This is a genomic window from Pseudomonas sp. TR47 (assembly GCF_044143025.1).
In the GTDB taxonomy this organism is placed as follows: Bacteria; Pseudomonadota; Gammaproteobacteria; order Pseudomonadales; family Pseudomonadaceae; genus Aquipseudomonas; species Aquipseudomonas putida_E.
The window spans coordinates 55,085-112,755 of record NZ_JBHFCS010000018.1 but is presented as its reverse complement, the minus strand read 5'-3'; the positions used below and the strand labels follow the sequence as shown (position 1 = coordinate 112,755).

At 62.1% G+C, this 57,671-nt stretch carries 45 protein-coding genes (2 of these 45 running past the window's edge); 15 read left to right on the top strand and 30 right to left on the bottom strand.

The window, feature by feature from the left end:
* Together recO and pdxJ are read left to right on the top strand one after the other, a co-directional pair.
* Positions 1-304, top strand: partial view of a DNA repair protein RecO gene (gene recO / locus ACEWE8_RS18715; RefSeq protein ID WP_046787791.1) — the final stretch only. It extends 380 nt beyond the left edge of the window; the window shows 304 of its 684 coding nt (coding positions 381-684); its start codon lies beyond the left edge, outside the window; the stop codon is at positions 302-304.
* 61 nt (positions 305-365) lie between these two features.
* Positions 366-1,088, top strand: a complete 723-nt coding sequence (gene pdxJ, locus ACEWE8_RS18710) for a pyridoxine 5'-phosphate synthase (RefSeq protein WP_218176392.1) — start codon at positions 366-368, stop codon at positions 1,086-1,088.
* Between the two features lie 99 nt (positions 1,089-1,187).
* Here pdxJ and cmoB read toward each other — a convergent pair whose 3' ends face one another.
* The 7 genes from cmoB to ACEWE8_RS18675 all read right to left on the bottom strand — a co-directional run bounded on the left by cmoB (position 1,188) and on the right by ACEWE8_RS18675 (position 12,097).
* Positions 1,188-2,144: a tRNA 5-methoxyuridine(34)/uridine 5-oxyacetic acid(34) synthase CmoB gene (gene cmoB, locus ACEWE8_RS18705; RefSeq protein ID WP_046787790.1), complete on the bottom strand. Its 957-nt coding sequence runs from the start codon at positions 2,142-2,144 to the stop codon at positions 1,188-1,190.
* On the bottom strand, positions 2,141-2,884 hold the full coding sequence (cmoA, locus tag ACEWE8_RS18700) for a carboxy-S-adenosyl-L-methionine synthase CmoA (RefSeq protein ID WP_046787789.1): 744 nt from the start codon (positions 2,882-2,884) through the stop codon (positions 2,141-2,143). The genes cmoB and cmoA overlap by 4 nt, the downstream gene beginning before the upstream one ends.
* A gap of 89 nt (positions 2,885-2,973) precedes the next feature.
* Positions 2,974-3,366 carry a protease inhibitor I42 family protein gene (locus tag ACEWE8_RS18695; RefSeq protein ID WP_046787788.1) on the bottom strand — a complete coding sequence of 131 codons (393 nt, stop codon included), beginning with the start codon at positions 3,364-3,366 and terminating at the stop codon, positions 2,974-2,976.
* 108 nt (positions 3,367-3,474) lie between these two features.
* Positions 3,475-5,895: an endopeptidase La gene (gene lon, locus ACEWE8_RS18690; RefSeq protein ID WP_046787787.1), complete on the bottom strand. Its 2,421-nt coding sequence runs from the start codon at positions 5,893-5,895 to the stop codon at positions 3,475-3,477.
* Between the two features lie 134 nt (positions 5,896-6,029).
* Positions 6,030-8,441, bottom strand: coding sequence for a glucose/quinate/shikimate family membrane-bound PQQ-dependent dehydrogenase (locus tag ACEWE8_RS18685; RefSeq protein ID WP_046787786.1), 2,412 nt, complete (start codon positions 8,439-8,441; stop codon positions 6,030-6,032).
* Positions 8,442-8,469: 28 nt separating this feature from the next.
* On the bottom strand, positions 8,470-9,816 hold the full coding sequence (locus tag ACEWE8_RS18680) for a carbohydrate porin (protein ID WP_046787785.1): 1,347 nt from the start codon (positions 9,814-9,816) through the stop codon (positions 8,470-8,472).
* A 214-nt stretch (positions 9,817-10,030) separates the two neighbouring features.
* Positions 10,031-12,097, bottom strand: coding sequence for a TonB-dependent receptor (locus ACEWE8_RS18675; RefSeq protein ID WP_046787784.1), 2,067 nt, complete (start codon positions 12,095-12,097; stop codon positions 10,031-10,033).
* A 169-nt stretch (positions 12,098-12,266) separates the two neighbouring features.
* On the opposite strand from ACEWE8_RS18675, the gene ACEWE8_RS18670 reads away from it, so the two are divergent.
* Together ACEWE8_RS18670 and ACEWE8_RS18665 are read left to right on the top strand one after the other, a co-directional pair.
* Positions 12,267-12,488: a VF530 family DNA-binding protein gene (locus ACEWE8_RS18670; protein WP_046787783.1), complete on the top strand. Its 222-nt coding sequence runs from the start codon at positions 12,267-12,269 to the stop codon at positions 12,486-12,488.
* 1 nt (position 12,489) lies between these two features.
* Positions 12,490-13,170, top strand: a complete 681-nt coding sequence (locus ACEWE8_RS18665; RefSeq protein WP_046787782.1) for a Pr6Pr family membrane protein — start codon at positions 12,490-12,492, stop codon at positions 13,168-13,170.
* A 9-nt stretch (positions 13,171-13,179) separates the two neighbouring features.
* Here the strand turns inward: ACEWE8_RS18665 and ACEWE8_RS18660 are convergent, their stop codons facing one another.
* The 3 genes from ACEWE8_RS18660 to ACEWE8_RS18650 form a co-directional block, all read right to left on the bottom strand.
* A complete protein-coding gene (locus ACEWE8_RS18660; RefSeq protein WP_046787781.1) occupies positions 13,180-13,938 on the bottom strand; it encodes a siderophore-interacting protein in 759 nt (252 codons plus the stop codon).
* Complete coding sequence (locus tag ACEWE8_RS18655; protein ID WP_039603315.1) at positions 13,931-14,476, bottom strand: PadR family transcriptional regulator; 546 nt, start codon at positions 14,474-14,476, stop codon at positions 13,931-13,933. Before ACEWE8_RS18655 ends, ACEWE8_RS18660 begins: the two co-directional genes overlap by 8 nt.
* An 89-nt stretch (positions 14,477-14,565) precedes the next feature.
* Positions 14,566-17,703: a transglycosylase domain-containing protein gene (locus tag ACEWE8_RS18650; RefSeq protein ID WP_046787780.1), complete on the bottom strand. Its 3,138-nt coding sequence runs from the start codon at positions 17,701-17,703 to the stop codon at positions 14,566-14,568.
* A 393-nt stretch (positions 17,704-18,096) separates the two neighbouring features.
* Here ACEWE8_RS18650 and ACEWE8_RS18645 point away from each other — a divergent pair, with 393 nt between their 5' ends.
* Positions 18,097-19,515, top strand: a complete 1,419-nt coding sequence (locus tag ACEWE8_RS18645) for an amino acid permease (RefSeq protein WP_115273707.1) — start codon at positions 18,097-18,099, stop codon at positions 19,513-19,515.
* Between the two features lie 99 nt (positions 19,516-19,614).
* Here ACEWE8_RS18645 and ACEWE8_RS18640 read toward each other — a convergent pair whose 3' ends face one another.
* Positions 19,615-21,234, bottom strand: a complete 1,620-nt coding sequence (locus ACEWE8_RS18640) for an FMN-binding glutamate synthase family protein (protein WP_046787779.1) — start codon at positions 21,232-21,234, stop codon at positions 19,615-19,617.
* Between the two features lie 101 nt (positions 21,235-21,335).
* Positions 21,336-25,610 (bottom strand): DEAD/DEAH box helicase, encoded by a 4,275-nt coding sequence (locus tag ACEWE8_RS18635; protein ID WP_046787778.1) that lies wholly within the window; start codon positions 25,608-25,610, stop codon positions 21,336-21,338.
* Positions 25,611-25,725: 115 nt separating this feature from the next.
* Between ACEWE8_RS18635 and ACEWE8_RS18630 the strand changes: the two genes are divergently transcribed.
* The gene (locus ACEWE8_RS18630; protein ID WP_046787777.1) at positions 25,726-26,139 is read left to right on the top strand and encodes an NUDIX domain-containing protein; all 414 of its coding nucleotides are present in this window, start codon (positions 25,726-25,728) and stop codon (positions 26,137-26,139) included.
* On the opposite strand, the gene metR is transcribed toward ACEWE8_RS18630, so the two are convergent.
* Complete coding sequence (metR, locus tag ACEWE8_RS18625) at positions 26,123-27,040, bottom strand: transcriptional regulator MetR (protein WP_012313012.1); 918 nt, start codon at positions 27,038-27,040, stop codon at positions 26,123-26,125. The genes ACEWE8_RS18630 and metR overlap by 17 nt on opposite strands.
* Before the next feature lie 196 nt (positions 27,041-27,236).
* On the opposite strand from metR, the gene ACEWE8_RS18620 reads away from it, so the two are divergent.
* A complete protein-coding gene (locus ACEWE8_RS18620) occupies positions 27,237-28,232 on the top strand; it encodes an alpha/beta fold hydrolase (RefSeq protein ID WP_046787776.1) in 996 nt (331 codons plus the stop codon).
* Between the two features lie 30 nt (positions 28,233-28,262).
* On the opposite strand, the gene ACEWE8_RS18615 is transcribed toward ACEWE8_RS18620, so the two are convergent.
* The 6 genes from ACEWE8_RS18615 to ACEWE8_RS18590 all read right to left on the bottom strand — a co-directional run bounded on the left by ACEWE8_RS18615 (position 28,263) and on the right by ACEWE8_RS18590 (position 34,771).
* A complete protein-coding gene (locus tag ACEWE8_RS18615) occupies positions 28,263-29,591 on the bottom strand; it encodes a sigma-54 dependent transcriptional regulator (protein ID WP_046787775.1) in 1,329 nt (442 codons plus the stop codon).
* Positions 29,588-31,492 carry an ATP-binding protein gene (locus ACEWE8_RS18610; protein WP_046787774.1) on the bottom strand — a complete coding sequence of 635 codons (1,905 nt, stop codon included), beginning with the start codon at positions 31,490-31,492 and terminating at the stop codon, positions 29,588-29,590. The genes ACEWE8_RS18615 and ACEWE8_RS18610 overlap by 4 nt, the downstream gene beginning before the upstream one ends.
* A gap of 69 nt (positions 31,493-31,561) precedes the next feature.
* Positions 31,562-32,296 carry an amino acid ABC transporter ATP-binding protein gene (locus ACEWE8_RS18605; protein ID WP_046787773.1) on the bottom strand — a complete coding sequence of 245 codons (735 nt, stop codon included), beginning with the start codon at positions 32,294-32,296 and terminating at the stop codon, positions 31,562-31,564.
* Positions 32,293-32,964, bottom strand: coding sequence for an amino acid ABC transporter permease (locus tag ACEWE8_RS18600; protein WP_012313017.1), 672 nt, complete (start codon positions 32,962-32,964; stop codon positions 32,293-32,295). The genes ACEWE8_RS18605 and ACEWE8_RS18600 overlap by 4 nt, the downstream gene beginning before the upstream one ends.
* Positions 32,965-33,711 (bottom strand): amino acid ABC transporter permease, encoded by a 747-nt coding sequence (locus ACEWE8_RS18595; protein ID WP_046787772.1) that lies wholly within the window; start codon positions 33,709-33,711, stop codon positions 32,965-32,967. It lies immediately after the preceding gene.
* 142 nt (positions 33,712-33,853) lie between these two features.
* Positions 33,854-34,771, bottom strand: coding sequence for a glutamate/aspartate ABC transporter substrate-binding protein (locus ACEWE8_RS18590; protein WP_046787771.1), 918 nt, complete (start codon positions 34,769-34,771; stop codon positions 33,854-33,856).
* Positions 34,772-35,112: 341 nt separating this feature from the next.
* Between ACEWE8_RS18590 and ACEWE8_RS18585 the strand changes: the two genes are divergently transcribed.
* A complete protein-coding gene (locus tag ACEWE8_RS18585; RefSeq protein ID WP_395589343.1) occupies positions 35,113-39,237 on the top strand; it encodes an NEL-type E3 ubiquitin ligase domain-containing protein in 4,125 nt (1,374 codons plus the stop codon).
* 36 nt (positions 39,238-39,273) lie between these two features.
* Here the strand turns inward: ACEWE8_RS18585 and glpD are convergent, their stop codons facing one another.
* The 4 genes from glpD to ACEWE8_RS18565 form a co-directional block, all read right to left on the bottom strand.
* A complete protein-coding gene (glpD, locus tag ACEWE8_RS18580) occupies positions 39,274-40,803 on the bottom strand; it encodes a glycerol-3-phosphate dehydrogenase (RefSeq protein WP_046787770.1) in 1,530 nt (509 codons plus the stop codon).
* Positions 40,804-40,976: 173 nt separating this feature from the next.
* The gene (gene glpR / locus ACEWE8_RS18575) at positions 40,977-41,732 is read right to left on the bottom strand and encodes a DNA-binding transcriptional repressor GlpR (protein ID WP_046787769.1); all 756 of its coding nucleotides are present in this window, start codon (positions 41,730-41,732) and stop codon (positions 40,977-40,979) included.
* 113 nt (positions 41,733-41,845) lie between these two features.
* Positions 41,846-43,345: a glycerol kinase GlpK gene (glpK, locus tag ACEWE8_RS18570; protein ID WP_046787768.1), complete on the bottom strand. Its 1,500-nt coding sequence runs from the start codon at positions 43,343-43,345 to the stop codon at positions 41,846-41,848.
* 41 nt (positions 43,346-43,386) lie between these two features.
* Complete coding sequence (locus ACEWE8_RS18565; protein ID WP_046787767.1) at positions 43,387-44,238, bottom strand: MIP/aquaporin family protein; 852 nt, start codon at positions 44,236-44,238, stop codon at positions 43,387-43,389.
* Positions 44,239-44,538: 300 nt separating this feature from the next.
* On the opposite strand from ACEWE8_RS18565, the gene ybaK reads away from it, so the two are divergent.
* Positions 44,539-45,009 (top strand): Cys-tRNA(Pro) deacylase, encoded by a 471-nt coding sequence (gene ybaK / locus ACEWE8_RS18560; RefSeq protein WP_046787766.1) that lies wholly within the window; start codon positions 44,539-44,541, stop codon positions 45,007-45,009.
* Between the two features lie 38 nt (positions 45,010-45,047).
* On the opposite strand, the gene ACEWE8_RS18555 is transcribed toward ybaK, so the two are convergent.
* Together ACEWE8_RS18555 and argF are read right to left on the bottom strand one after the other, a co-directional pair.
* Positions 45,048-46,157 carry an ABC transporter ATP-binding protein gene (locus tag ACEWE8_RS18555; RefSeq protein ID WP_046787765.1) on the bottom strand — a complete coding sequence of 370 codons (1,110 nt, stop codon included), beginning with the start codon at positions 46,155-46,157 and terminating at the stop codon, positions 45,048-45,050.
* Entirely contained in the window at positions 46,154-47,074 is a 921-nt protein-coding gene (gene argF, locus ACEWE8_RS18550; protein ID WP_046787764.1) for an ornithine carbamoyltransferase, read from the bottom strand. The genes ACEWE8_RS18555 and argF overlap by 4 nt, the downstream gene beginning before the upstream one ends.
* Before the next feature lie 362 nt (positions 47,075-47,436).
* Here argF and ACEWE8_RS18545 point away from each other — a divergent pair, with 362 nt between their 5' ends.
* Entirely contained in the window at positions 47,437-49,545 is a 2,109-nt protein-coding gene (locus ACEWE8_RS18545) for a molybdopterin oxidoreductase family protein (RefSeq protein ID WP_046787763.1), read from the top strand.
* A gap of 91 nt (positions 49,546-49,636) precedes the next feature.
* Complete coding sequence (gene grxD / locus ACEWE8_RS18540; RefSeq protein ID WP_012313029.1) at positions 49,637-49,972, top strand: Grx4 family monothiol glutaredoxin; 336 nt, start codon at positions 49,637-49,639, stop codon at positions 49,970-49,972.
* A gap of 57 nt (positions 49,973-50,029) precedes the next feature.
* Here grxD and bfr read toward each other — a convergent pair whose 3' ends face one another.
* Positions 50,030-50,503: a bacterioferritin gene (bfr, locus tag ACEWE8_RS18535; RefSeq protein ID WP_046787762.1), complete on the bottom strand. Its 474-nt coding sequence runs from the start codon at positions 50,501-50,503 to the stop codon at positions 50,030-50,032.
* A gap of 200 nt (positions 50,504-50,703) precedes the next feature.
* Positions 50,704-50,925, bottom strand: coding sequence for a bacterioferritin-associated ferredoxin (locus ACEWE8_RS18530; RefSeq protein WP_039601808.1), 222 nt, complete (start codon positions 50,923-50,925; stop codon positions 50,704-50,706).
* A gap of 213 nt (positions 50,926-51,138) precedes the next feature.
* Here ACEWE8_RS18530 and ACEWE8_RS18525 point away from each other — a divergent pair, with 213 nt between their 5' ends.
* The gene (locus tag ACEWE8_RS18525) at positions 51,139-51,741 is read left to right on the top strand and encodes a peroxiredoxin (RefSeq protein WP_012273884.1); all 603 of its coding nucleotides are present in this window, start codon (positions 51,139-51,141) and stop codon (positions 51,739-51,741) included.
* Between the two features lie 77 nt (positions 51,742-51,818).
* Here ACEWE8_RS18525 and rnt read toward each other — a convergent pair whose 3' ends face one another.
* Positions 51,819-52,493: a ribonuclease T gene (gene rnt, locus ACEWE8_RS18520; protein WP_046787761.1), complete on the bottom strand. Its 675-nt coding sequence runs from the start codon at positions 52,491-52,493 to the stop codon at positions 51,819-51,821.
* On the bottom strand, positions 52,490-53,536 hold the full coding sequence (pyrC, locus tag ACEWE8_RS18515; RefSeq protein WP_046787760.1) for a dihydroorotase: 1,047 nt from the start codon (positions 53,534-53,536) through the stop codon (positions 52,490-52,492). The genes rnt and pyrC overlap by 4 nt, the downstream gene beginning before the upstream one ends.
* Before the next feature lie 130 nt (positions 53,537-53,666).
* Between pyrC and ACEWE8_RS18510 the strand changes: the two genes are divergently transcribed.
* Both ACEWE8_RS18510 and ACEWE8_RS18505 read left to right on the top strand, forming a co-directional pair.
* A complete protein-coding gene (locus tag ACEWE8_RS18510; protein ID WP_046787759.1) occupies positions 53,667-54,641 on the top strand; it encodes an OmpA family protein in 975 nt (324 codons plus the stop codon).
* 127 nt (positions 54,642-54,768) lie between these two features.
* Positions 54,769-55,986, top strand: a complete 1,218-nt coding sequence (locus tag ACEWE8_RS18505; RefSeq protein ID WP_046787758.1) for an argininosuccinate synthase — start codon at positions 54,769-54,771, stop codon at positions 55,984-55,986.
* A gap of 295 nt (positions 55,987-56,281) precedes the next feature.
* Here the strand turns inward: ACEWE8_RS18505 and ACEWE8_RS18500 are convergent, their stop codons facing one another.
* Positions 56,282-56,740: a hypothetical protein gene (locus ACEWE8_RS18500; protein WP_046787757.1), complete on the bottom strand. Its 459-nt coding sequence runs from the start codon at positions 56,738-56,740 to the stop codon at positions 56,282-56,284.
* Between the two features lie 363 nt (positions 56,741-57,103).
* Between ACEWE8_RS18500 and ACEWE8_RS18495 the strand changes: the two genes are divergently transcribed.
* A protein-coding gene (locus ACEWE8_RS18495) for a response regulator transcription factor (protein WP_046787756.1) crosses the window boundary here: on the top strand, positions 57,104-57,671 show its 5' portion. 59 nt of this gene lie beyond the right edge of the window; only the first 568 of its 627 coding nucleotides appear in the window; its start codon is at positions 57,104-57,106; its stop codon lies off the right edge, out of view.

The following is a 57,671-nucleotide window of genomic DNA, read 5'->3' as shown; positions in this document are numbered from 1 at the left end:
GCTGCGTTCCTTCGAATGGCGGCTGCTGGAAGACCTGGGTTACGCCTTTGCGCTTGACCACGACGTCAGCGACGAGCCGATCGAGGCCGACGGGCTGTACCGCTTGCAGGTCGATGCCGGCCTTGAACGCGTTTACCTGGTTCAGCCTGGCTTGTTCAATGGCGCCGAGCTGTTGGCCCTCGCCCAAGCCGACTGGGATGCACCTGGTGCGCTGCTCGCGGCCAAGCGCCTGATGCGTCAGGCGTTGGCGGTCCATCTGGGGCCAAAACCGCTGGTCAGCCGGGAACTGTTTCGCAAGCGCTGAGCTCGTCGTATGCTGTGGGGCTAAATCTTCAGGAGAGCCTTTCGTGACTCACAGCAACCGCATGCTTCTCGGCGTCAACATCGACCACGTGGCTACCTTGCGCCAGGCCCGCGGCACACGCTATCCGGACCCGGTCAAGGCTGCGCTGGATGCCGAGGAAGCAGGCGCCGATGGCATCACCGTGCACTTGCGCGAAGACCGCCGGCACATCCAGGAGCGCGATGTGGTGCTGCTCAAGGACGTGCTGCAAACCCGCATGAACTTCGAGATGGGCGTCACTGAAGAGATGATGGTGTTCGCCGAAAAGATTCGCCCGGCGCATATCTGTCTGGTACCTGAAACACGTCAGGAACTGACCACCGAGGGCGGCCTCGATGTGGCTGGGCAGGAGGCACGCATCAAGGCTGCGGTAGAGCGCCTGTCGCGCACTGGCGCCGAAGTGTCGCTGTTCATCGACGCCGACGAGCGGCAGATCGAAGCCTCGCGCCGTGTGGGTGCCCCGGCCATCGAGCTGCATACCGGTCGTTATGCCGATGCCCAGACGCCGACTGAGGTGGCTGAGGAGCTCAAGCGGATCGTCGACGGCGTCGCTTTTGGCGTCGGTCAGGGGCTGATCGTCAATGCCGGGCATGGCCTGCATTACCACAATGTCGAGGCGGTGGCGGCAATCAAGGGCATCAATGAATTGAACATTGGCCACGCTTTGGTGGCCCATGCACTGTTCGTAGGTTTCAAGGCGGCGGTGGCAGAGATGAAGGCGCTGATCGTCGCAGCTTCGCGCTGATCATCTGCGCTGCGTTATGCAGGCGGCCCATCGCCGGCAAGCCGGCTCCCACAGGTACAGCGCAGGCCTCAAGAGCTGCGCAGTCCCGGTGGGGGCTTTTCATTTGCGCGCCAACAGCGTGGCGCGGCGTGGGGCGGGCAACCCCTCGATGGTCTTGCTATGGTCGTTCGGGTCGAGGAAGTCCCCCAGCGACTGGTAGCGCATCCATTCGGTGCTGCGCTGCTCCTCGACGCTGGTCACACTGACATCCACGCAGCGCACATCGCTGAAACCCGCACGGCGCAACCAGCGCTCCAGCGCCGGGACCGACGGCAGATACCAGACATTGCGCATCTGCGCGTAGCGGTCTTCAGGCACCAGTACCTGCTGCTCGTCGCCCTCGACCACTAGCGTCTCCAGTACCAGCTCACCCCCTTTGACCAGGCAGTCCTTGAGCGCCAGCAGGTGCTCGATGGGGGAGCGGCGATGGTAGAACACCCCCATGGAAAACACCGTGTCGAAACCTTCCAGGCTGGCTGGCAGTTCCTCCAGCGCAAACGGCAGGTGCCAGGCCGGCAAGCCGGGCAGGTACCGCTGCACGGCCTGGAACTGGCAGAAGAACAGCCAGTTGGGGTCAACCCCGATGACCATGTCGGCGCCTGCACCGAGCATGCGCCATTGGTAATAGCCGTTGCCGCAACCGACATCGAGCACACGCTTGCCCTGCAGGTCCAGGTGCGGTGCCACGCGCGACCACTTCCAGTCCGAGCGCCACTCAGTGTCGACATGCACGCCGAACAGGTCGAACGGCCCTTTGCGCCAGGGCGACAGGCCCATCAGGGCCTGGCGCATCTGCGCGCGGGTGGCGTCGTCGCAGTCACAGTCCAGACGCAGGCCGTCGGCCAGGTCGATTTCGCTTGGCTGCAGTGCCGGCAGGGCGTCCAGCGCACCGCGCCAGCGCTCGAGGTCGCCGTGGCCTTTCTCCAGCTTGGCTTGAAGTTGTGCTTGCAGGCCTTGCGACCATAAAGCAAGTGGGGTGCCCGCCAGGCGGCGGACGAGGGGGGACAGATCGATCATGGCAGGGCTATCAGCGAGGCGAAATTAAGGCATTGGAACCAAGGCACCACCTTGCTGAAGCCCGCCGCGCGCAGGCGCTCGGTGTGGGTGTGCAGGGTGTCGGGTTTCATCACGTTCTCGATGGCGCTGCGCTTCTGGGCGATTTCCAGTTCGCTGTAGCCATTGGCACGCTTGAAGTCCAGGTGCAGTTCATTGAGTAGGGTCTGCTCCTGGTCATCGGCGAAATGCAGTTTCTCCGAGAGGATCAGCGCGCCACCGGGCAGCAATGCCTGACGGATGCGGCCGAGCAACGCCAGGCGCTGTTCAGGGGCGATGAACTGCAGGGTGAAGTTCATCGCCACCACCGAGGCAGGCTCGAAGGGCAGGGCCAGGATGTCGGCGTCCAGTACCTGAACCGGCAGCAGTTCCTGGAACATCGAGTCCTGCGCGGTGAGGTACTGGCGGCAACGTTCGACCATGGCCGCGGAGTTGTCCACCGCGATCACCCGGCAGCCCTCGCTGCGCACATGGCGGCGCAGCGACTGGGTAACGGCGCCAAGGGACGCGCCGAGGTCATACAGGGCGGTATCGGGCTGGGCGAAGCGCGCCGCGAGCACACCAAGGTTTTCGACGATGGTCGGGTAACCGGGCACCGAGCGCTTGATCATGTCCGGGAACACGCGCACCACGTCTTCGTTGAACACGAAGTCGGGAACTTGCTCCAGAGGCTGGGCGAAAAGGCGGTCGGGTTGTTTGCTCACGGTGAATCCAGGCGGCTGACAATTGGCAGGGCCGGCATTCTAGCCAAACCGCGCCAAGGATGCATGGTCGGCTGACCAGCGCTGTGCGTTCAGTTGACCTGCACCGCGCAGTCGAAGGTCTGTACAGGCCGAACTTCCGGGGCCCAGGGCTGCTGATAGACCAGCACCAGATGGCCTTCGCCTGCGGCACGGGCTTCGAAGCGCCAGGTGGAAATGCCCGCGCTGCCGACGATGCCGGCTTCCTCGGGGGCGCTGTAGACCTCGGGGCCGAGGCTGCGCAAGATGTTCGAGGCCGGGTTCTGCACCAGCCAGCGGTAGCCGGTGGAGGGGTTGCTGGGCAGGGTCAGGGTGAGCGCCTGGCCGACCTGCATGCGCTTGGGGCATTCGCTTTCAGCGTCCAGTTCGACGGTTTGCCTGGGCTGCTGGGCGCAGGCGGTAAGCAGGACGAGGCTCAGGGGAACGAGCAGACGAGGGACAGTCATGGTAGCTCCAGAGGCTGGCGAAGGCCTGAGGATAACCGATGATAGACGGGTTTTGTGCTATCAGTGCCGCCCTCATCGCCGGCTTGCCGGCGATGAGGGCGTTGCGGGTCAGAACAGCACTTTAGCCACGTCGGCAAAGCGCTTGGCAAAGTGCACGGTCAGCCCTTCACGCAAGTACTCAGGCAATTCTTCGAAGTCCCCGCGGTTGGGCTCGGGCAGGATGAGTTCGAAAATCTTCTGCCGCCGCGCTGCGATGACCTTCTCGCGCACACCACCAATCGGCAGTACCTGGCCGGTGAGGGTCAGCTCGCCGGTCATGGCCACCCCTTTTTTCGGTGCCTGGTCACGGGCCAGCGACAGCAGTGCGCTGGCCATGGTGATACCGGCGCTCGGCCCATCCTTGGGCGTGGCGCCTTCTGGCACGTGCAGGTGAATGAAGGCTTCGTTGAAGAAAGCCGGATCACCACCAAATTGCTTGAGGTTGGAGCTGACGTAGCTGTAGGCGATCTCGGCAGATTCCTTCATCACGTCACCCAGCTTGCCGGTGAGCTTGAAGCCGCGATTGAGCGTGTGGATGCGGGTTGCCTCGATCGGTAATGTCGCGCCACCCATGCTGGTCCAGGCAAGGCCGGTAATCACGCCTTTGCCTGCCAGCACCTGTTCACTGCGGAACACGGGTATGCCGAGTGCGGCCTCCAGGTCTTTGGTGCCGATCTTGAGCTTGGCATCCGGGGCTTCGAGCAGCTTGACCACGGCCTTGCGCACCAGTTTGCCCAGCTGTTTTTCCAGCTGGCGTACACCGGCTTCGCGGGCATAGCCCTCGATCACGGCGCGCAGGGCGCTGTCGCTGATGGCCAGGCTGGTCTTGGCCACGCCGGCCTTTGCCAGCTGTTTGGGCCACAGGTGACGCTTGGCGATGGCCAGTTTCTCTTCGGTGATGTAGCCGGAGAGGCGGATCACTTCCATACGGTCGAGCAGTGGGCCGGGGATCGAATCCAGCGTGTTGGCGGTACACACGAACAGCACCTTGGACAGGTCCAGGCGCAGGTCCAGGTAATGGTCGAGGAAGTCGACGTTCTGTTCAGGGTCCAGGGTTTCCAGCAGCGCCGAGGCCGGGTCGCCCTGGTAGCTCTGGCCCATCTTGTCGATTTCGTCGAGCATGATCACCGGGTTCATCACCTCGACATCCTTCAGCGCCTGCACCAGCTTGCCTGGTTGGGCGCCGATGTAGGTGCGCCGGTGCCCCTTGATCTCGGCCTCGTCGCGCATGCCGCCGACGCTGAACCGGTAGAACGGGCGCCCAAGCGATTCGGCGATGGACTTGCCGATGCTGGTCTTGCCCACGCCTGGCGGGCCCACCAGCAGCACGATCGAACCACTGATCTCGCCCTTCCAGGCGCCCACGGCGAGGAACTCCAGGATGCGTTCCTTGATGTCATCGAGGCCCGCGTGATGCTGGTCGAGCACCTTGCGCGCATGCTTGAGGTCGAGCTTGTCCTTGCCATATACACCCCAGGGCAGCGCACTGGCCCAATCCAGGTAGTTGCGGGTGACGGCGTATTCGGGGGAGCCGGTTTCAAGAATGGCCAGCTTGGCCATTTCTTCATCGATGCGCTTTTTTGCCTGCTCCGGCAGGGTCTTGCCTTGCAGGCGCTGTTGGAACTGTTCGAGGTCGGCACTGCGGTCGTCCTTGGTCAGGCCAAGCTCCTGCTGGATGACCTTGAGCTGTTCCTTGAGGAAGAATTCGCGCTGGTGCTCGCCGATCTGCCGGTTGACCTCGGCGGAGATCTCATTCTGCAGGCGCGCGACTTCGACTTCTTTGCGCAGCATCGGCAGGACCTTTTCCATACGCTTGAGCATGGGCACGCAATCGAGCACTTCCTGCAACTGATTGCCGGTGGCCGAGGTGAGTGCGGCGGCAAAGTCGGTCAGTGGCGATGGGTCGTTGGGACTGAAGCGGTTGAGGTAGTTCTTCAGCTCCTCGCTGTACAGCGGGTTGAGCGGCAGCAGTTCCTTGATCGCATTGATCAGGGCCATGCCGTAGGCCTTGACCTCGTCGGTCGGCTCGCTTGGCTGGCGTGGGTATTCGACTTCGACCAGATAAGGCGGGCGATGGTGCTTGAGCCAGGTGCGGATGCGTACACGGGTCAGGCCCTGGGCGACGAACTGCAGCTTGCCGTTTTCGCGGCTGGCATGGTGCACCTTGACCAGGGTGCCGTACTCCGGCAAGGCCGCAGTGTCGAAATGGCGGTGGTCTTCGGGAGGGGTGTCCATGAAGAACAGGGCCAGGCAGTGGTCCGGTGTCTTGGCCACCAGGTCGAGGGTTTCGGCCCAAGGCTCTTCGTTGACGATGACCGGCAGTACTTGTGCTGGGAAGAACGGGCGGTTGTGGATCGGAATCACGTAGACCTTGTCCGGCAATTGCTGGCCGGGCAGGGCGAGGGCGTGGCCGGTTTGAGCCTGACCATCAAGGTGTTCGATTTCGCTGTTTTCGTCGGGTTGTTCCGGAAAATCCTGCTGGTCGCTCATGGGGCACCTGCGTGAATGGCTATGGTGCTTAGATGGGGCGCGGGGGAATGGGTTTCAAGCTTCAAGCTGCAAGCTTCAAGCCGCAAGAAAAAAGCGGGACCTCGCAGGCCCCGCTTTCGCTTGTAGCTTGCCGCTTAGTCGGCGAGTTTGTAAGCGATGATGTAATCGCCCATTTTGGTGCCCAGCGAACCGTGGCCGCCGGCGACGATCAGCACGTACTGCTTGCCGTCCTTGCCGGTGTAGGTCATCGGCGTGGCTTGGCCGCCCGCTGGCAGGCGGGCTTTCCACAGCTCCTTGCCATTGTTCACGTCATAAGCACGCAGGTACTGGTCCAGAGTGCCGCTGAGGAAGCCGACACCACCGGCAGTGACGATCGAGCCGCCCATGCTCGGCACGCCTACCGGCATGCCGATCGGTATCGGCGTGCTGTCACGGGTGGTGCCGTTCTTGCGCTTCCACACCACTTTGTTGGTGAACAGGTCGATGGCCGCCACGTAACCCCAGGCCGGTGCCTGGCACGGCACGCCCAGCGGCGACATGAACGGGTGCATGATCACGGCGTAAGGCGCGCCTGTGTTGGGCTGCACACCGCTGGTTTCGCTTTCGCGCTTGCTGCCGGCGGCAACCTGTTCGCGCGGCACCATCTTCGACACGAAGGCCATGTAGTTGGGCGAGGTGAACAGCAGTTGGCGCACCGGGTCGACCGAGACGCCGCCCCAGTTGAACACACCCACGTTGCCTGGGTAGACCAGCGAGCCTTGCTCGGACGGCGGGGTGTACTGGCCCTCATAGCGCAGTTCGCGGAACTGGATGCGGCACAGCATCTGGTCGAACGGTGTGGCACCCCACATGGCCTGTTCGGTCAGGTCCGGGCCGAGCAGATTGAGGTCGGAGCGGGCCTGGGTCGGTGCAGTGTGGTCACCCTTGACCGCACCTTGCGGTACAGGGATCTCGCGGATCGGCACGATGGGGGTACCGTCGCGGCGGTCGAGCACGTACAGGCTGCCCTGCTTGGTCGGTACGATGATCGCAGGCTTGACGCCTTCCTTGGTCTTCAGATGAACCAGGGTGGGCTGGCTGCCAACGTCCATGTCCCACAGGTCGTGGTGGGTGAACTGGTAGTTCCAGCGCGCCTTGCCGGTAGCAAGGTCCAGGGCGACCACGCCTGCGCTGTACTTCTCCGCACCCGGGGTACGGTTGGCGCCATACTGGTCGGGTGTCTGGTTGCCCAGCGGCAGGTAGACCATGCCCAGGTCTTCATCGACGCTGGCCAGCGACCACATGTTGGCCGAGTTGCGGCTGTAGGTCTTGCCCGGGGCCAGTGGCTGGGTGTCTTCAGGGTTGTTGCTGTCCCAGTTCCAGACCAGGCGGCCATCGTGCACGTCATAGGCGCGGATCACCCCGGAAGGCTCGTTGGTCGACTCGTTGTCGGTGACATGGCCGCCGATGATCACCAGGCTGCGGGTGACCGCCACCGGCGAGGTGGAGTAATAACCGCCGGCGGTGAACGGGCCGATACCGGTGGTCAGGTCGATCGCGCCTTGGTTGGCGAAGCCTTCGCAGACCTTGCCGTTGTCGGCATTGATGGCGATCAGGCGGGCGTCGGCGGTCGGCAGGTAGAGGCGGCGCGGGCAGGCTTGGGCCACGGCTTGGCCTGCGTCGGAGACTTTCGGCGCCGGGCTGCCGTCGCGGCTGACGTAGTTGTTCTCGTCATAGTACGAAACGCCGCGGCAGGTCATGTGGGCGAAGCCCTTGAACGTACCCACCGGGGTCTTGATCTGCGGGTCGTAGCGCCAGATCTCGGCACCGGTGTCCGGGTCCAGGGCCAGCACCTTGCTGTGGGCGGTGCAGGCATAGAGCATGCCGTTGGCCTTCAGCGGGGTGTTTTCGTTGGTCAACTCGACCGGGTCGTTGTCCGTTGGCAGGTCACCGGTGCGGATGCGCCAGGCTTCTTCCAGGCGGTAGGCATTCTGCGGGGTGATCTGGCGCAGCGGCGAATAACGGTCACCATGCTCGGTGCGGCCATAGGCTTGCCAGTCACCGTCGGGCATGGCCGGTGCGGCACTGCCCATTTCGCTGTTGTCGCGGCCCAGTTCGCCAAACACTTCGCCCGGGTGGGTGAACTGGCTGCCCAGCGCGCAAGCGCCAGAGGCGATCACTGCAATGCTGAGCAGGGCGGTATTGGCCTTGTTGCCCGGGCCGGTCAGCGGGCGGCGTGCCCAAGGCAGCAGCAGCACAACGCCGATGGCGAACCAGATGGCCAGGCGCGGTACCAGTTGCCACCAGTCCAGGCCCACTTCCAGCAGTGCCCATGCCGTGCTGGCCAGCAGCACCAGGCCGTACAGGCCCAGGGCAAGTCGGCGCTGAGCCAGCAGCAGTGCGCCCGAAACGGCAAAGCCGATACCGGCGATCAGGTAATACAGCGACCCGCCGAGCTGGCTGAGCTTGATGCCGCCCGCCAGCAAGGCCAGGCCCATCAATAGCAGCAGTACGCCCATCAGGCGCGGTAGCCAGCGGCTTCCATTCTTGGCACCGTCAGTGCTCATCGTATGTTCTCCGTTAGGTGAAGGGTTGTCAGAAAGTGCTTTGGATCTTCAGGCCGCCGATCAGGGCGTCGTCCACCTGCGACACCCCGCCCGGATGGCGGATGTACTGCAGGTTCGGGCGCACCGTGAGCCAGTCGGCCAGGTGAATGCCGTAATAGAGTTCAGCGCTGTACTCGGTGTCCTGCACGGGCAGGAAACCCGGATTGTCGTAGTCGTCGAGGCCGGCCGCCTGGTTGGCCAGGCGGGCGTTCTTGCGGTAGGCGGGGTTGACGTGCACGCGGGCGAGGGCGAAACCGATGTCGTCCTTGGCGCGGGCATCGAAGGGGCCCTTGTATACCAGTCCTGCCTGCACATAGTTGTCGATGGCATTGGTCTTCTTGTCGTGCATTGTGGCGTTGGCGAACAGGCTCAGGCCGCGCGACTGGTCAGTGGCCAGCGAGGTAACCTGCTGCTGGGCGCCGATCCACAGGCCGTGCTTGCTCGAACTGCTACGGTAGGTGGCGCCACTGATGGCGGCCGGCTGGCCGTTGCTGTCCTTCAGAACATCCTGTGCCTTGGCATTACTGTAGTAGTACCCGGCGCGATATTCCCCTTTCAGGCCATTGACCCGCGGGCTCCACACCAGTTCGATCGGCATTACCGCACCCTGGGTACCGCTGCCGCTGAGTTTGAAACCGTTGCCGGATTCGAGGTTGGAGGGGTTCTGCTCGAACACCCCGACCTGAGCATAGAGGGCGTCGTTGATGTTGTAGCGCACACGTAGCGCCCACTGGCTGACCGGCCAGTTGTACCAGATGCCCCCGACCCAGTTGCCCACCTGCGAGCCGCAGAAGGCCAGGTTCTGGAAGTCGCAGGGGAAACTGTTGAAGTCCTCGCCTTCACCGAAGCGGCCGAATTTCACGTCCAGGGCGCCATCGAAGTATTTCTGCCTGATCCACATCTGGGTCAGCCGCCAGGTTTCACCTCGGCCCCAGACTTCCTGGGCCGAAGTGAAGCCGCCGACCTGCGGGTCGTTGATGCGGTCGTTGCTGATGTTGTCCCCGTGGCGTTCGGTGATGGTCAGCTGCAGTTCGGTGTCTTGCCAGCCCAGGATCTTTTCCAGGTCCAGGTGGCTGCCAAAGGTGAACTGGTCGCTGTAACGCGCGGTGCGGTCGTGGTCGTAACCGCCGTGCAGGTTGCTGCCCATCTCGCCGGTGTAGCCAAGGGTGAAGTCGTAGCCTTTTTCCAGCAGCTCGCTGCGGGTGCCGCCCCAGTCACCAAGCATCCACGGTGAGTCGCTGGCGAACATTTCACTGGCGCTGGTGGTGGACGAAAAACAGGTGGCCAAGGCAATCAGGGCGGTGCCGGTGTAGCGAATGTTGGGCAGTAAGAACATGAGATAGCGCTATCTTTTGATTGTCGAAAAACGGCAAGCGCACCGATGAGCGAGCTCTTCGATGGAAATGGCGACAGGAAAGGTGAGTGAAGCGATTCAGCTTGCGGCGGGGAGGATATAGGGGAAGTTGTAAGAAAAAAAGACAAATTGTCGCAGTTGATTGTTACGCCCACGGTAACAGTGGGGGAATGGGGCGCACAGCGCCCCTTTAAGATCAGAAGGTCGTGCGCAGGCCTACTTCCACACTACGCCCCGGCGCCGGTGCGATATCGCGCAGAATCGAGCTGGCGTAACGCACGGTCTGATCCGTCAGGTTCTCACCGCGCACGAACGCCAGCCACTGGCTCTGGCCGATATCGAAGCGATAACCCACACTCGCTCCCAGGGTGGTGTAACCATCGGTGCTGGTCTCATTCGCCGGCTTGCGATGCTGCGACGCGGCATGCTGCACATCAACGCGTGCCTGCCAACGGTCCAGCTCCCAGACCAGTCCGCTGTTCAGCCGCAAAGGCGCAATGCGCGGCAGCGGCTCGCCACTGTCGAGGTTCTTGGCCCGGGTGTAGTCGCCCGAAAGCTCGAGGGCGAAACTGCCGTAGCGGTTCTCGACCAACTGCCAGCGGTCCTGGGCCTCGATGCCGTAGAAACGCGCCCGCACGCCCTGGTACTGGTACTCAGGGAACCCGCCGTCGTCGTGATCGTGATCGTGGCCATGATCATCGTCGCCATGGTCGTGGTCATGGCCCTCTCGCATGTTGCCCGTGCCGATCAGGCCGATGTAGTTGCGAAAATGGCTGTAGAACACCCCGACGCTGCCCTTGTGGGTGCCATTGTCGAAGCGCAGGGCCAGGTCGGCGGAGATGGCTTTCTCCTTGTTCAGGCTGGCATCACCGACTTCATAAGCCCCGGTGGCGACGTGGGCGCCGTTGGCATACAGCTCGTAGAAGGTCGGGGCACGTTCGGTGTAACCGACGTTGGCAGCGAGCGCCCAGACCGGGTCGAGTTGGTACACCGCCCCCGAAGACAGGCTCAAGGCGTTGAAGCTGCTGGCGCTGTCGGCATCGACGAAGTTTTCGTTGCCTTTGGCATCCGGGTCGACGCGGGTGTGTTCCAGGCGCGCACCCAGGCTCAGGTCGAGGCGCTCGGTGGCCTGCCATTGCTCAAGCATGAACAACGCCAGGCTATCGGTATCGGTGTGCGGCACGAAGGCTTCTTCACCCAGTGCCGAGAATTCATTGCGGCTGACCTGGGCGCCGATCACGCCTTCCAGCGGGCCGATCGGTTGGTGCCTGGCCTCGATACGTGCCTCATAGCCCTTGTTCTTGAAGGTGGTGTGCACTTCGCCTTCTTCGATTTCGCTGTGCTCGTAATCGGTGTAACCGGCATCGACCTTGACCGAGCTGAAAGGGCCCTCGAGGTCACGCAGTTCGGAGGCGAAGCCGTAGTGATCCTGCTTCATGTCCAGGCGCACGCCGGACTCGGCCACCGAGCCGTAGTTACTGTCGTAGCGGCTGTAGGACAGGCCCGCATAGCCGTGATCCCAGTGGTAGGACCCGCCCACTGCGCCGCCATCCTGGCGTCCGTCGCTGTTTTCCAGGCGGTGCTTGCTGCCGGGCTCATCAGCGTCGCGCACTTTCGAGCTGCGGGCGTAGCCTGGGATGCGCAGGTCGTTGAACTGGCGGCTGTTGGCATCCAGGTGCAGGGCGAAGGTGCCGTCACCGGCTTCCAGCTTGCCGGCACTGCTGCGCGTGGTATCGGCACCGCCGTAACGCAGTTCGCCGGCACCGTGAATGCCCTCGATGGGCGCGTCGGGGATGCGGTTGTCGAAGGTATTGACCACCCCGCCGATGGCGTTGCCGCCGTAGAGCAAGGCGGCGGGGCCACGGACGATTTCGACGCGCTCGACGGTGACCGGGTCCAGTGGCACGGCATGGTCGTACGACAGCGCCGAGGCGTCGAGGGCGCCGACGCCGTTACGCAGGATGCGGATACGGTCACCGTCCAGGCCGCGAATCACCGGGCGGCTGGCGCCTGGGCCAAACCAGGTGGAGGCGACGCCAGGCTGTTTGTTGAGGGTTTCGCCCAGGCTGCCATGCTGTTGCTGCAGCAGGTCGTCGCCTTCGAGCACGGTGCTGGGGGCAGCCAGCTCGCGGTTGCCCAGTGGGTTGGCGGTGATGACCTGGGGTTCGAGTTCCACGGCCTGGCTGGGTGATGAAGCGAGCCAGAGGGCGACGGCGAGGGGAGAGAGGCGTAGGGGAGAGAGGCGTAGGGGAGAGTACAACATGGAAAGTGGCGGTCCTTGGCAGAGTCTTTTATATTGTTACTGTATAACATCACTATTTCAGCACAGAGGTTTCAGCGTTTGCCAGCGGTTTTTGTATTGACGGTGCCGCGCCCCCTTCATCACTACACTCGTGTAATGTGCGCATCTTTTTATCCGCGGGAGTACTGGCATGAGCACGGCCAACCACAACGCGCTGCACGGCAAGACCCTCGAGCAGATCCTCACCGAGCTGGTGGCGCACTACCAATGGCAGGGCCTGGCCGAGCGCGTGGATGTGCGCTGCTTCAAGAGCAACCCGACCATCAAGTCGAGCCTGACCTTCCTGCGCAAGACGCCCTGGGCCCGGGAAAAAGTCGAGCAGCTCTACGTGAAACTGCAGCGCAACGCCTGAGATGCCGCGTCATCCCTGGCTGACCCTGGCTGCAGTGCTTGGCTGGCTGGGCCTGGCTGTGCAGGTGTACCTGGTGCTGCTGGCGCGCTGGCAGGAAGCGGCGAGCCTGATCGGCGGGCTGATCAATGTGTTCGGCTATTTCACGGTGTTGACCAATACCTTGGTGGCGACGGTGCTCAGCTATGCGGCGTTCGGCAGGGAATCAGGCGCCAAGCGCTTCTTCCTGTCGCCCTCGGTAAGTTCCGCCGTGGCCGCCAGCATCGTGCTGGTGGCGCTGGCCTACAGCGTGTTGCTGCGGCATCTGTGGCAACCCGAGGGGTGGCAATGGCTGGCGGACGAACTGCTGCACGACGTGATGCCGGCACTGTACATTGCGTACTGGTGGTTCGCCGTGCCCAAGGGGCATTTGCGGCTCTGGCACCTGGGGCCGTGGGCGCTGTACCCGGTGGTGTATTTCGGCTACGCACTGTGGCGGGGGAGTGAGATCGGGGTCTACCCGTATCCGTTCATCGACGTTGCAAGCCTTGGCTACGGGCAGGTCATGCTCAATGCCTTGGGCGTACTGACGGGGTTCTGGGCAATTGCGCTGGTACTGCTTGGGCTCGATCGCTGGCGCGGGCGGCGGCTTGCTCGGCCTGTGCAGGCCCCTTCGCGGGTGAAACCGCGAAAGGACCGGGCCTGACGACGCACATCACTCGTCGTCCGCTGTCCCTTCTGCCCGCCAGTAAGCAGCCGCTTTAAGGGCATCTTCCGGCGCACCTTTCTCCAGCAGCAGCGCCTTGGCCTGCCGGGTCAGCGATTTCTCCAGTGCCACCCAGCTGTACAGCTTGCCCTCAGGCAAGTTCAACCCCTGCACCAGCGCCAGTAAATCCTCATCCCGCTTCACCCAAATGACTTCCACTTCAGCCTTGCTCGGCAGAGGTTGGCGCTCCTGCTCATCCTCGATCTGGATGACCGCCAGCACCCGCCGGCCTGCCGGCAGTTCTTCAAGGCGTCGCCCGATGGCCGCAATGGCTGTTTCGTCACCAATGAGCAGGTAGCTGTCGAAGATATCCGGGACCACCATCGAAGCCCGTGGCCCGGCAATGTTCAGCGTCTGCCCCGGTGCAGCCTGGGCAGCCCAGGTTGATGCAGGGCCATCGCCGTGCAGGACGAAATCGATGTCCAGTTCTTGGTTGACCAGGTCGATGCGCCGCGGCGTGTATTCGCGCATGGTAGGCCGCGCGCCGCCGTCGCGGCCCATATTGCGGGCGTCTATGGCCTGCTGTTGTTCGGCGGTTTCGGCGAACAGCAGTTTGATGTGGTCGTCGCTGCCCAGGCTGGTGAAGCCTTCCAACTCGGCGCCCGTAAGGGTGATGCGGCGCATGCGCGGGGTGAGGTCGGTAACCCGCAGTACCTGCAGGCGGCGCTGGCGGATTTCGTGATTGACGCGGTGGATGGTGTCACTCATGGAGGTTCTCCGTGGCAGGGGCGGCCGGCCCGGCGGCGATGGCCTTGGCAGTGTCGTTGAGCAGGGTGCGGACCCGTTCGATTTCTTCCGCTGTCCAGCGGCCGCTGTGCATGTGCAGGGCATGGCGCAGGTTGCCGACCGCTTCGTGAATTTCTGGCGGGCGGTCGTGGCCACGCAGGGCGCGCTTGCTGACTTCAATGCGCATGCGCACGCCGTCCAGGGCCACGGCTTGATCAGCCAGGGCGGTGCGGCCGGCCTGGGTAATGGCGTAGAGCCGTTTGCTGCCTTGCACCTGGCCGCTGATCAGCTCTGCTTCCTCGAGAAAGTTGAGGGTGGGGTAGATAACCCCGGGGCTGGGCGTGTAGCTGCCATCGAACAAGTTCTCGATCTGGCGGATCAGGTCATAGCCGTGGCCAGGTTGCTCGGCCAGCAGCGACAGCATCAACAGCTTGAGGTCGCCGGGGGCGAATACCCTTGGACCGCGTTCACCCCGGCCGGGGCGGCGTTCGAAGGGGTCGTGGGCGGAATGTTCACGCATGGCAGCGAGGCTCCGTGTGTTTAGATATATCGCAAGATATTACTCAAGATATATCTAAACACAAGCGGTCAAATGCCGATGGTTATCATTTAAATTTTAGATGGGTCACTCGCAAGCATCGCAACCTGCGGCGGTTTGCACGCGTTCGGATTGCCAGGCTCAAGGTACGGCATGAGGATGGGCGCCATCCCCTTGAGCACCTGCACAGGCAGCGCCGAGGTGAACTTGAACGCCTCCGCAGAGCGCCCTGGCACGAAGGCGGTCAGCGTGCCGAAGTGGTTGTCGCCGAGGAAAAACACGAAGGTGGCGGTGCGGTTCAGCGAACGCGAGCCGATCAACCGGCCCCCGGCGCCGAAGCTTTCGATGCGGTTGTCGCCTGTACCGGTCTTGCCGCCCATCACCAGAGGGGTGCCGTCCTGCAGCTTGAAGCTGCCGGAAATACGCCGCGCCGTACCTGCGTCGACCACTTGCGACATGGCGCCTTTGAGTGCCCGGGCCACTTCCACCGGGAGAATTCGCTGGCCACGGTCGGGGTCGCTGTTCAGCCTGGTTTCGTAGGGCGTATCGGCGGCGAAGTGCAGCGTATCGATGCGCAGTGTGGGCAGGCGCACACCGTCGTTCTGAATGATGCCGACCAGCTCGGACAGAGCCGCAGGACGGTCGCCGGAGCTGCCGATGGCGGTGGCCAGTGACGGCACCAGGTGATCGAAGGGGTAACCCACGCTCTTCCAGCGCTGGTGAATATCGAGGAAGGCTTCGATTTCCACCATGGTGCGGATACGGCTGTCCCGGGCACCCTGGTGGCGGCTCTTGAACAGCCAGCCATAGACTTCCTGACGCTCGAAGCGGCTGGCATTGACCATCTCTGTGAGTGAGGCGCTCGGGTTCTTCAGCAGGTAGCCGAGCAGCCACAGGTCCAGCGGGTGAACCTTGGCGATATAGCCTTGATCAGGCAGGTCATATTTGCCTGGGCCGTAGGCCTCGTACATCTCTGCCAGACGGCCATCGGTAAGCCTGCTCAGGGCGACCTTGTCTTCCTTGATGTGCGCGCGGACAAATGCATTGAAGGTTTCCTGGCCAGCCGCCGGGAACAGATAGCGGTGTACTGCGGCCAGGCGCTGCGGCGTGACGCGCATGCTGTCGAGGAAGGTATCCAGGCGTTGCTGGGAGGTTTTGCGCTGGTACTTCCTCCAGAAGCGCATCAGGTAGCTGGTGCCTTCCTTGTCGGCAAAGCGTGCCAGGTATTCCTGGCGGCGCGGGTCCGAATCGTCCTTGAGCAGCGGCACGCGGTTGAATGGCTGCTGGTAGGTCACGTAGCGCACCAGGTCGCGCATCAGGCGAATGAAGGGCAGGTTGATCGACTCGCGCAGGGCTTCTTTGAGGGTCGGGTTGCGCCTGTTGTCCTCCTTGCGGAAGTTGTTGAACACGTGCATGCCGCCGCCGGTGAAGAACGCTTCGCCGGTGTTGGCCGAGTACTTGCGCTCCAGGGCTGCGTCGAGCATGGCATCCAGGCTCTGGTTCTTGCTGTTCAGCGCCAGCCATTCCAGTGACCATTGGGTGATGCGATCGAGCTCGGCGACCTCGACCTTCTTCAGCTCGGCGGCGGGCATGCCAGCGTACTTGTCGTGCAGTTCGGCGATGATCTGCAGATAGGTGGTGAGCACCCGCAGCTTGGCCGTCGAGCCCAGTTCAAGCTTGCTGCCTTCGTTGATGTCGAAGGGCTGGTCGGTGCTGTCAGTCTGTACCCGCACCCGTGAGCCATCGGCGGTGCGTTCGAACAAGGTGAAGCTGTAGCGCACCTGGTCGGTGGTCTTGCTGGTCAGCAGGCGCTCACCGATCAGGCCGATCTGCGCAGCGAATTCAGGGTCGGAGAGGTTCTTCAGGTACTGGCTGACCTGGAGCTGAAGGTCGGCCTGCAAGGTACTCGTTGCCGAGAGGTCAAGGCGGTCCAGGTCATACAGCGGGCGGTTGAGCATGCCTGACAGGCGGTTGCGAGCCAGGCTGATGCCTTTGTTGGTGATGATCGGAACGATGGTCGGTTGTGCCACCCAGTCGCGGTACAGCGCCTTGCTGGCCAACGCTGCGTCGGCCAGGGCGCGCTCGATGATGCCGTTGGCAGCGAGCACGCGGATGTGCGAATCAGTGAGTTCGGCCAGTTCGACGCGGCCCTTGGTCAGGTAATGCGAGGGGCGGCGCTGGGCGATCATCAACGACAGCACCTGACGCAATGCCAAGCCACGTGCGGCCATGCTTTCGGGGTCTGTCGCGGTCGAGGTGAGGGCCTGGTTGACCTGGTCGAAATCGGCGCCGTACCACACACGCAGGCCTTCGGCCATGCCATGCACTTCACCATGGCCTGGTACCGCCGACAGCGGCACGCTGTTGAGGTAGTCGCGCACGATGCGCTGGCGTGCCTCGGTGGTATCAGGCCCGCCCTGGTAGGCGCGCACGCTGGCGGAAATCATCTGGCGGATCTTCTCGGCACCGGAGACCGTCAGGCCGTCCGGGGAATGGCGGTATTTTTCCAGCTGCGTGGCCAGCGTGCTGCCACCGGCGGACTGGCCGGGCAAGGCCAGGTATTTGGCCACCTGGCTGTAGGCGGCCTTGGCGAAGCGCGGCCAGTCGACTGCCGGGTTGTTTTTCGGGTCCTTCGGGTCCAGCAGGTCACGGTTTTCGATGAACAGCAGGCTGTTGACCATCACCGGTGGGATTGCGGCGAAGTTCGGATACAGGTATTGCGGGTAGTTGTACTGGTACAGCGTGTCGCCGCGGCAATCGATGATCGACAATCCGGCCTGGATTTTCTCGATGTAGGGCGCGAACAGGCCGTGGTCCACGTAGTTCATCAAGGCAGGCGAAAACCGTACCTGCTCGCTGATCAGGTAGTCGCGCTTGAGCAGGCGCGGCAGGAACTCGCCCAGCGCGCTATAGCCCAGACGTTTGTCGAACGGCCCCTCGCCGGGGTAGACGATGGCGTCACTGGGCCCCGGCTGCAGTGAATAGGTAAGGGTGCTGGCCAGCTTGCTGAACTCGCGGGACTGCAGGTCGGACGTACGGAACTCGTCATAAGCGGCAAAGCCGATGGCGGTGATCGCCACCAGCAGGATCAGCAGGATCAGCCGCCACCAAAGCCGACGCTGACGTGGGGACTTTGGCTGCGGCGTGTCGGCCAGAGGTGTTTCGGGTGCTTCCGTTCTGGATGGTTCCGATTGCCACAGTGCGCCCATAGTCTTCAATCCGGCCAGGTATTTTCGTCTTGCTTGTCTGAAGCTTAGACGTTGAAGGCAGTAGGTGAAAAATTTGTAGAAAGTGCAGAAACCCGATGTGGGATATGCGCCTTTGGTGTGGGTTTCTTCTTACAACCAAGTTGCTAGGGTAGTGGGGGTGAGCCAGGAGGCAGCGGTAGGTCAGCGGGTTTCTCTCCAAATTTTGAGTTATTTATAGTGAAAAGCCCTACAGCGAGCTTCCTATACTGCTCGGCCCCTTCGCCCTGCCGGGCCGCTCTACACCGGCACACGGGCCGGCCCACAAGGCCAGCCTGGCAAGCCAACGCCACGCCTATCGGCATGGCCGGCGCTGCACGAAGGTCAAATCCAATAACAAAATGAGGTTGTATTGCTATGCCCGTCGGCAACCACCCTGCCCATGGCGAGACCGCACAAGGCGGCCCGCTCAAGCGTGAACTGGGCGAACGGCACATCCGTCTGATGGCGCTGGGCGCCTGTATCGGCGTCGGTCTTTTCCTCGGTTCGGCCAAAGCCATTGAGATGGCCGGCCCCGCGATCATGCTTTCCTACATCATCGGTGGCCTGGCGATCCTGGTGATCATGCGTGCCCTCGGCGAGATGGCCGTGCACAACCCTGTCGCCGGTTCGTTCAGCCGCTATGCCCAGGACTACCTTGGCCCGTTGGCGGGCTTTCTGACCGGTTGGAACTACTGGTTCCTGTGGCTGGTGACCTGCGTCGCGGAAATCACCGCCGTGGCCATCTACATGGGCATCTGGTTCCCGGACGTGCCACGCTGGATCTGGGCCTTGGCGGCGCTGGGCAGCATGGGCGCGGTGAACCTGATCGCGGTCAAGGCTTTCGGCGAGTTCGAATTCTGGTTTGCCTTGATCAAGATCGTCACCATCATCGCCATGGTCCTGGGCGGCATCGGCATCATCGCCTTCGGCCTGGGCAACGACGGTGTGGCAGTCGGTATCTCCAACCTGTGGAGCAATGGCGGGTTCATGCCCAATGGCGTGACCGGTGTGCTGATGTCGCTGCAGATGGTGATGTTCGCCTACCTGGGCGTGGAAATGATCGGCCTGACTGCCGGCGAAGCCCGCAACCCGCAAAAAACCATCCCGCAGGCCATTGGCTCGGTGTTCTGGCGCATTCTGCTGTTCTACGTCGGTGCCTTGTTCGTGATCCTGTCGATCTACCCGTGGAATGAAATCGGCAGCCAGGGCAGCCCGTTCGTCATGACCTTCGAGCGCCTGGGTATCAAGACAGCAGCCGGCATCATCAATTTCGTGGTGATCACTGCCGCCCTGTCGTCCTGCAACGGCGGTATCTTCAGCACCGGGCGCATGCTCTACAGCCTGGCGCAAAATGGCCAGGCGCCAGCCGTCTTTGCCCGTACTTCGAAAAACGGCGTGCCACGCAACGCGCTGCTGCTGTCCATCGGTGCCTTGCTGCTGGGGGTGCTGGCCAACTACCTGGTGCCAGAGAAGGTGTTCGTCTGGGTGACGTCGATCGCCACCTTCGGCGCGATCTGGACCTGGGTGATGATCCTGCTGGCGCAGCTCAAGTTCCGCGCCGGGCTGTCGGCCGCCGAGCGCAAGGGCTTGAAGTACCGCATGTGGCTGTGGCCGCTCAGTTCCTACCTGGCGCTGGGCTTCCTGGTGCTGGTGGTTGGCTTGATGGCGTACTTCGAGGATACCCGTGTGGCGCTGTACATTGGCCCGGCGTTCCTGGTGCTGCTGACGGTGCTGTACTACGCGTTCCGCCTGGCGCCGAAAGAACTACAGGGTGTAGCCGGTAACGCTTCCTGATGTGAGATAGCCGGGGCCGCTTTGCGGCCCTTTCGCGACACATCCCTGTAGATGCCGTCTTGTGTCGCGAAAGGGCTGCGCAGCAGCCCCAGGGGTCTATCAGGCCGCCACCTCACTGTGCGGCTCGAAGCTGTCCGCCCGCGCCAGCTGCCACATCCGCGAATAGAACTGCCCGTCCACCTCGCCAGTCAGCAACTCCCCCGGCTTCAAGAACACATGCATCTGCGAGAACAGCTTGATTTCGGTAGCCGACACGCGCCGCACCAAGTGCTTGGCTTCCAGTTGCGCGGGGTGTTCCAGGCCGGCCGCTGCGAGCATTTCGGCCAGGGCGCGCAAGGTGTTGTGGTGGAAGTTCACGACCCGCTGGGCTTTGTCCGGGACCACCAGCGCACGCTGGCGCAACGGATCTTGTGTGGCCACGCCCGTGGGGCATTTGTTGGTATGGCAACTCTGCGACTGGATGCAGCCGATGGCGAACATGAAGCCGCGAGCAGAGTTGGCCCAGTCGGCACCGATGGCCAGCACGCTGGCGATGTCGAAGGCGCTGACGATCTTGCCGCTGGCGCCAAGCTTGATCTTGTCGCGCAGGTTCAGGCCGACCAGGGTGTTGTGCACGAACAGCAGCCCTTCGCGCAGCGGCACACCGATATGGTCGGTGAACTCCACCGGTGCGGCACCGGTACCACCTTCCTTGCCATCGACCACGATGAAGTCGGGCAGGATGCCTGTTTCCAGCATGGCCTTGGCGATGCCCATGAATTCCCACGGGTGGCCCAGGCAGAATTTGAAGCCCACCGGCTTGCCGCCGGACAGCTCACGGAGACGGGCGATGAACTGCATCATCTCGATGGGTGTGGAGAACGCGCTGTGGCGGGATGGCGAGATGCAGTCCTCACCCATGAGAATGCCGCGGGTCTCGGCGATTTCCCGGGTGACCTTGTGCTTGGGCAGGATGCCGCCGTGGCCGGGCTTGGCGCCCTGGCTCATCTTGATCTCGATCATCCGCACCTGCGGGCTGCGCGCCTGGGCGGCAAAACGCTCGGGGTCGAAGCGCCCGTCCGCTGTGCGGCAGCCGAAGTAGCCGCTGCCCAGTTCCCACACCAGGTCGCCGCCGTGTTCGCGGTGGTAGGGGCTGATGCTGCCTTCGCCGGTGTCATGGTGGAAGTTGCCCAGCTTGGCCCCTTGGTTGAGCGCGCGGATGGCATTGGCACTCAGCGAGCCAAAGCTCATGGCGGAAATGTTGAAGATCGATGCCGAATAGGGCTGGCTGCACTGCGGTCCGCCAATGATGATCCGGAAGCTTGAGGGGTCGGCCAGCGGGGCCGGGCGCATGGAGTGGCCGATGAACTCGAAGCCAGACTCGTACACGTCGATCAGCGTACCGAAGGGCTTGTCCGACGCTTCGTTCTTGGCCCGCGCGTACACCAGCGAGCGCTGGGCGCGGGAGAAGGGCAGGGCATCGCTGTCGGCTTCCAGCAGGTACTGGCGGATCTCCGGGCGAATGCCCTCGACCAGGTAGCGGATGTTGCCCAGTATCGGGTAGTTGCGGCGTACCGCGTGGCGTTGCTGCAGCAGGTCGAACAAACCGATCAGGCTGAGCACGGCCGTAATCAGGGTGAACGGCCACAGCCATTCATGGTTCAGGAACGGCAGGCTCGCCACGGTGAACAGAACACAGGCGGCAAACACGGCATAGCGACTGAGAAGTGACAGGCTCATACGGGGTCCTTACGATGGCGCGGTCAGGCTCAGGGCCTGGGGCAAACCCCGACCATAGCCCGGTTGCGCAGCGCTGAACATGAAAATCGGGGTATCGAAAATCATTCGCGCAGCAGTTTCTGCCGCCACCGTTGCTGCTCTTCATTCGTCGCTTGCACCAGGTAGGCGTAGCGGTTGGCAACTCGCACTGCCACCGGCACGCCATCACGGTACAACACACGATTGCCACCGGCCGCCGGCACCTTCGCTCCGGGCAGCAGCGACCCGATCAGGTTCAACGGGTCACTGGCGCTGACCACCACCAGCGCGCCCTCCATCTCGCGCCGGCGTACCTGGCGCAGCAGCCCGACCGCTTCGGGCAGGGCGAACTGCTCCCCGGCCAAGCCGGCGATGAAGCGCCCGCCGCGAATCTCGCCGCGCGCCTCAAGCCGGTGGCAGCAGCGCAGCAGCTCACGCCAGGGTGGCAGCACATCACTCTCGCGCTCCAGCAGCCGCCAGCAGATCACGCCATAGCGTCTTAACAGGGTGCGGGCGAGGTGTTCCAACCGTTGCCCGTCGTCCACTTCGGCATTGCCCCTGCGTAACAGCGCCCAGCGCCCGGCGTGCGCCATGCTGGTGGAAATCGGCGCATGGCCGCGCCGGCTGTTGCGCGATGAGCGTTTCGCCGCCGGGGTGATAAGGCTACGCAGCCCGGTAAAGCTGTCGGCACTTGCAAGGCCCGAACCGACCAATTCCTGTAACGCCGTTTCCAGCTCGCTGGGCAACAAGTGGGCTTGCTGGGTCAGTTCGTCGAAGAACAGAGCGCCATGCGCCTGCAATACCTGATGCACACGTTGCGCACGCGGGCTTAGCTCGTCCAGAGCCGGCGCAGGTACAAGGCTGCGCCACAAGCCCAGGTGTTGACGTGGCAACAGCACCAGCGGCGTACTCGCCAGCGTACTGCTCGACACTTTGCCCGCCAGGCGGCTCCAGGCGAACTGCCCGCTACGGCACGCCTCGTCGAGCCAGTGAATGCTGTAGTCCTTGATCCGTGCCGGCAGCAGCTCTGCCTCCCAGGCGCCGGCCGCGGCTGGGAAACCCTGCAACTGCTCAAGCACCTCGGCCACAGCGTGCGGCCCACGCAATTTTTCGTCGGCCGCAAGGTGCTGCCAGTCAAACACAAAGCGCATGAAGTCCTGCAGGCTTACCGGCTCGATCTCTCGGCGCAGGCGTTTGACTGTGTAGCGATGGATACGCGCCAACAGGTGGCGTTCGCACCATTGCCGTTGCACCTCACCTGGGCTGAACTGGCCGCGCAGTACGTAGCCCTCTGCTTCCAGGCGGGCCAGTGCCTGTTCGATGGCTGCCTGCGGCTTGCCCAGTGGTGCGGCGATCTGCGCCAGGGTCAGCGGGCCGTGGCCGCTCAGGCGGGCGCGCAGCAGCTCGCTCAGTGCACTGTCCGGGTCCGGGGCCTGGTCGAAGCCGGGGAGCACGTGGAGGGCGGGCTCCAGACGTGCATCCGGATACAGCGCTTGGAGCAGGCTCAGGCGCTCGCGGGCCAGCCACAGGTGTTCGTCGGGCAAGCGTAACGCCCGGCCCGCCTTGGCCAGTTGCCTGAGCAGCAAGCCCCAGGTCGGGTTGGCCTGGACTTCGTGCTGGCTGATGGCGCCCAGGCTCATCAAGGCTTCGTGCATTTCGTCGGCGCTGCCGGGTTGCGGCCAGGCCTCTGCCTGGACAGCGCTGATGGCATCGGCGTCCAGCGCGCCCAGGTCGTCGCCACTGTGCACCTCGTTCCAGCGTCGGTTGAGTACCGCCTGGGTTCGGCGCTCCTCCAGCGGTGCATCATCAAGGAACGCATATGGCCTGGCGTTGAGGATGGCCGAGGCCAGCGGCGAGGGGGCCGGCAGGTCGCGGCTCAGCAAGCGCACCTGGCCGCTTTCCATGCGCCTCAACAGTGCCATCCAGCCCTCGCTGTCCATGGCTTCGTGCAGGCAGTCGTCGAGGGTCTGCTCGATCAGCGGGTGATCCGGGATTTGCCGTTCACCGGCGATGTTTTCCAGGCAGGCGATCTGGTCGGGGAACACGGCGGCAATCAGGTCTTCGCTTTTCATGCGCTGGATCTGCGGCGCCACCTTGCGTCCGCCGACGTAGCGCGGCAAGGCCATTGCCACTGCCGCGTTCCAACGCCAGCGCACCCCGAACAAGGGCGCATCGAGCAGGGCCTGGATGAGAATGTGCTCGGCGTTGCGGCTGGACAGGTAGCGCCAGACTTCGTCCAGCTCGAAACTGTGGCTGGTCGACAGTGACAGCACGATGGCGTCCTCGCTGGCTGCCGCCTGCAATTCGAAATTGAACGTGCGGCAGAAGCGTTTGCGCAGCGCCAGGCCCCAGGCGCGGTTGATGCGGCTGCCGTAGGGCGAATGGGTGATCAACTGGGTGCCACCGGACTCGTCGAAGAAGCGCTCCATCACCAGCGTGTGTTGCGAGGGCAGGGCGCCCAGCACTTCACGGGTACGCCCCAGGTAATCGAGCAGTTGGCTGGCGCAGGCCTCGTCCAGTGCATAAGTACTTTGCAGCCATGACAGCACTGGGGCGAAAGCGCCGTTACTCAGCCCCAGTTGCTCATCGAGACGTGCCTGCAGGCGGGCAACGGCGGCGGACAATTCGTCACTGCGTCCCGGCGCCTCTCCTAGCCAGAACGGAATGGTCGGCGGCAGGCCGTGGGCGTCTTCGACCCTTACCCGGCCGGGTTCCACCCGCAGGATCCGATAGGACGCATTGCCCAACTGAAAGATGTCGCCAGCAATGCTCTCCACGGCAAAGTCTTCGTTGACGCTGCCGATGTTCAGCGCCTGCGGCTCCAGCAGCACAGCGTAGTCGGCGGTCTCGGGGATGGTGCCGCCGCTGGTGAGCGCGGTCAGCTGGCTACCGCGGCGCCCGCGCAAGGTGCCGCTCACCGCGTCGCGGTGCAGGTAGGCGCTGCGAATGCCTTGGCGTCCGTTGTAGCCTTCGGCGAGCATGCTTAGCAGCGCTTGGTAGTGCTTGGTGTCCAGCTCGGTGTAGGGCGTTGCCTTGCGCAGGCAGTCGAACAATGCCTGTTCCTGCCACGGCTGGTTGCTGGTTTCGGCGACGATCTGCTGGGCCAGTACGTCCAGTGGCGCATGGGGTATGTGCAACTGCTCGAGCTCGCCCTGTTGCACACAGTCGAGCAGGGCCGTGCACTCGATCAGGTCATCCCGCGAGGTGGCGAACAGGCGCCCTTTGGGGATGCCTTCGACCTGGTGCCCGGAGCGGCCGACCCGCTGCAAGAACGCGGCGATGGAGCCTGGCGAGGCGATCTGGCAAACCAGGTCGACATCACCGATATCGATACCCAGCTCCAGGGAAGCCGTGGATACCAGCACCTGCAACTGGCCGTTTTTCAGGCGCTGCTCCGCATCCAGGCGCAGCTCCTTGGCCAGGCTGCCGTGGTGTGCGGCCACGGCCTCTTTGCCAAGGCGGTCGCTGAGGTGGCGGGTGAGGCGTTCGGCCAGGCGCCGAGTGTTGACGAATACCAACGTGGTGCGGTGTTCGCGGGCCAGAGCTGCCAGGCGATCGTAGACCAGGTTCCACACATCCGTGGCCATGACCGCGCCCAAGGGCACGGGGGGCACTTCAAGGGCAAGGTCGCGCTGGCGGGCGTGGCCGATATCGACGATTGCGCAAGGGCGTTGGTGGCCGGCCAGAAACGCTGCCACGCGCTCCACCGGGCGCTGGGTGGCAGACAACCCTATGCGCCGCAGCCCCCGCCCGGTGAGCGCTTGAAGGCGCTCCAGCGTCAGTGCCAGGTGGGCGCCGCGCTTGTTGCCGGCCAAGGCGTGAATCTCATCGACGATCACCGTGTGCACGCCGCTCAGGCCAGCGCGGCCCGAGGCAGAGCCCATCAGCACGTAGAGCGACTCGGGCGTGGTCACGAGGATGTGCGGGGCCAGTTTGCGCATGGCCGCGCGTTCTTTTTGTGGCGTGTCGCCGGTGCGTACGGCAGTGGTGATGCGCGGCGGCGTCAGCCCCTGGTCTAGCAGTGCCTGGCTGATGCCTTCGAGCGGCGCCTGCAGGTTCAGGCGAATATCATTGGACAGTGCCTTGAGCGGCGAAACGTACACTACCTGGGTTTGCGCGGGCAGTTCGCCGTCGTGTTCAAGGCCCTCACGGAACAGCTCGTCGAGCACCGCGAGAAAGGCGCTCAAGGTTTTGCCCGAGCCGGTCGGCGCGGCCAGCAGCATCGATTGGCGGGCGTGAATCAACGGCCAGGCGCGGGCCTGGGCGTCGGTGACCGTGGCGAAATGGCGACGGAACCAGGTGCCGATGGCGGGGTGGAACAGCGCCAGCACCGGGTGCTGTTGGGCAGGCAGGTTCATGAGAAGGTTATGGCGGGTCGCTGGCGGATTGGCAAGGGACCGTTCGTCTGTGAACCCGGCTTGCCGGCGACAGGGCCCCATGGGATCCTCACGGGCTTTAAGAGTGAGCCTGACCATGCCCAACGTTATCCGCATTGCCGCTGCCCTGTTGATCGACCCATTGGGTCGAACCCTGCTGGTACGCAAACGCGGTACTCAGGCGTTCATGCAGCCTGGGGGCAAGATCGATGCGGGTGAAACGCCGCTGGATGCACTGGTGCGCGAACTGCATGAGGAATTAGGGTTGCGCATTGACCCTGCTCGGGCCATCCCGCTGGGCCGTTTCAGCGCACCGGCCGCCAACGAGCCCGGCTATGAGGTGCAGGCCGAGCTGTTCCGGGTCGACAGCGCCGAGGCCGTGGTCCCGGCGGCGGAAATCGAGGAAGTGATCTGGCTGGCCGCTGACCAGGCACCGATGCCTGAGCTGGCGCCGCTGACCCGCGACCTGATACTGCCGCTCTACCGCAAGGCTCTCAGCGTACCGCGCTGACCCCATCGAGCGTGGCGAACGAGGTGTCCTTGGCGGTGAGCAGGAAGTCGCGCATGTAGGGAGCATCGAGCATGTCGGTGCGCACTCCCGCATACAGCGTGGCGAACAGGCCTTTCTCGCCCAGGCGCTTGCCCTTCACATACCCGCGCGAACTGTACTCATGCAGCGCCCAGTGCGGCATGCCACACACTCCGCGGCCGCTGGCCACCAGTTGCATCATCATCACCGTCAGCTCCGAGGTGCGTACGGCCGCCGGCTCGATGTCGGCCGGCTCCAGGAAGCGGGTGAAGATGTCCAGCCGGTCGCGCTCCACCGGGTAGGTGATCAGCGTCTGGTCGAGCAGGTCCTGGGGCACGATGTAAGGCTTGCTGGCCAGCGGGTGCTGGTTGGCCACGGCGAGCATGGCTTCATAGGTGAACAGCGGCACGTAAGTGATGCCGGCAAGGTCCAGTGGGTCGGAGGTCACTACCAGGTCCAGGTCGCCACGGGCGAGGGCGGGCAGCGGCGCGAATGCGAAGCCCGAAGCCAGGTCCAGCTCCACTTCCGGCCAGGCATCACGGAACTGGTCGATGGTGGGCATCAGCCATTGGAAGCAGCTGTGGCATTCGATGGCCATGTGCAGGCGCCCGGCAGTACCCCCGGCCAGGCGGGCGATGTCACGTTCCGCACCACGCAGCAGCGGCAGGGTGGCATCTGCCAGTTGCAGCAAGCGCAGGCCGGCGCTGGTGAAGCGGATAGGTTTGGTCTTGCGTGCGAACAGCGGCAGGCCCAGGCGTTCTTCAAGTTCCTTGAACTGATGCGACAGCGCCGACTGGGTGAGGTGCAGACGCTCGGCGGCCTCCACCAGGCTATCAGCCTCGCGCAGGGCATGAAGGGTTTTCAGGTGGCGGATCTCCAGCACGGCTGACTCCGAGAGCATAATTTGAGTGAACAGAGAATGAGTTGAGTTTCCCTCATGTTGGTCCCGCTGTCGACTGGACCTTGCGCCGCACCACTGGGCGGGCTTCATCAAACTGTCACGGAACTGTGGCAGCGCGCCCGAACGATTTTCATCAGACTCGCGCTCTACTGGGGATCTGCATTCTGGTGTTTCTTTCATGCGGGCTTTTTTGCTTTTTTTCTTGTTCATTGTGAGCGTGCCGGCGAGCTTCGCCGATCAGCGTTGTGACACTCATGTACCGGTCCAGCGGGCCGAAGCAGGCGATCTGAGCCTGGTTTACCAAAGTGTCGGCGCGCCACGGGACCCGGCTTTGCTGCTGGTCATGGGCCTGGGTGGGCAACTGATCCACTGGCCGGATGATGTGGTCGAGGCCTTGTGTCGACAAGGCTTTCGGGTCATTCGCTATGACAACCGCGATGTTGGCCTGTCGCGCTGGAACCAACAGCCTCCCTCGGCCAATCTCACGGTCGAGCTGTTGCGCTACAAGTTCGGCCTGCCGGTTGCCGCGCCCTATACGCTGACCGACATGGCGGGTGACGGGCTGCGCCTGATGGACACATTGGGGATTGGTCAATTCCATGTTCTGGGTGTCAGCATGGGTGGGATGATCGCCCAGCACATGGCTGCAATGGCGCCGGAGCGGGTGCGCAGCCTGACACTGGTCATGTCCAGCTCTGGCGCGGCAGGCCTGCCGGCGCCAGCCCCAGCGCTGGTGCAACTGCTGGCCCGGCGCAGTGCGCCGAATCGGGAAGTGGCCATCGAGCAGCAGGCCGACCTGCTGGCGGCGTTGGGCAGCCCCCAGGTGCATGATGACCGGGCCGCTTTGGTACAGCAGGCCGCGCAGGCCTATGACCGGGCGTTCAACCCTGAAGGTGCCAAGCGTCAGATCATGGCGATCCTGGCCGAGCCAAGCCGGGTAGCGCTGCTCAACCAGCTGCGCGTACCGACATTGGTGGTGCATGGGACGGCTGACCCTTTGTTGCCGGTGATGCATGGGGTGCACCTGGCGGCGCATATCCGCGGTAGCCAGCTGCGGCTGATCCCGGGGTTGGCACATCGGTTCCAGGAGCCATTCAAGGCACCGTTGCTGGGGGCCGTGCTGCCTTATCTGCAGTCACATCGCGAGGACGTGACACATATTGCCGGGTTATGAAAGTGGCGTAGGCCTTCCTCTCGCAGACGTTCAGCCCAGCCCGTACTTTTTCACTTTGTCGAACAGCGTGGTCTTGGCCATGCCCAGCTCCTGGCTGGCCTGGCTGAGGTTGCCGCCGGTGCGTTGCAGGGCATCGCTGAGCAGATTGCGCTCGAACGCCTCTACCGCTTCGGCAAAGCCCAACCCTTGGCTGGCGCCACCGCTCGGGCCTTTCTTGAACGCTGGCAGGCCCAGGGCATAGCGCTCGGCAACGTTGCGCAGTTCCCGCACATTGCCGGGCCAGTCATGGGCCATCAGGCGCGACAGGGTCTGGCTGTCCAGTGTCGGCATGTCCCGGTCGAAGCGCAGCGCCGACTGCTGCAGGAAGTGTTCGAACAGTTGCAGGATGTCTTCACGACGCTCGCGCAGTGGCGGCAACTCCAGGGTTACCACGTTGAGGCGGTAGTACAGGTCGCTGCGGAACTGCCCACTCTGGCCGAGCTGGTCGAGGTCGGCCTTGGTTGCGGCGATCACCCGGCAGTCCACCGCAATGCTCTGGTTCGAGCCCAGGCGCTCCAGGGTGCGCTCCTGCAGTACCCGCAGCAGTTTGATCTGCAGGTTGATCGGCATGCTCTCGACTTCATCGAGGAACAAGGTACCGCCGTTGGCGTGCTCGATCTTGCCGATACGGCGCTTGCCTGCGCCGGTGAAAGCATTGGCCTCATGGCCAAAGATTTCGCTCTCGAACAGGTTTTCCGGCAGGCCGCCACAATTGAGCGCCACAAACGGTTGGTTCTGGCGCCGGCTGAAATCGTGCAGGCAACGGGCGACCAGCTCTTTGCCGGTACCGGTCTCGCCTTCGATCAGCACGTTGGCCGAGGTGTCGGCAACGTTGGCGATCAGCTCACGCAATTGCTCCATGGCGGGCGAGCGGCCGATGATGCGGCCTTCCAGGCTACTCTGTTCGGCCAGTTGGCGGCGCAGGGCCAGCACTTCGCGCGATAGCCCGCGCTGTTCGAGCGCGCGGCGCACCACGTCGACCAGGCGTTCCGGCGAAAAGGGCTTCTCCATGAAGTCGTAGGCACCATTGCGCATGGCGCCGACGGCCATGTCGATATCGCCATGGCCGGTGATCAGTACCACCGGCAGGCTGCGATCGCGCGCCTTGAGGCGGTTGAGCAGTTCCAGGCCGTCGATGCCCGGCAGGCGGATGTCACTGACGACGATGCCGGCGAAGTCATCACCGATCCGTTCCAGCGCCTGTTCGGCGCTACCGACACCCTCGCAGGCGATGTCTTCCAGGGCCAGCGCCTGCTGGCAGCCGAGCAGCACATGCGGGTCGTCTTCAACGATCAGGACGGTAAGAGGCGCTTGGTTCATGGGAGCTCTGCCGATTCATTAGGGGGGGACACCAGCGGCAGGGCGAGAACGAAGGCCGTTCCGCCACTGACAGGGTGCTCGACGTTGAGGCTGCCCTTGGCGGCGGCGGCAAGGCTCGCCGACAGGGTCAGGCCCAGGCCCAGGCCGTGTTCGCCCGGTTTGGTGGTGAAGAAGGGTTCGAACAGGTGCTTGCGCGCCTCGTCATCGATGCCATGGCCATTGTCGCGTACCCGCAGGCGGTACTTGTCGCCTTGCAACTCGCCTTCCAGCCAAAGCTCAGGTGCCGGCTGGGCAGCCATGGCGTCCAGGGCATTGCCGATCAGGTTGACCAGAATCTGCTCCAGGCGGGTCTGGTCAATGGCCAGTTGCAGGTCGTCGAACTGGCTGTGCAGCTTCAGGTGGCAGCCACTGATGCGACTGGCCAGCACCTGCAAGGTGGCCTCCACGGCCTTGGCCAGCGATGCCTGGCCGCGGTCGTCACCACGCCGGGCGAACGAACGCAGGCTGGCGGTGATGCGGCCCATGCGGTCGATCAGTTCGTTCATGGTGCGCAGGTTGGTACTGGCGGTGTCCAGCGCGCCGCGCTCGAGAAAGCGTACGGTGTTGCCGGACAGTGTCCGCAGCGCCGCCAGCGGCTGGTTGAGCTCGTGGGCGATGCTGGTGGACATCTGCCCGATGGCTGCCAATTTGCCGGCCTGAACCAGTTCGTCCTGGGCGTGGCGCAGGGTTTGCTCGGCGTGACGGCGTTCGCGGATCTGCCCCTTGAGCCTTTCGTTGCTGGCGCGCAGGTCGGCGGTGCGCTCGGCAATGCGCCGCTCCAGCTGGCTGTTGGCTTCTTCGAGCGCTTCGCGTGCAGCCAAGCGGGTGGCGATCACCTTGCGCCGCTCGTTCCAGGCGATACCCAGGATCGCCAGCAGGGCGAACGCCACGCCTACCAGAATGCCTTGCACCATCGATTCGCGGCGCAGGTCCTGCAGGGGAGTGAGCAGGGTGAAATGCCAAGGGGTATCCACCAGGCGCCGGGTTTGCGCCAGGTAGGCCACCTCCTGCGCTTTGCCGTGGGCGGTTTCACTGTTGGCCGGGAAGGTCAGCTTCTCTACGCCATCGGCCAGCGTCTCGCGGGCCAGCGGCTGCAGCTCGTTCAACGGCCACCAGTAGTATTGCAGGCTGCGCGCCAGGCGCTCCTTGATCTGCGGGGTCATGGGGCGCACCGATTTCAGGCGCCGCGCCGGGTCGCTGGAGAGGATGATGATGCCGTTTTCGTCGCTGACGAACGCTTCCAGGCGGGCGCGTTGCCAGCGTTCTTCCAAGGTGTCCAGGCGCACCTTGATCACCGCCACACCGATGATCTTGCCGTGTTCTTCCAGGCCATGGGCCAGGTAATAGCCGGCCTCGCCGGTGGTGCTGCCAATGCCGTAGAAACGGCCCGGCTCGCCGCGCACGGCGGTCTGGAAATAGGCGCGGAAGGACAGGTCTTCACCGAGGAACGAGTCGGCATCGCGCCAGTTGCTGGTGGCCTGTACCCGGCCATTGGTATCGAGCACGAAGATAGCCCGGCTGCGGCTGCGGCGGTTGAGGCCTTCGAGGTATTCGTTGACGGCCTGGCGTGAGCCGCCGTCTGGGTCGGTGAGCAGGTGCGAGACGCTGTCTTCCAGCTCCAGCAGGCTCGGCAGGTAGGTGTACTTGCTGATTTCACTCTCGACCGTACGCGCGTGCAACTCCAGCTGGCGCTCGCCGTTTTCACTCAGGGCGCGTATGCCATTGCTTTCGCTGATCAGGTAGCCAGCCAGGCCCAGCCCGACCATCAGCAGGATGATCAGGGGCGGCAGCAGTAATTGGCGGATCAGGCGGGATTTCACGGCAGGCTTGGCAGGGAGAAGTAGCGAGGGGTCGCATTTCATCACAGTGGCCTTGTCACGACCAGCATCCGCTGCCCGGTGGGGCCCGGGGCAGCAGATACTGTGGCCGGCTTAGTGTTGCAGGATCTTGCTGAGGAAGTGCTGGGTGCGTTGGTCGCGGATACCCTGGTCACCGAAGAACTCTTCCTTGGTGCAGTCTTCGATGATGCAGCCCTTGTCCATGAAGATGACCCGGTTGGCGACCTTGCGGGCGAAGCCCATCTCGTGGGTCACGCACATCATGGTCATGCCTTCGTTGGCCAGCTGCACCATCACATCCAGCACCTCGCTGACCATTTCCGGGTCCAGCGCAGAGGTCGGCTCGTCGAACAGCATGACGATCGGGTCCATGGCCAGGGCGCGGGCGATCGCCACACGTTGCTGCTGGCCACCAGAGAGCTGGCCGGGGTGCTTCTTGGCATGGGCGCTGAGGCCGACCCGTTCGAGCAGGGCCAGGCCCTTCTTGGTGGCCTCCGCTTCGCTGCGGCCCAGTACCTTGCGCTGGGCGATGGTCAGGTTCTCGGTGATGGTCAGGTGCGGGAACAGCTCGAAGTGCTGGAACACCATGCCGACCCGCGAGCGCAATTTGGGCAGGTTGGTCTTGGGGTCGGCAATCGAGGTGCCATCGACCACGATGTCGCCCTTCTGGAACGGCTCCAGGGCGTTGACGCACTTGATCAGCGTGGATTTACCAGAGCCCGAAGGGCCGCACACCACCACCACTTCACCTTTCTTGACCTCGGTGCTGCAGTCGGTCAGTACCTGGAAGTCGCCGTACCACTTGTTGACGTTCTTGATGGAAATCATACGGTGATCCTTTTTTGCAGGCGCTTGACCAGCCACGAAGCGGAGAAGCTGATGAGGAAGTAGACGACCCCGGCGAAGATCAGGAACTCATGGGAGCGCCCGATGATGTCGCCGTTGGAACGTGCCGAGTTGAGGAAGTCCACCAGGCCCACGGTGTAGACCAGCGAGGTGTCCTGGAACAGGATGATGCTCTGCTGCAGCAGCAGCGGGGTCATCTTGCGGAAGGCCTGGGGCAGGATGATCAGGCGCATGGTCTGGGCGTAGTTCATGCCCAGTGCCTGTGCCGCGCCCATCTGGCCTTTGGAGATCGACTGCACGCCGGCGCGAACGATTTCGCAGAAGTACGCGGCCTCGAACATCATGAAGGCGACCACGCAGGAGGTGAAGGCACCCACCGGGGTGTCCTCGCCGGTGATCCAGCGCAGCACGAACGGCACCGCCAGATAGAACCAGGTGATCACCAGCAGCAGCGGGATCGAGCGGAAGTAGTTGACGTAGGCACCGGCGATGTTCGAAAGCAGCTTGTTCGAAGACAAGCGCATCAATGCCAGGAGGGTGCCCAGCACGATACCGCCGATCACGCCCATGACCATCAGTTTGAGGGTCATGACCATACCTTCCCAGAGGGCAGGCAGGGCCGGGATGATTTCGCTGAAATCCATTTCCATTTACTTGCCCCCCACGGAAATCAGGCCAGGCACGGCGACTTTCTTCTCGACCAGACGCATGAGCAGCATCAGGCCCATGTTCAGGGTGAAGTAGATCAGCGTAGCCAGGGTGAACGCCTCGAACAGGTTGGCGGAAAACTCAGCGGTCTGCTTGGTCTGTGCCAGCAGCTCCATCAGGCCGATCAGCGAGGCTACCGAAGAGTTCTTGAACACGTTGAGGAACTCGGAGGTGAGCGGCGGAATGATGATCCGGTACGCTTGAGGCAACAGCACGTTGTTGTAGATCTGCGGCAAGCTGAAGCCCATGGCGCGGGCGGCAGCTTCCTGACCGCGCGGCAGTGCCTGGATGCCGGTGCGTACCTGTTCGCAGACGCGGGCAGCGGTGAACAGGCCCAGGCAGATGACCACACTGATCAATGCCGAGGTGGTCGGGTTGAGGTCCTGCTTGAACCATACCTGCAGGCCCTCAGGCAGCAGGTCTGGCACCAGGAAGTACCAGATGAACAGTTGCACCAGCAGCGGCACGTTGCGGAACAGCTCCACGTAGGCGGTTGCGATACCCGATACCAGGCGGTTCGGCACGGTACGCATGACGCCAAGGAGCGAGCCCAGCAGCAGCGCGATGATCCAGGCGGAAATGGCGATGGCGATGGTCCAGCCCAGGCCGGTGATGTACCAGTCCAGATAGGTTTCGCTGCCCACGCCGGTGGACTTGAAGAACACGCCCCAGTCCCAGTTGTAATTCATCGGGATTTCCCCTCAGACGGTTGTTTCACGGGCACCTTCGAGCATCCGGGGGCGCTTGGCGCCCTCGGATGAAAGGTTAGACACTAATGAGTGGCTTGCAGCGTTGATTCGTGCGCTTGCGCACCAGGCCACTAACTGAGGATCAGGATTTCTTCTCGTCTGCGGCCTTGTCGGTCGGCTCGGCGATCAGCTTTTTCAGTTCGTCGCTCATCGGGAACTGAAGGTTCAGGCCTTTTGGCGGAATCGGCTGCTGGAACCACTTGTCGTAGCTCTTGTTGACTTCGCCCGACTTGAAATAGCCCACGATGGCATCGTCGACGGCTTTCTTGAAGGTCTCGTCGCCCTTGCGCATCATGCAGCCATAGATCTCGTAAGACTGTGGCGTTCCGGTGATGACCCAGTCCGCAGGCTTGCGCGCTTTGGCCATTTCACCGGCCAGCAGGGCGTCATCCATCATGAAGGCCACGGCTCGGTTGCTTTCAAGCATGTTGAAGGCTTCACCGTGGTCCTTGGCGGAAATCACGTTCATCTTCATCTGCTTGTCGGCGTTCATCGCCTTGAGGATGCGCTCGGAGGTGGTGCCGGCGGTGGTCACCACGTTCTTGCCGGCCAGATCCTCGAAGTCTTTATAGGACGGCTGACCATCCTTGACCTTGGTCAGCAGGCGCGTGCCGACTTCGAAGATACCCACCGAGAAGGCGACCTGCTGCTGGCGCTCGACGTTGTTGGTGGTGGAGCCGCATTCCAGGTCGACGGTGCCGTTCTGCACCAGTGGGATACGGGTTTGCGAAGTGACCAGGTTGTAACGGACCTTGATGTCAGTACCCAGTTGCTTCTTCAGGGCTTCGACCACTGCCAGCTGGATGTCATGGGAGTAACCCACGGGTTGCGGCTTGCCAGCCAGGTAGGAAAACGGAATGGAGGAGTCACGGTGCCCCAGGGTGATGGTGCCCGACTCCTTGATCTTCTTCAGGGTGCCGGTCAGCTCTTCGGCCATGGCGGGCGAAGCGATGACTGCAGCCGCGATGGCGGCCCCCAGCAATTGACGAACGATACGCATCAAATTTTCCTCGACGTGTTTGTTTTTTTTATGGAGCCGTTGGCGGACTCTTTCGTTCAACGCATGCAGCATGAAGCGTTGTGCATTCGGCTTCCAAGTGTAGAGCATGACTCGTGCCAAGCTCTCACAATGATCATAACCCCGCGAAAAGCCTGGGCATGAACCCTATATGAAGGTTTTTGCGCAAAGCTCCGTGGTCGGAACGCCGAATGAGTGCCTCTATTGCGTTCGGCAATCCGAACGGTGGGCGCCTCGCAGAGTCCGTGGCGTCAGCTTTAAATAACACCCCTGCATGAAAAGCACATGTTGAGCTTGCTGCCTCATTATCAGGAGCTCATTTCGTGTCCGTCATTGCGATCCCTTCCGATTCCGTCGATGCCTTCATTGCCCGCCAGCTTGCGCCCTGGCTGAGAACCAGCAATGTCGATCTCCTTCTGACCTTTCACAGGGCCCTGCGTTTTGAGCAGGACGCCGCTGAGCGCGTCAAGAACAGGTTGGCAAGCATTCCCAGCCTGGAGGCCTTTGCCTCGCCATTGCTCGAACAGGCCATGCGTGCCAAAGGCCTGGCCAACGTCGATGTGCGCAGCATGCAGGTCTGCATCGAGGACGATGTGCCTATGCCCAGCGCAGCGCCACACCTGCATACACCCTGGAGGACACTGCACAGTGCGCAATCCTTGTTGACGGCGGCGCTGCACAACTTTCATGAAAGCGAGACCACGCCGTCGCTTCATCGCCGAGCCTATCTGCAGGACGGCCATGGGGTACGGCTGCCGCTGGCGTTCGAGGTGTTTGCCCGCTGCTGCAGAGACTTGGATATTGGCGGGCAGTATCAGCAACTGCTGCGCTCGCAACTGTTCCCCAAAAGCAGGCCCACCGCGCCGGAGAATTTTGCCCGTTTAGCGGTGCAGCGCATGTTCGAAGAAAGCCTGCGCGCCAAACTGGACGTTGCCGTGCGTATGGCAACGATCAAGTGCGAACTGGACGAAGAGGACTACCTGCGCTTGTTGCCCCTCTTCGCAAGCAAGCCCATCGTGCCGGCGGTACCGGGTGTTGTCACACCTCGCCAGTTGTTTCTGTTGGGCAAGCGTATCCATGGGGTGGTCACCCTGGAGTTGCGCGAGAACGCCGAAGGGCCACTTTTGGGGGTCGTCAGCTGGATACCGCAGGACCCATATCGTCCGATGGCCAGGCATGCCTCCTGGGACGCCTTGTACCAGTCTTTGGCCAAACGGCTGCGTGCGCCTCATTACCGGTCCTTTTTCAGGAGATTCATCAGTGAACGTGACCGACCAACCTTCACCGCCACCCTGGAGCGCCTGATCAAGGCAAGCAGCGCGCGAGTGCCAGCTGTTCTGGATGGGCGTAACTTTGCGATCGATACGCCCTTGTTCGGCTATTTACGTGGCTTGCAGGTCGACAAGATGCTTGACGATGCAAGGATCCTGGCGGTACCCACCGGCGACCAAACTGCTATCGAGCGCCATCAGCGGCTTGAGGCTCTCGAAAGTGCGGGGCTCGATGCCCTGAACCTGGCTGCACTGTTCATTCCGGTGTTGGGGCAGGTGATGTTCGCTGTGGCTGCGGTAGATGTGGTCAGCGAAGTCTACAAAGGTTACGCCGATTGGCGGATAGGCGACCGCCAGGGCGCACTGGATCATCTGTTTGGCGTGGCGCAGAACCTTGCTGTCGGTGCCGTGGTCGGCGTCGGGGTGGCAGGCGTGGGCCGGCTGCTTGAACGGGTTCCGTTTGTCGATGCGCTCACGCCCCTGCACGAAGGCGAGGGTCGGTTGAGGCTGGCTCACCGGCCGGTCTCGGCTCACTATCTCGATGGCGGAGGGGAGCTGTTGCGCAGGTTTGGCGGGGACTTTGCGCAAGCATCTGACCAGACCGCCGAGACGGTACTTCGCCTGACCGGGTTTGAGCACAATCAATTGCGCCATCTGCACTTGCAGGAAGCGCCTGCTCCTGCCCGGCTGGTAGAGGCTTTTGCACGTCACGAGTGCCTTGAACTGGATCCTGACCTGCGGGGCGCCGCTCTCGAGCGGGAACTGGCAGCTCGGCAAGGGCCGCCCTCTGCTGCTGGCGCCATGCTGATCAGGATCTTCCCAGGTCTGTCGGTGCGTTGCGCTGAAGAAGTTCTTGGGCTGGCAAGCGGTGAGCAAATCAAGGTGCTGCTGGCCAGTGGCCGTGTACCGCTGGCAATGGCCGAGCGCGCACGCTGGTACTTGCAGGAAAGTCGACTTGACCGAGCATTGATGGGGTTCGAGCACCCGGGTGCGGTCACTGCCGATACCCAGCGACTGTCTCTGGAGTTGATCGATGAACTGGCTCCCTGGCCGCCGTCGGTGCGTATCGAGCTGCGCCTGGGAGAATCGGGCGGTCGCTTATTGGCGGCAAAGGGTGGCAGCGACGCGTCGCGAATCAGATGTGTCATCCAGACCGACCAGGGTTATCACTTGAGTGATGCCACCGCGTTAGCCCCTGCCCAGGGTTATATGCCGTGCCTGCTCCTTACCCTCGAGGAAAGCCAGAAAATGGCGCTGGGGGGTGATCGGATGACGGCCCGTGAGCTGGGCGAAAGGCTTTCTCGAAAGGCCAGCGCTGATCGGCAGAAGTCAGCGAAGTTGATGGGCCTTGAACCTATCGCCGAGCGCTATCGACCGCCGCGACGAATTGCCGACGGTCGTATCGGCTATGTGCTCAGTGGCGGTGGCGAGAGCAGCCGCCAAGCGATCCGGCGTGGCATACATGATATTTTCCTTACCTTGACCGATGCGCAACTGGACGCTTACATACGCGACCTGATGCACCGCCAAATCGGGCTCTGGGACCACCTCAGCCGTCTTCAGCAGCAGTTGGAAAGCCTGCGTGGGGCGCTTGAAGCCTGGCGGCGACAGCGCGTGGGCTTCATGGATGGGCTCCGACGAGAACGCATAGCCAATCAGATCCGTCGCGCCTGGCGGCGCAAGACGGCAGGCCTTGCCGGTGACGATTACGTCCTGCATCTCGATGGTGAGCAGGTGGGCAGCTTGCCGAGCCTTCCGGCAGACATCGAGTTCAGCCATGTTCGGCGTTTGACCTTGCGCAACATGCGCCTTGAGCAGGTAGATGAAGATTTTCTGCGCAGGTTCACGCATATTCGCGAGCTGGATCTGCGGGACAACGAGCTGACCACCTTGCCGGTTGGCCTTGAACGCCTTACTGAACTGCGGACCCTGCGGCTGTCGGGTAATCGGATTACCGTTGATGATGCTGGCAGTCAAAGGCTGGCAAGCCTGACGCTGCTGCGGCAACTCGATCTGAACTATAACCCGTTGGGCCAGGCGCCTGATCTCTCAGGGTTGCGCAACTTGCGTGAAGTGTCGCTGCGAGCAACCGGGCTGCAAGGCTTGCCAGACGATGGCCTGATGCCCTGGAGAGGGTTGGTGGATGTTCGCGAGAACCAGATACGCCAGGTGAACGGGCACTTGCGCAGCCTTAGCGATCGACTGCAACGAGTCTCAGTGCATGACAACCCTCTGGATGAAGCGAGTCAGGAACTGCTTGCCAGCAGCAGTGTTGCGGCCGCTCAACGTCGTCACTCCTACCAGCACGCCATCGCCGACAACACCCTGCTCGATCGTTGGGTGGGTGACGTAAACGACGATGTGCGCATCCGGCGCGCGCAGGTCTGGACAATGCTGTCCGAGGAACCCCAGTCTGCTGACCTGTTTCGCTTTCTGGCAGATTTCGCAGGCTCGGATGACTTCCTCGATCATCCGCGTTACTACCGCGCAAGGGTATGGCGGATACTCGAGCTTTGCGCGGACAACACCGATGTGCGCGAAGCCGTGTACTGGCAGACGCAAGGGCAAAGGACGTGCGAGGACCGGCTGCTACTGATCCTCAGTCAATTGGAAGTCAATACCCATATTGCCTTGCACACCGCAGGCGAAGAAGGCGCGCGGGCCGAGGCGACCTTGTTGAGGCTGGGGCGCTCGCTTTATCGCCTGGACGCTGTGGACAGTATTGCCGCTCGGCATATCCAGGAAATGCGCCAGGACCCTTTCGCCGCTGTGGATGATATCGAGGTTTACCTCGCCTACCGGGTCCACTTGGCTGAAATGCTCGACCTGCCGGCGCAACCCCGGCATATGAATTACTTTGAGCACAGCGGTGTTACGCGCACACGGATCATGCGGGCGGGCAATACCGTCATCGCCGGTGAAAACATCGACGTGTTGAGCAATGCACTGGCACAACGAGAGTTTTGGCAAGGGTTTGTGCGCAATCTCAATCCCGAGCGCTTCGAAGCCCTGGCCGCGCCGTATCATGAACAGCTGGAAGCCTATGAGCGTCAGGCTGGCGAGTCGGGTGAGCAGCAGTACCTTGAGCACGCTGCGGCATTGATGGAAGCGCTCAATAGCGAGGAACGGGCCCTTTACCTGGCATTGGCAAAAGAGGCGTATGGGCGGGAAGCCTGAGCGTAGGGCGACCGCCATGCGGTCGCCCTACAAGATTCAGGCGGCGTTGCTGCGTGCGTTGCCCTGTGCCAGGTAGTCAGCCAGTGCGCGCTGTTCACTCTCGCTGGTGAACAGGCCCAGCTTGGTCCTGCGCCAGAGAATATCCTGACTGCTGACGGCCCATTCGGTTTGGTGCAGGTAATCGACTTCACGGGTGAAGAGGCCACCCCCAATCGCTTGGCCCAGATCCTGCGGGCCGCTCACACCTTCCAGCAGTTGCCAGGTGCGGCTGCCGTAGGTTACCGCCCAGCGCTTGGCGATGTCCGGCGCGAGCCATTGATGGCGCGCAAGCAGGTCGTCGACCAGTGCCTGAGGTGTACTCATGTCTTCACCACCTGGCAGTGTGGCGCTGGCTGTCCAGCTTTTGCCCATCTGGGTGAAGAACGGCTTGAGTTCTGCCATGGCCGATTCTGCAAGCTTGCGGTATGTGGTCAGCTTGCCGCCAAACACGGACAGCAACGGCGCCTCGCCTTGGGTCGTGGACAGCGCGAGGGTGTAGTCACGCGTGACTGCGGACGGGTTGTCCGATTCGTCGTTGCACAGCGGCCGCACGCCAGAGTAGGTGTGCAGGATATCGCTGGGGCTCAACTGATGATTGAAGTGTGCGTTGACCACTTTGAGCAGATAGTCGGTTTCCTGCCCGGTGATCGCCACCTTGGCCGGATCGCCGCTGTATTCGCGATCGGTGGTGCCGATCAGGGTGAAGCGGTCCAGGTAGGGGATGCAGAAGACAATGCGTTGGTCCTCGTTCTGCAGGATGTAGGCGTGATCCCCCTCGTACAGGCGCGGCACGATGAGGTGGCTGCCCTGGATCAAGCGTATGCCGTACGGTGCATCGAGTTTGAGGTCATCCTTGATGAACCGGGCGACCCACGGACCGGCGGCGTTGACCAAGGCACGCGCGCGAATCGTCTGCAGGCTGCCGTCGGCATGCTGCAGCTCTACCTGCCACAGGCCATCGACACGTTCTGCGCGCAGGCAGCGGGTGCGGGTATGAATGTGCGCACCTTGCTCGCGTGCAGCCATGGCATTGAGTACCACCAGGCGGGCGTCGTCTACTGCGCAGTCTGCATATTCGAAACCGCGGGTGATGGCCGGCTTGAGCGGGTAGCCCGGGCCAAAGCGCAGGCTGCGCGAGGCGCCCAGGCGCTTGCGCTTGCCCAGGTGATCGTAGAGGAACAGGCCGGCACGGATCATCCAGGCCGGGCGCAGGTGCGGGCGGTGCGGCAGCACGAAGCGCATTGGTTTGACGATGTGCGGTGCCTTGGCCAGTAGCACTTCGCGCTCGGCCAGGGCCTCGCGGACCAGGCGGAATTCATAGTGTTCCAGGTAGCGCAGGCCGCCATGGATCAGCTTGCTGCTGGCCGAGGAGGTGTGCTGGGCCAAGTCGTCCTTTTCGCACAGGAAGACTTTGAGGCCACGCCCGGCGGCGTCGGCAGCAATGCCCACGCCGTTGATGCCACCGCCGATCACGGCAAGATCATAGCAATCGGCAAGTAGGGGCTGGGACGAAACGGGCTGGGACACGGGCAAGGCCTCCTGGGGCTGTTCACATCGAATATGAACATTAATGTTCGTTTCCGAAAATACTAGCGCAACAGAACGGCCATCGCCAGTCAGTGTTTATAGAAAAAACTGATGAGATGACAATAAAGTGAACAATATCGAAAATGGCGGGCCCTTCTGGACCCGCTTGCGGTTCAAACCACCTCGAGCCGGATCTTGTACTGGTTGAGCAACTCACCCAGTGCAGGGGATGGCGGCTGGTCGGTCACCAGGCAGTCGACCAGGCTGATCGAGCCCAGGCGTACCATGGCGTTACGCCCGAATTTGCTGGAGTCGGCAGCCAGGATGACCTGACGGGCGTTGGCGATGATTGCTTGGGAAACGCGTACTTCCTGGTAGTCGAAGTCCAGCAGGCTGCCGTCTTCATCGATACCGCTGATGCCGACCAAGGCGAAGTCGACCTTGAACTGGCTGATGAAATCGACGCTGGCCTGGCCTACCACGCCCCCGTCACGGCGTACTGTGCCGCCTGCAACCAATACTTCGAAATCATCCTTGGCGGCAAGGATCGCAGCAACGTGCAGGTTGTTGGTGATGACCTTCAGGTGGTTGTGGTTGAGCAGCGCCCGGGCAATCGATTCGGTGGTGGTGCCGATGTTGATGAACAGCGAGGCATGGTCAGGAATTTGCCGGGCCACGGCGTCGGCAATACGCTGTTTTTCGTCGCGCATCTGGTCGGCGCGCATGGCGTAAGCAGTGTTCTCGATACTCGAATCATAGGCGGCGCCACCGTGGTAGCGGCGCAGCAGATTGAGCTCGGCGAGCTGGTTGATGTCGCGACGGATGGTTTGCGGGGTGACGACGAACAGCTGCGCCATTTCTTCGATGCTGACGTAGCCGCGTTCGCGCACCAGCTCGAGGATTTGTTGTTGGCGTGGGGGCAGATTCATGGGCGGTCCTTATGGGCTGCCGGACAAATTCTGCAATGATGCCGTAGGAAAGGGACTACGGCCAGTAGGCCGTGGGGTGACGGGGGCCGCGAAGCAGCCCCTGCCCAGGGCGATCAGGCCTCGTGATCTTCCCAGTCGCGGGTACGCTCGACGGCTTTGCGCCAGCCGGCGTACAGTTTTTCCTTCTTCGCTTCATCGAGTTGCGGGCTGAACTCGCGCTCGATGATCGCCTTGTCACGCAACTCGTCCAGGCCACTCCAGAAACCACAGGCCAGGCCCGCCAGGTAAGCGGCGCCAAGGGCAGTGGTTTCGCGCATTTTCGGGCGTTCCACACAGGTGCCGAGAATGTCGGCCTGGAATTGCATGAGGAAATTGTTGGCCACCGCGCCACCGTCGACACGCAACTCGGACAGGCGTTGGCCGCAGTCCTGCTGCATGGCGTCCAGTACGTCGCGGGTCTGGTAGGCGATCGACTCCAGCGCAGCACGGATGATGTGGTCGACTTTCACCCCGCGCGTCAGGCCGAACAGCGCGCCGCGGGCGTAAGGGTCCCAGTACGGTGCGCCCAGGCCGGTGAAGGCGGGCACAAGGTAAACCCCGTTGCTGTCCTTGACCTTGCTGGCGAAGTACTCGGTGTCCAGGGCATCGTTGACGATCTTGAGTTCGTCGCGCAGCCATTGCACGGTGGAACCACCGTTGAACACTGCGCCTTCCAGGGCATAGGCCACTTCGCCACGTGGCCCGCAGGCAATGGTGGTCAGCAGGCCGTGGGAGGAGGTTACGGCTTTGTCGCCCGTGTTCATCAGCAGGAAACAACCCGTGCCATAGGTGTTCTTGGCCTGGCCGGGTTCCACGCACATCTGGCCGAACAGCGCGGACTGCTGGTCACCGGCGATACCGGCAATGGCTATGCCGCTCTTGGTGTGGCCGTAGACTTCGGAAGACGGGCGCACCTGGGGCAGCATCTGGCGCGGGATGCCGAGAATGTCGAGCATCGTTTCATCCCACTGCAGGCTGTGGATGTTGAACATCAACGTGCGCGAGGCATTGGTGTAGTCGGTGACATGCACCTTGCCGCCGGAAAACTTCCAGATAAGCCAGGTATCCACGGTACCGAACAACAGTTCGCCGCGTTCGGCCCGCTCACGTACGCCTTCTACATTGTCGAGGATCCACTTGAGCTTGGTGCCGGAGAAGTACGGATCGGTGACCAGGCCGGTGGTCTCGCGAATGTATTGTTCATGCCCGTCGCGCTTGAGTTGTGCGCAGATCTCTGTACTGCGCCGGCACTGCCAGACGATGGCGTTGTACACCGGGCGGCCGGTTTCCTTGTCCCATACCACTGTGGTTTCACGCTGGTTGGTGATGCCCAGTGCGGCGACCTGCGCATGGCTGATGCCGGCCTGTGCCAAGGCTTCGACCATGGTCGCGCTCTGTGTGGCGAAGATCTCCATCGGGTCGTGTTCGACCCAGCCGGCTTGCGGATAATGCTGGGCGAACTCGCGCTGGGAGGTGCCGACCACATTGGCGTCGCGGTCAAAGATGATGGCCCGCGAGCTGGTGGTGCCCTGGTCCAGGGCGATGATGTAGTTCTTGTCCTGGGTATCTGTCATGGTCATAGGCCTTGCAAAATGAGGAAGTCAGGGCGCCAGCATCAGTTGGCTTGAGTATCGCCCTGGCGATTGCCGTTTGTCTCTGGGTTCGCGCTTGGTGCCGTCGGCAGGTTGCGGGCGATCAAGCCACGATAGGTCGCAGCACCCAGGCAAGCGCCGAAGATCGGCGCGAACACCGGAACCAGGAAATAAGGGATATCCCGACCGCCAGTGAAGGCGATTTCGCCCCAGCCGGCCAGGAAGGTCATCAGTTTGGGCCCGAAATCGCGGGCCGGGTTCATCGCAAAGCCGGTCAGCGGGCCCATGGCGCTACCGATCACGGCGATCAACAGGCCGATCAGCAGCGGTGCCATCGCACCACGGGGCAGGCCGTTGTTGTCGTCGGTCAGGGCCATGATGACCGCCATCAGGATTGCAGTGATCACCACTTCGACCAGGAACGCCTGTGCGGTGGAAAGCGAAGGGTGTGGGTAGGTGGAGAACACCGCCGCCAGTTCCAGGCTTTCGCTACTGCCGCGCAGCATGGCATGGGTTTGTTCGAAATCGAAGAACAGGTTGCTGTACAGGGTGTAGACCAGCGCCGCGCCGCAGAAGGCGCCGCAAACCTGGGCCAGCATGTAGAACGGCAGTTTGCGTTTGTCGAAGCTTGCGAACAGGGTAAGGGCGATGCTGACGGCCGGGTTCAGGTGCGCACCTGATATACCGGCGGTGAAGTAGATCGCCATGCTCACGCCGACGCCCCAGATGATGCTGATTTCCCACAGTCCAAAGCTGGCGCCCGCGACCTTGAGGGCGGCGACGCATCCTGTGCCGAAAAAGATGAGCAGCGCCGTGCCGAGGAATTCGGCCAGGCATTGGCTGGACAGCGTAGGTTCGCGTAGAGCAGTCGTCATGTATGACCTCTTTTTTTTTGTTGTGAGGCGCTAAGCGCTCGACAGCAAAGCCCGGCGTCCATCCCCATTGACCCCGGGCGCATGTAGGAATGCACTTAAAAAGTGCACCATTTATTCAGAAACGAAAAAATATAGACAAGAAACGCTTATGTCAAAGGTCGAAAGTGAACGATCGGTCACGATATGAGCGTTGAATGCGGGCGCGAATCCCACGCTAGAGCGGCGTGTCAGCTGTGAACTGGCTGGAGTGTAGGATTTGTCCTAAAGTAGCCGCCGAATTGTCTCGGAGCGGAGCACTGCATGACCCCGGCCCTCGATCTTTTGAAAAAGGCGCGCGCGCAACATCGCGTGCACAGTTATGAACACGATCCAAAGTCGGCGTCTTATGGGCTGGAGGCGGCTGAAAAACTGGGGCTGGAACCGCAGCAGGTGTTCAAGACCTTGTTGGCCTGCAGTGAGAAGGGCGAGTTGCTGGTGGCCGTGGTGCCTGTTGTGGGGACGCTGGACCTCAAGGCGCTTGCCCATGCCGCAGGCGTGAAGAAATGCGAGATGGCCGACCCCGCGGCAGCTCAGCGTGCCACAGGTTACCTGGTGGGCGGAATCAGTCCGCTGGGGCAGAAAAAGCGTCTGCGCACCTTCATCGACGATTCGGCGCAGAACTTTGCCACCATCCATGTCAGTGCCGGGCGACGGGGGTTGGAAGTGGAACTGGCTGCTGCTGTTCTGGCCGAGCAGACCCAGGGCACCTTCGCCGGTATCGGTCGGGGTTGAGCTGCGCAGGGGTCGCCTGGCAGCCCCACGTTGCTGAATCAGGTCGCCGAGCTGTAGCGACGCACTCCGTTTTCCTGCCGTGGCAACTGCGCCGCGACACTGCCGGGTACCGGGAACAGCACCAGGTGGTCAGCTTTGACGGTAATGCCGACCTGCTCGCCAATTTGGTGATCGATATGGCTCGGGAAGATCGCTTCCAGCTGGCTGCCTGTCGGCAATTGCAGGCGGTACAGTGTCGATGCGCCCAGGAAACTCTTGCCGACGATGCTTGCGCGCAGTGCGCTGTCGGCGTCAGGGACGATATCGTCAGGGCGCAGCAGCACGTCTACCGAGCTGCCGGGGGCCATGATGTAGGCGCGGTTACCCCGCAGCTCTCCGAGCTCGGTGTTGACTGACTCATGGCTGCTCATCTGGCCACGGATGAAATAACCCTGGCCGATGAAACTGGCGACGAATGGCGTCTGCGGCTCATGGTAGAGGTTGTAGGGCGTGTCCCACTGCTCCAGGCGGCCTTCCTTGAACACGCCCACATGGTCGCTGACCGCGAAGGCTTCTTCTTGGTCATGGGTAACCAGAATCGCGCTGGTACCACGGCTTTTGAGGATGTCACGGACTTCGTGGCTCAGGCGTCGGCGCAATTCGACGTCCAGGTTGGAAAACGGCTCGTCCAGCAGCAGCAATTGCGGCTCTGGGGCCAGCGCCCGGGCCAGGGCCACGCGCTGTTGCTGGCCGCCTGAGAGCTCATGCGGGTACCGCCCGCCGAGGCCACCGAGCTTGACCAGCTCGAGCATTTCTTCGACCACCTGCCCCTGGGATGGGTGCTTGGCGATGCCGAAGGCGATGTTTTGCGCCACGGTCAGGTGCGGGAACAGCGCGTAGTCCTGGAACACCATGCCTATGCGGCGCTTCTCTGGGGACAGGGTGAAACCCGCGCGGGAAATGACTTCACCCGCGAGCTGGATCTCACCTTCGTGTACCGGCTCGAAGCCGGCGATGGCGCGCAGGGTGGTGGTCTTGCCGCAACCCGACGAACCCAGCAGGCAACCGATGTCGCCTGCGTTCAGGTGCAGGTTGAGGTTCTGGACGATGCGCTGGTCGCCGTAGCCGCAGGCGAGGTTGCGCAGGTTGAGCAGTAGGGGTTGACTCATGCGTGGTGGTAAGCCGGTTCGACAAGGAATTCGAGAAGGGCCTTCTGTGCATGCAGGCGGTTTTCAGCCTGGTCCCACGCGACCGAACGGGGGTCGTCGAGCAGGTCATGGCTGATTTCCTCGCCGCGGTGGGCGGGCAGGCAGTGCATGAACAGGGCATCGGGTGCCGCCAGGTCAAGCAGTTCGCGGGTGACCTGGTAAGGCGCGAAATGCGCCAGGCGCCGTGCAGTTTCCTCTTCTTGGCCCATGGAAGTCCAGACATCGGTGGTCACCAGATGCGCGCCACGTACGGCTTCACGTGGATCGCGGATGATCTGCACGCGGTCTGCGCCCAGTGCCATGAAGCGTGGGTCAGGGTCATAACCTTCCGGGCAGGCGATGCGCAGCTGGAAATCGAACTGCCGGGCAGCCTCGATGTACGAGTTGCACATATTGAAACCATCGCCGATCCAGGCCACGGTCTTGCCCTGGATAGCGCCACGGTGCTCGTGGAACGTCTGCATGTCGGCCAGCAATTGGCAGGGGTGCGACTCATCGGAAAGGCCATTGATCAGCGGTACGCGTGAATTGGCGGCGAACTCGGTGAGGGTGCTGTGCGCGTGGGTGCGGATCATCACCGCATCGACCATGCTCGACAGCACGATGGCGCTGTCGCTGATCGGTTCGCCCCGGCCCAGCTGTGTGTCGCGTGGCGACAGGAAGATAGCCTGGCCACCGAGCTGGATCATGCCGGCTTCGAACGACACCCGGGTCCGGGTGGAGGATTTTTCGAAGATCATGCCCAGGACACGGTTTTTCAGCGGTTCGAACAGCACGCCGCGCTTGCGCAGGTCCTTCAGCTCGATGCCTCGGCGGATCACACCGAGCAATTCGTCGGTGGTGAAATCCAGCAGGGAGAGAAAGTGCCTAGCGCTCATGATTGACTACCTTATCTGCAACGGTATGCAGGTCGACCGTATGGTTTTTTTGACAACGGGAGTGACCTGCGGCGTAAGCCGCACGGGGCGGACGAAATAGGGAAAGGCGCAATACTATAATTAAATGTCGCCTAAAACCAAGAGGGGGAACAGCGGCTCTGTTGCAAAGGGTGTCATTACTCCTTGAGCCTGCGCTGTTTTTTATTTGCTACAGAGGTTGTACACGGCTTGCTGGCAATTTGGCAAATGGCTGTCGCAAATCGTGCGCCTGATGTCGGGAGATTCACGCTGCGAAGCGCGCTGGCAGGGTGCAAGGGCAGGGGGCATAGTCGGTTTTCAACAATTGCAAGGCAGAGGCAGCCATGACCAAGACCCTGCATCACCGTGCCTGCCACCTGTGTGAGGCGATCTGCGGGCTGAACATCGAAGTCAGCCATGAAAGCGACGGGGAGGCGCGCATCAGTGCAATCAAGGGCGACCCCTTGGACCCGTTCAGCCGTGGCCACATCTGCCCCAAGGCCGTGGCTTTGCAGGATATCCAGGATGACCCGGACCGCCTGCGCCAACCGCACCGACGGGTGGGGGAGCGATGGCAGGCCATCAGCTGGGAGGAGGCTTTTGCCTTGGCCGCCGATAAGCTGTGGTCGATACAGCAGGCACATGGGCGTAACGCGGTGGCGGTTTACCAGGGTAACCCGAGCGTGCACAACTACGGCTTGATGACCCACAGCAATTACTTCCTGGGGCTGCTCAAGACACGTAACCGTTTTTCCGCCACCTCTGTGGACCAGTTGCCTCAGCACCTGACCAGCTACCTGATGTATGGCCACGGCCTGCTGTTGCCGATCCCGGACATCGATCACACTGATTTCATGCTGATCCTCGGTGGCAATCCTTTGGCCTCCAATGGCAGCATCATGACCGTGCCGGATGTGGAAAAGCGCCTCAAGGCCTTGAAAGCGAGAGGCGGGCAACTGGTTGTGGTGGACCCGCGGCGCAGTGAAACTGCGGCCATGGCCGACCGGCACCTGTTCGTGCGCCCCGGCGGCGATGCGGCGCTGCTGTGCGGTTTGCTCAATACCCTCTTCGATGAAGGCCTGGCGCGTGGTTCGCATCTGCCGGTCAATGGCCTGGAGCAGGTGCGCACGGCGATCAAGCCGTTCACCGCCGAGGCCATGAGCGCCCAGTGCGGCATCGATGCTGCCAGCATTCGCCAGTTGGCACGGGATTTCGCCGCTGCCGACAAGGCGGTCTGCTATGGCCGCATGGGCGTGTCGACACAGGCTTTCGGCACCTTGTGCCACTGGCTGGTGCAAGTCATCAATCTGGTAACCGGCAACCTGGATCGTCGAGGCGGTGCGCTGTGCACCGAGCCTGCCGTGGATCTGGTGGCGAGCACCTCGGGCGGGCATTTCAATGCCTGGCAGAGCCGCGTGTCAGGGTTGCCCGAATACGGTGGTGAACTGCCCGTGGCCGCCCTGGCCGAGGAAATGCTCACGCCCGGCGAGGGGCAGGTGCGGGCCCTGGTGACCGTCGCCGGTAACCCGGTGCTGTCCACCCCCAATGGCAGGCAGTTGGATGCGGCGCTGCAGGGGCTGGAGTTCATGCTCAGCATCGACCTTTACATCAACGAGACGACCCGCCACGCCGACCTGATCCTGCCGTCTACTTCGGCACTGGAAAACGACCATTACGACAGCACCTTCAACCTGCTGGCTGTGCGTAATGTCACCCGCTTCAACCGGGCCATACTGGCCAAGCCTGCAGGCGCCTTGCACGACTGGGAAATTTTCGTTGGCCTGGCGCAAGCCTTTGCCAAGCGTGCAGAACTGGAACTGAAACCGACCATGGCACCTGCGCAGATGATCGACCTGGCGTTGCGCAAGGGCCGCTATGGCGACGAAAGTCCCCGCAAGCTTTCGCTTGAAACGCTTGATCAATACCCTCATGGCCTCGATCTGGGCCCCTTGGGCGCTAATCTGCGAGAGCGTTTGGCGACTGCCAGCAACGCCGTGGAGGCGGCGCCCCAGGTTGTGCTGGAGGACTTGCGCCGGTTGGCCGACTGCGTACCGGCAGTAGCGGGTGATTTGCTGCTTATCGGGCGTCGCCATGTGCGCAGCAACAACTCGTGGATGCACAACTACCATCGCCTGGTCAAAGGCAAGCCACGCCATCAGTTGTTGATGCATCCGCAGGACATGCGCCAGCGGCAGTTGGAGGATGGCCAGCGGGTACGCATCCGTTCGCGCACCGGTGACCTGGAAGTCGAGGTGCAGGCCTGTGAGGACATCATGCCTGGTGTGGTCAGCCTGCCGCATGGCTTTGGTCATGGCCGCCAGGGCGTCAACCTGCAGATCGCCCAGGCGCAACCCGGCATCAGTGCCAATGACCTGACCGATGAGCGTCTGCGTGACGCTGTTTCCGGGAATGCGGCGCTCAATGGCGTACCCGTGCACGTGAGCGCCGCCTGAGCACCGGCAAGGCCGAGCATTAGGCTCAGGTTTCCGATACAATGCGTCACCGTGCCGACCATCGAGTCGGAAAGTTCAGACGAGGTGTTCCATGGATATCATCGAAACGATCAAAGAGCAGATTGCCAACAACACCATTCTGCTTTACATGAAGGGCTCGCCGAATGCCCCGCAATGCGGGTTCTCGGCCAAGGCATCGCAAGCTGTGATGGGTTGTGGCGAAAAGTTTGCTTACGTGGATATCCTGCAGAACCCGGAAATCCGCGCCAACCTGCCTAAATACGCCAACTGGCCGACCTTCCCGCAACTGTGGGTAGCTGGCGAGCTGGTCGGCGGTAGCGACATCATGCTGGAGATGTTCGAGAACGGTGAGCTGCAGACACTGATCAAGGACGCCGCTGCCAAGGCCAAGGCCTCCGAGGCCTGATCTTTCGGCAAGCATGAAAAAACCCGCTCATGGCGGGTTTTTTTATGGGGCCGGAATTTACTCTTCGCCCATCTGCGACTGCAGGTAGTTCTCGATGGTGATCTTGTCGATCAGGCTCAATTGAGTTTCCAGCCAGTCAATGTGTTCTTCCTCGGATTCGAGGATGTCTTCAAGCAGTTCACGCGAGCCGAAGTCACCGACGGTTTCGCAGTGGGCGATGGCGGCTTTGAGATCGACCAGGCCTTTCTGCTCGATCTTCAGATCGCATTCGAGCATTTCCTTGGTGTGCTCGCCGATCAGCAGCTTGCCAAGGTCCTGTACGTTCGGGATGCCTTCGAGGAAGAGAATACGCTTGATCAACTTGTCAGCGTGTTTCATCTCATCGATGGATTCCTTGTACTCGTGCTTGCCGAGCTTGTTCAGGCCCCAATCTTCGTACATGCGTGCGTGCAGGAAGTACTGGTTGATCGCGACCAGCTCGTTTCCGAGGATCTTGTTGAGATGCTGGATGACGCTTACGTCGCCTTTCATTGCGGGTTCCTGCCCTGAGAAGTGTGCCGATACAGGGAAGTTTGAGCCTGATACTTAGGGCTGTCAAACCTAAGTTCTTGAATAATAAGTGAAAATTAATAGGAATAAGAATGTTTGTGAACCGCGTTGGGACGCTAACTTATTGAATTGTAGGCATAAAAAAACCGGACACGAGGTCCGGTTCTTCGAATTGGGCGATATCAGGCGGCAGTAAATTCCACCGGATAGGGCAGGGCGGCTTGCTGGCTCACCTGAAGCTCGGTCAGGGTCTCGCGGACTACCTGCTTGGCCAGGCACGCGCATTTGCCACATTGGCTGGCGACATTGGTCGCGGCTCTGACGTCCTTGTAGCTGCAGCATCCTTCATAGATCGCATCGCGGATCTGTCCGTCGGTCACGCCGACACAAAGACACACATACATAAAGTCGGACCATCGCTGGTTGAGTCGATGGGTGGAGAGTAATGGTAATGAGAATGCTTGTCAAAACACTTTCTATAAGTGCCATGCTTGAGCGACCGGCGGTTGGATTCGGCCTGTCACCGGAAGCCGTGTATGATGGTCGGCCTTTGTTGGATGTCGGGCAAGCCCGCCTTGGCCTGGCAAACGGTTCTTCACCCTCATCAGGAGATTGCAATGAGCGTACTCGTTGGCAAAAAAGCCCCCGACTTCACCGTCCCGGCTGTACTGGGCAATGGCGAAATCGTCGACAGCTTCAACCTGGCCTCGGCCATCAAGGGCAAGTACGGCCTGGTGTTCTTCTACCCACTGGACTTCACCTTCGTATGCCCGTCCGAGCTGATCGCCCTGGACAACCGCATTCCGGACTTCCAGGCCCGCAACGTTGAAGTGATCGGCGTTTCGATCGACTCGCACTTCACCCACAACGCCTGGCGTAACACCCCGGTCAACAATGGCGGTATCGGCCAGGTCAAATACACCCTGGCAGCCGACATGACCCACGAAATCTGCAAGGCCTACGACGTCGAGTCCGAAGGCGGCGTGGCTTTCCGTGGTGCCTTCCTGATCGACACCAACGGCGTTGTCCGTTCGCAGATCATCAATGACCTGCCACTGGGCCGTAACATGGACGAGCTGCTGCGCCTGGTCGATGCCCTGCAATTCCACGAAGAGCACGGTGAAGTCTGCCCGGCCAACTGGAAGAAAGGCGACAAGGGCATGAACGCTTCGCCAGAAGGCGTTGCTGCTTACCTGAGCGAGAACGCTGGCAAGCTGTAATTGCCGAGCGCATAAAAAAACCGGCCTTCGTGGCCGGTTTTTTTTTGCCGCAAGCTTGCAGCTTGCCGCTCTGCGCCTCAATCGTTGAAATCGCGCCAGCCGCCCATCTCTTTCCAGCGGTTGACGATGCCGCAGAAGAGTTCGGCTGTCTTCTCGGTGTCGTAACGTGCCGAGTGCGCCTCACGGCCGTCGAAGTCGATGTCCGCGCTCTGGCAGGCCCTTGCGAGCACGGTCTGGCCGTACGCCAGGCCAGCCAGGGTGGCGGTGTCGAAGCTGGAGAACGGGTGGAACGGGTTGCGCTTCAGATCGTTGCGCGTCACCGCCGCATTCAGGAAACCCAGGTCGAAGCTGCTGTTGTGGCCGACCAGGATCGCCCGCTTGCAGCCGTTGGCCTTCAGTGCCTTGCGCACGCCGCGGAAGATGTCGGTCAGCGCGCTTTCCTCGCTCACCGCCATGCGCAGCGGGTGGTCCAGCTTGATGCCGGTGAACTCCAGTGCGGCAGCCTCGATATTGGCCCCCTCGAACGGCTCCACACGGTAGAAGTAGGTGTGCTCCGGGAACAGGAAGCCCTTCTCGTCCATACCGATGGTCACCGCGGCGATTTCCAGCAGGGCATCGGTGGCGCTGTTGAAACCGCCGGTTTCGACATCCACCACTACCGGCAGGTAGCCACGGAAGCGCTCGGCCATCGGGTGGCGTGAACCGCTGCTGGCCTGGCCGTCCTGCTCGTCTTCGTAGAGGTCTTCGCTCACGCGTTGTCCTCCAGCAGGCGCCAACGCAGTTTTTCACCGGCGCGCAGCGGGATCACGGTCTGCTCGCCAAACGGCAGGCTGTCCGGGGCAGTCCATTCTTCACGGACCAGGGTAATCGTGTCGGTATTTGCCGGCAGGCCGTAGAAGGCCGGACCATGCAGGCTGGCGAAACCTTCCAGTTTGTCCAGCGCATTACGCTGTTCGAAGGCTTCGGCATACATCTCGATGGCCGCATAGGCGGTGTAGCAACCGGCACAACCGCAGGCAGCTTCCTTGGCGTGGCGGGCGTGGGGTGCCGAGTCGGTGCCGAGGAAGAACTTCGGGTTGCCACTGGTGGCCGCGTCCAGCAGCGCCACCTGGTGGGTGTTGCGCTTGAGAATCGGCAGGCAGTAGAAATGTGGCCGAATGCCGCCGACCAGCATGTGGTTGCGGTTGTACAAAAGATGCTGTGCGGTGATGGTCGCACCGACGTTGGCAGGCGCCTCGGTGACGAATTGCGCTGCATCGGCGGTGGTGATGTGTTCGAACACCACTTTCAGCGTGGGGAAGCGCTCGACCAGGCGACGCATGTGTTCGTCGATGAAGCGTTTTTCGCGGTCGAACACGTCGATCTCGCTGCGGGTCACTTCACCATGCACCAGCAACGGCATGCCGACTTCAGCCAGCGCTTCGATGGCCGGGAAGATATTGTCGATGCTGGTCACCCCGGAATCGGAGTTGGTGGTGGCGCCGGCCGGATACAGCTTGGCGGCGTACACGATGCCGCTGGCCTTGGCCGCGCGGATGTCCTCGGGGCTGGTGCGGTCGGTGAGGTACAGCACCATCAACGGCTCGAAGCGGCTACCGGCCGGACGGGCACTGAGGATGCGCTCACGGTAGGCCCCGGCTTCGTCGGCATTGCGTACCGGTGGAACCAGGTTGGGCATGATGATGGCACGGGCGAAAGTACGCGCCACATCGCCAACGGTATGGGGCAGGACGGCACCATCGCGCAGATGGATGTGCCAGTCGTCGGGACGCAGGAGGGTCAGGCGATCGGACATTGGGGATTCCAGGCGGGTCGAACTCAGGCGCCAATGCTACCGGAAAACCCTCGCCCGAGCACGGCTATCAAGTTTTCCGGCAAGCGTCCGATAGCCTGCCTGTAAGCCGTCAGAATTAGTGGAGCCTCCCGTGCGCCAGCGTTACCTAGCCCTGTTGACCCTGTTCGCCAGCCTGCCGGCCGGTGCATTGACCTTCCAGACCCGCATGGAAAACATCGCCTGGAAAGTCGAGGGTGATCAGTTCGAATGCCGCCTGATTCAGCCGATCGATGGTTTCGGCAGTGGTGAGTTCGTGCGCCGGGCGGGGGAGCAGCCAGTGTTCCAGCTGCGTTCTGGCAGTAATGTGCTGGGGGCCGGTTCCGCTACGCTGCTGGCGGCTGCGGCCCCTTGGCAGCCGGGCCGTGGCGATATCAACCTGGGGGCGGTGCGGCTGGCGCGCACTGGGGTGCTGTTCAGTTCATCCCAAGGCCAGGCCAGCCGCTTGATCAATGGCCTGCTCGATGGCCGCAGTACGGTGGTGCGAAGCTATACCGGGGAGGCGGGGCGGCCGATCGAAGTGCGTGTGCTGCCGGTGAGCTTTGCCAAGGCGTGGAGTGATTATCAGGCGTGTGCCGGCAAGATGTTGGCGATGAACTATGACCAGGTGCGCCAGACGCAGGTGGGGTTCCCTGGAGGGGGCATAGACCTGGATGCCGCGGCGCGGGCGCGACTGGATGTGGTCCTGGATTACTTGAAGGCCGATCCGACGGTCAACCATATAGAGCTCAATGGCCACTCCGACAACAGCGGCAATCGCTTGACCAACCGTGATACCTCACGGCGCCGTGCGTTGGCGGTTGCTGATTACTTCAAGGCCCATGGGGTACCGGAGGAGCAGATCACCGTGCGCTTCCATGGCGAACGTTATCCGTTGGTGAAGAACAACAGCGCCGCAAACCGCGCACGCAACCGGCGCGTCAATATCGAACTGGATCGTGTCACGCCGGTCGAGAAACCTGCGGCCCAACCTGTCCAGCATCCGGCCCCAGCGACGGCCCCCGCTACGGCGCCTGCGCCAGGCCCCGCCAGCGCTGCTCCTGTGCCGCCTGCTGCGAAACCTTCCTGACGCTGCAGGGCGTCGCCCCTTTGACAGTTCCTGTCGCTTTGTCGTCAGAAGCTGTCGCCCCACTGTAAATTTATCCGCAACGCCGGTAGAATCGACCCCTTTCCGTACAACCCCGTGGAGTGATGGCATGGCGGACGTAAAAAAGGTCGTACTGGCGTATTCCGGCGGCCTTGATACTTCGGTGATTCTCAAGTGGCTGCAGGATACCTACGACTGCGAAGTGGTGACGTTCACCGCTGACCTGGGTCAGGGCGAAGAAGTCGAGCCGGCTCGCGCCAAGGCCCAGGCAATGGGCGTCAAAGAGATCTATATCGACGACCTGCGCGAAGAGTTCGTGCGTGACTTCGTCTTCCCCATGTTCCGCGCCAACACCGTCTACGAAGGCGAGTACCTGCTGGGTACTTCCATCGCACGTCCGCTGATCGCCAAGCGCCTGATCGAAATCGCCAACGAAACCGGCGCTGACGCCATTTCCCACGGCGCCACCGGCAAAGGCAACGACCAGGTCCGTTTCGAGCTGGGTGCCTATGCACTCAAGCCGGGCGTCAAGGTCATCGCCCCATGGCGCGAGTGGGACCTGCTGTCCCGCGAGAAGCTGATGGACTACGCCGAGAAGCACGGTATCCCGATCGAGCGCCACGGCAAGAAGAAGTCGCCGTACTCGATGGACGCCAACCTGCTGCATATCTCTTACGAAGGCGGTGTTCTGGAAGATACCTGGACCGAGCACGAAGAAGACATGTGGCGCTGGAGCGTCTCGCCGGAGAATGCTCCGGACCAGGCGACCTACCTCGAACTGACCTACCGCAATGGTGACATCGTCGCCATCGATGGCGTCGAGAAGAGCCCGGCCACTGTCCTGGCCGACCTGAACCGCATTGGCGGTGCCAATGGTATCGGCCGTCTGGACATCGTCGAAAACCGTTACGTGGGCATGAAGTCGCGCGGCTGCTACGAGACCCCGGGCGGTACCATCATGCTCAAGGCTCACCGTGCCATCGAGTCGATCACTCTCGACCGCGAAGTCGCTCACCTGAAAGACGAGCTGATGCCCAAGTACGCCAGCCTGATCTACACCGGCTACTGGTGGAGCCCGGAGCGTCTGATGCTTCAGCAGATGATCGATGCTTCGCAGGTCAACGTGAACGGTGTAGTGCGCCTGAAGCTGTACAAGGGCAATGTCACCGTGGTCGGCCGCAAGTCCGACGACTCGCTGTTCGATGCCAACATCGCGACTTTCGAAGAAGATGGCGGCGCCTACAACCAGGCCGATGCTGCGGGCTTCATCAAGCTCAATGCACTGCGCATGCGTATCGCTGCCAACAAAGGCCGCGCGTTGCTCTAAGCCTTCAAGCGTATTGCATGAACCCCGGCTTGGGGCTAATGCCAGTCAGTTAGCGTCATTAGGGCTGCTACGCAGCCCATCGCCGGCAAGCCAGCTCCTACAGGTACAGCGCAGACCTCAAGTACTGCGCGGCCCCTGTGGGAGCTGGCTTGCCGGCGATGGGCCGCAAAGCGGCCCCATATGGCTTAACTGACTGGCATTCGGCCCCGGCCGGGGTTTTTGTATGCACTTCCCAATACCCACCTGCCCGACAATCCGTGAAGAAGTTTTCCGCGGCTGCAAGATCGTGTACCGCTCAATTTCTCAGGTGTGTCGCGTTTTCCGGTAACTCACAGACCGACACGCGAAAACACTGATGCTTGTCCAGATTGCAGTATATCCAGGTGCCCCCTGTAACTTGAGGTTGTGCAAGCGTCCTCAGTACATGTTGCTCGATCATTCTTTGCGCATCAGGACCCGAGAGCATGACCGTTACAGGTTCTGCTTCGAAAGTTGTCGGTTGCGGCGTACTGGTTGCACCGTCAATGGAAGTACTTTCGGGCTTGTAAAGTGATTTGTAATTGAAGTTGAGCGTCAGGAAAAATAGCCCCGTCAGAAAAAACGGAAAGCCCACTAAAAACCAGGTATAGAGACTCTGACTTTTTTCGCTGAGAAACGGAAGTGTTGCCAGTGCAGAGGCCTCGATGATGCCTGCAAAGATGGCGATGATCGTCATTGGGGCGGTGGGTTGGGCGGTGGGTTGGTTTGCAGCCATGATGTTGGCCTCCTGCGTTTTTCCAATCAATACCCTACCGAGCCGCTCAACCAAATTATGCACCGTTTCCGGGGGGGGAAATTGATCCCGGCATTTCGGAATGTCTGAAACAGGTTTTTTATTTTGCTGTTGGATTGATTGTTGAGTTATGCAGGTTTTCATCTCTGTTTCGAGGAAGAATGCGCTTTTGTGGCCAAACAGGTATTCCTATTGGATGATTAGTTGTGCTTTGTAGGAAAAATCCTAAACCGACGTAAGGTTCATCTATTCATGTGTTTGCGCGGAGAATTGGCGCGCCATAATGCGTGCTGCTCGGTTATGGTGGCGCGTCGTCAAAGCAAATAATGAATGAATGGATATCGCATGAATAAAGTCCTTATCGTGGATGATCATCCTGTCATACGCTTGGCAGTGCGCATGCTGATGGAGCGGCATGGATACGATGTGGTCGCGGAAACCGACAACGGCGTGGCAGCTTTGCAGCTAACCAGGAAGCACCTGCCCGATATCGTGGTGCTGGATATCGGCATTCCCAAGCTCGACGGGTTGGAGGTCATTGCCCGCATGGCCTCGGCAAGCCCGGGCAGCCGGGTGCTGGTGCTTACCTCGCAGGCGCCCGGGCATTTCTCGATGCGTTGCATGCAGGCGGGGGCTTCAGGGTATGTGTGCAAGCAACAGGAGCTCACCGAACTGCTCAGTGCGATCAAGGCCGTGCTGTCTGGTTACAGCTATTTTCCCAACCAGGCATTGCACAAGTCGCGCGGCCGGGTTGGGGGAGCCAGCGAGACGGAGATGGTCGATCGCCTGTCGGCACGGGAAATGATGGTGCTTCAGCAACTGGCCCGGGGCAGGTCCAACAAGGAGATAGCCGACAGCATGTTCCTCAGCAACAAGACGGTCAGTACCTACAAGACCCGTTTGCTGCTCAAGC

Coding starts and splice junctions, on each gene's coding strand:
- ACEWE8_RS18645 (WP_115273707.1), top strand. CDS start 18,097: ATGCCCGTCGGCAACCACCCTGCCCATGGCGAGACCGCACAAGGCGGC.
- argF (WP_046787764.1), bottom strand. CDS start 47,074: ATGAGCGCTAGGCACTTTCTCTCCCTGCTGGATTTCACCACCGACGAA.
- ACEWE8_RS18695 (WP_046787788.1), bottom strand. CDS start 3,366: ATGACTGTCCCTCGTCTGCTCGTTCCCCTGAGCCTCGTCCTGCTTACC.
- ACEWE8_RS18630 (WP_046787777.1), top strand. CDS start 25,726: ATGCCCAACGTTATCCGCATTGCCGCTGCCCTGTTGATCGACCCATTG.
- lon (WP_046787787.1), bottom strand. CDS start 5,895: ATGAGCGACCAGCAGGATTTTCCGGAACAACCCGACGAAAACAGCGAA.
- glpR (WP_046787769.1), bottom strand. CDS start 41,732: ATGAATCTGCCCCCACGCCAACAACAAATCCTCGAGCTGGTGCGCGAA.
- grxD (WP_012313029.1), top strand. CDS start 49,637: ATGGATATCATCGAAACGATCAAAGAGCAGATTGCCAACAACACCATT.
- ACEWE8_RS18615 (WP_046787775.1), bottom strand. CDS start 29,591: ATGAACCAAGCGCCTCTTACCGTCCTGATCGTTGAAGACGACCCGCAT.
- ACEWE8_RS18655 (WP_039603315.1), bottom strand. CDS start 14,476: ATGCGTGAACATTCCGCCCACGACCCCTTCGAACGCCGCCCCGGCCGG.
- pyrC (WP_046787760.1), bottom strand. CDS start 53,536: ATGTCCGATCGCCTGACCCTCCTGCGTCCCGACGACTGGCACATCCAT.
- ACEWE8_RS18545 (WP_046787763.1), top strand. CDS start 47,437: ATGACCAAGACCCTGCATCACCGTGCCTGCCACCTGTGTGAGGCGATC.
- ACEWE8_RS18555 (WP_046787765.1), bottom strand. CDS start 46,157: ATGAGTCAACCCCTACTGCTCAACCTGCGCAACCTCGCCTGCGGCTAC.
- ACEWE8_RS18640 (WP_046787779.1), bottom strand. CDS start 21,234: ATGAGCCTGTCACTTCTCAGTCGCTATGCCGTGTTTGCCGCCTGTGTT.
- ACEWE8_RS18600 (WP_012313017.1), bottom strand. CDS start 32,964: ATGGAAATGGATTTCAGCGAAATCATCCCGGCCCTGCCTGCCCTCTGG.
- cmoB (WP_046787790.1), bottom strand. CDS start 2,144: ATGATCGATCTGTCCCCCCTCGTCCGCCGCCTGGCGGGCACCCCACTT.
- ACEWE8_RS18680 (WP_046787785.1), bottom strand. CDS start 9,816: ATGTTCTTACTGCCCAACATTCGCTACACCGGCACCGCCCTGATTGCC.
- ACEWE8_RS18610 (WP_046787774.1), bottom strand. CDS start 31,492: ATGAAATGCGACCCCTCGCTACTTCTCCCTGCCAAGCCTGCCGTGAAA.
- ACEWE8_RS18565 (WP_046787767.1), bottom strand. CDS start 44,238: ATGACGACTGCTCTACGCGAACCTACGCTGTCCAGCCAATGCCTGGCC.
- ACEWE8_RS18505 (WP_046787758.1), top strand. CDS start 54,769: ATGGCGGACGTAAAAAAGGTCGTACTGGCGTATTCCGGCGGCCTTGAT.
- ACEWE8_RS18605 (WP_046787773.1), bottom strand. CDS start 32,296: ATGATTTCCATCAAGAACGTCAACAAGTGGTACGGCGACTTCCAGGTA.
- ACEWE8_RS18500 (WP_046787757.1), bottom strand. CDS start 56,740: ATGGCTGCAAACCAACCCACCGCCCAACCCACCGCCCCAATGACGATC.
- ACEWE8_RS18525 (WP_012273884.1), top strand. CDS start 51,139: ATGAGCGTACTCGTTGGCAAAAAAGCCCCCGACTTCACCGTCCCGGCT.
- ACEWE8_RS18620 (WP_046787776.1), top strand. CDS start 27,237: ATGCGGGCTTTTTTGCTTTTTTTCTTGTTCATTGTGAGCGTGCCGGCG.
- ybaK (WP_046787766.1), top strand. CDS start 44,539: ATGACCCCGGCCCTCGATCTTTTGAAAAAGGCGCGCGCGCAACATCGC.
- ACEWE8_RS18685 (WP_046787786.1), bottom strand. CDS start 8,441: ATGAGCACTGACGGTGCCAAGAATGGAAGCCGCTGGCTACCGCGCCTG.
- ACEWE8_RS18530 (WP_039601808.1), bottom strand. CDS start 50,925: ATGTATGTGTGTCTTTGTGTCGGCGTGACCGACGGACAGATCCGCGAT.
- pdxJ (WP_218176392.1), top strand. CDS start 366: ATGCTTCTCGGCGTCAACATCGACCACGTGGCTACCTTGCGCCAGGCC.
- glpK (WP_046787768.1), bottom strand. CDS start 43,345: ATGACAGATACCCAGGACAAGAACTACATCATCGCCCTGGACCAGGGC.
- ACEWE8_RS18650 (WP_046787780.1), bottom strand. CDS start 17,703: ATGGGCGCACTGTGGCAATCGGAACCATCCAGAACGGAAGCACCCGAA.
- ACEWE8_RS18665 (WP_046787782.1), top strand. CDS start 12,490: ATGCCGCGTCATCCCTGGCTGACCCTGGCTGCAGTGCTTGGCTGGCTG.
- ACEWE8_RS18670 (WP_046787783.1), top strand. CDS start 12,267: ATGAGCACGGCCAACCACAACGCGCTGCACGGCAAGACCCTCGAGCAG.
- ACEWE8_RS18635 (WP_046787778.1), bottom strand. CDS start 25,610: ATGAACCTGCCTGCCCAACAGCACCCGGTGCTGGCGCTGTTCCACCCC.
- bfr (WP_046787762.1), bottom strand. CDS start 50,503: ATGAAAGGCGACGTAAGCGTCATCCAGCATCTCAACAAGATCCTCGGA.
- ACEWE8_RS18660 (WP_046787781.1), bottom strand. CDS start 13,938: ATGAGTGACACCATCCACCGCGTCAATCACGAAATCCGCCAGCGCCGC.
- ACEWE8_RS18595 (WP_046787772.1), bottom strand. CDS start 33,711: ATGAATTACAACTGGGACTGGGGCGTGTTCTTCAAGTCCACCGGCGTG.
- ACEWE8_RS18590 (WP_046787771.1), bottom strand. CDS start 34,771: ATGCGTATCGTTCGTCAATTGCTGGGGGCCGCCATCGCGGCTGCAGTC.
- ACEWE8_RS18675 (WP_046787784.1), bottom strand. CDS start 12,097: ATGTTGTACTCTCCCCTACGCCTCTCTCCCCTACGCCTCTCTCCCCTC.